The 55779-nt window shown below is 73.8% G+C and carries 56 protein-coding genes (1 of these 56 only partly in view); 18 read left to right on the forward strand and 38 right to left on the reverse strand.

Translation table 11 applies throughout. From position 1 onward, the window contains the following. Positions 1 to 189: hypothetical protein (locus ACFP3U_RS21860; RefSeq protein ID WP_380227282.1), on the forward strand; the 189-nt coding region annotated here is incomplete at its 5' end. A 132-nt stretch (positions 190 to 321) separates the two neighbouring features. Here the strand turns inward: ACFP3U_RS21860 and tyrS are convergent. Beyond that, positions 322 to 1584, reverse strand: a complete 1263-nt coding sequence (gene tyrS, locus ACFP3U_RS21865; protein WP_380227378.1) for a tyrosine--tRNA ligase — start codon at positions 1582 to 1584, stop codon at positions 322 to 324. Between the two features lie 313 nt (positions 1585 to 1897). Here tyrS and ACFP3U_RS21870 point away from each other — a divergent pair, with 313 nt between their 5' ends. Continuing rightward, complete coding sequence (locus tag ACFP3U_RS21870; RefSeq protein ID WP_380227283.1) at positions 1898 to 2434, forward strand: HNH endonuclease; 537 nt, start codon at positions 1898 to 1900, stop codon at positions 2432 to 2434. A gap of 68 nt (positions 2435 to 2502) precedes the next feature. Here ACFP3U_RS21870 and ACFP3U_RS21875 read toward each other — a convergent pair whose 3' ends face one another. From ACFP3U_RS21875 to ACFP3U_RS21905, 7 genes are all read right to left on the reverse strand, one after another. Beyond that, entirely contained in the window at positions 2503 to 4410 is a 1908-nt protein-coding gene (locus tag ACFP3U_RS21875; RefSeq protein WP_380227286.1) for an outer membrane protein assembly factor BamB family protein, read from the reverse strand. Positions 4411 to 4537: 127 nt separating this feature from the next. After that, on the reverse strand, positions 4538 to 4840 hold the full coding sequence (locus tag ACFP3U_RS21880; protein WP_380227287.1) for a 4a-hydroxytetrahydrobiopterin dehydratase: 303 nt from the start codon (positions 4838 to 4840) through the stop codon (positions 4538 to 4540). A 26-nt stretch (positions 4841 to 4866) separates the two neighbouring features. Further along, positions 4867 to 5043, reverse strand: a complete 177-nt coding sequence (locus tag ACFP3U_RS21885) for a DUF1272 domain-containing protein (RefSeq protein ID WP_380227288.1) — start codon at positions 5041 to 5043, stop codon at positions 4867 to 4869. Between the two features lie 17 nt (positions 5044 to 5060). Then, positions 5061 to 5819 (reverse strand): sulfite exporter TauE/SafE family protein, encoded by a 759-nt coding sequence (locus tag ACFP3U_RS21890; RefSeq protein ID WP_380227289.1) that lies wholly within the window; start codon positions 5817 to 5819, stop codon positions 5061 to 5063. A gap of 178 nt (positions 5820 to 5997) precedes the next feature. Continuing rightward, positions 5998 to 7047, reverse strand: coding sequence for an SPFH domain-containing protein (locus tag ACFP3U_RS21895; protein ID WP_380227290.1), 1050 nt, complete (start codon positions 7045 to 7047; stop codon positions 5998 to 6000). A gap of 10 nt (positions 7048 to 7057) precedes the next feature. Next, complete coding sequence (locus tag ACFP3U_RS21900) at positions 7058 to 7480, reverse strand: NfeD family protein (RefSeq protein ID WP_030305695.1); 423 nt, start codon at positions 7478 to 7480, stop codon at positions 7058 to 7060. Between the two features lie 169 nt (positions 7481 to 7649). Next, a complete protein-coding gene (locus ACFP3U_RS21905; RefSeq protein WP_380227291.1) occupies positions 7650 to 8441 on the reverse strand; it encodes an ABC transporter ATP-binding protein in 792 nt (263 codons plus the stop codon). 147 nt (positions 8442 to 8588) lie between these two features. Here ACFP3U_RS21905 and ACFP3U_RS21910 point away from each other — a divergent pair, with 147 nt between their 5' ends. Then, positions 8589 to 9389 carry a hypothetical protein gene (locus ACFP3U_RS21910; protein WP_380227292.1) on the forward strand — a complete coding sequence of 267 codons (801 nt, stop codon included), beginning with the start codon at positions 8589 to 8591 and terminating at the stop codon, positions 9387 to 9389. 4 nt (positions 9390 to 9393) lie between these two features. Here the strand turns inward: ACFP3U_RS21910 and ACFP3U_RS21915 are convergent, their stop codons facing one another. From ACFP3U_RS21915 to ACFP3U_RS21925, 3 genes are all read right to left on the reverse strand, one after another. Continuing rightward, positions 9394 to 10044: a response regulator gene (locus ACFP3U_RS21915; protein WP_030305703.1), complete on the reverse strand. Its 651-nt coding sequence runs from the start codon at positions 10042 to 10044 to the stop codon at positions 9394 to 9396. Next, the gene (locus ACFP3U_RS21920) at positions 10037 to 11134 is read right to left on the reverse strand and encodes a GAF domain-containing sensor histidine kinase (RefSeq protein ID WP_380227379.1); all 1098 of its coding nucleotides are present in this window, start codon (positions 11132 to 11134) and stop codon (positions 10037 to 10039) included. Before ACFP3U_RS21920 ends, ACFP3U_RS21915 begins: the two co-directional genes overlap by 8 nt. A 301-nt stretch (positions 11135 to 11435) precedes the next feature. Beyond that, positions 11436 to 14009: an ABC transporter ATP-binding protein/permease gene (locus ACFP3U_RS21925; protein WP_380227293.1), complete on the reverse strand. Its 2574-nt coding sequence runs from the start codon at positions 14007 to 14009 to the stop codon at positions 11436 to 11438. A 270-nt stretch (positions 14010 to 14279) separates the two neighbouring features. Between ACFP3U_RS21925 and serB the strand changes: the two genes are divergently transcribed. Beyond that, complete coding sequence (gene serB / locus ACFP3U_RS21930; RefSeq protein ID WP_380227294.1) at positions 14280 to 15545, forward strand: phosphoserine phosphatase SerB; 1266 nt, start codon at positions 14280 to 14282, stop codon at positions 15543 to 15545. A gap of 102 nt (positions 15546 to 15647) precedes the next feature. Here the strand turns inward: serB and ACFP3U_RS21935 are convergent, their stop codons facing one another. From ACFP3U_RS21935 to ACFP3U_RS21945, 3 genes are all read right to left on the reverse strand, one after another. Continuing rightward, complete coding sequence (locus ACFP3U_RS21935) at positions 15648 to 16175, reverse strand: SixA phosphatase family protein (RefSeq protein ID WP_380227295.1); 528 nt, start codon at positions 16173 to 16175, stop codon at positions 15648 to 15650. Positions 16176 to 16297: 122 nt separating this feature from the next. Further along, positions 16298 to 16420: an SGM_5486 family transporter-associated protein gene (locus tag ACFP3U_RS21940; RefSeq protein WP_380227296.1), complete on the reverse strand. Its 123-nt coding sequence runs from the start codon at positions 16418 to 16420 to the stop codon at positions 16298 to 16300. A 112-nt stretch (positions 16421 to 16532) separates the two neighbouring features. Next, a complete protein-coding gene (locus ACFP3U_RS21945) occupies positions 16533 to 17828 on the reverse strand; it encodes a CynX/NimT family MFS transporter (protein ID WP_380227297.1) in 1296 nt (431 codons plus the stop codon). Positions 17829 to 17912: 84 nt separating this feature from the next. Between ACFP3U_RS21945 and ACFP3U_RS21950 the strand changes: the two genes are divergently transcribed. The 4 genes from ACFP3U_RS21950 (at position 17913) to ACFP3U_RS21965 (ending at position 22284) form a co-directional block, all read left to right on the forward strand. After that, positions 17913 to 18587: a FadR/GntR family transcriptional regulator gene (locus tag ACFP3U_RS21950; protein ID WP_380227299.1), complete on the forward strand. Its 675-nt coding sequence runs from the start codon at positions 17913 to 17915 to the stop codon at positions 18585 to 18587. A gap of 121 nt (positions 18588 to 18708) precedes the next feature. Further along, positions 18709 to 19050, forward strand: a complete 342-nt coding sequence (locus tag ACFP3U_RS21955) for a WXG100 family type VII secretion target (RefSeq protein WP_380227300.1) — start codon at positions 18709 to 18711, stop codon at positions 19048 to 19050. 4 nt (positions 19051 to 19054) lie between these two features. After that, positions 19055 to 21223, forward strand: coding sequence for a DUF6571 family protein (locus ACFP3U_RS21960; protein ID WP_380227301.1), 2169 nt, complete (start codon positions 19055 to 19057; stop codon positions 21221 to 21223). Further along, positions 21220 to 22284: a hypothetical protein gene (locus tag ACFP3U_RS21965; protein ID WP_380227302.1), complete on the forward strand. Its 1065-nt coding sequence runs from the start codon at positions 21220 to 21222 to the stop codon at positions 22282 to 22284. Before ACFP3U_RS21960 ends, ACFP3U_RS21965 begins: the two co-directional genes overlap by 4 nt. Positions 22285 to 22362: 78 nt before the next feature. Here ACFP3U_RS21965 and fabI read toward each other — a convergent pair whose 3' ends face one another. Beyond that, positions 22363 to 23130 carry an enoyl-ACP reductase FabI gene (gene fabI, locus ACFP3U_RS21970; RefSeq protein WP_380227303.1) on the reverse strand — a complete coding sequence of 256 codons (768 nt, stop codon included), beginning with the start codon at positions 23128 to 23130 and terminating at the stop codon, positions 22363 to 22365. A gap of 3 nt (positions 23131 to 23133) precedes the next feature. Beyond that, complete coding sequence (fabG, locus tag ACFP3U_RS21975; protein ID WP_380227304.1) at positions 23134 to 23853, reverse strand: 3-oxoacyl-[acyl-carrier-protein] reductase; 720 nt, start codon at positions 23851 to 23853, stop codon at positions 23134 to 23136. Positions 23854 to 24226: 373 nt separating this feature from the next. On the opposite strand from fabG, the gene ACFP3U_RS21980 reads away from it, so the two are divergent. From ACFP3U_RS21980 to ACFP3U_RS22005, 6 genes are all read left to right on the forward strand, one after another. Further along, positions 24227 to 25372, forward strand: coding sequence for an MBL fold metallo-hydrolase (locus ACFP3U_RS21980; protein WP_380227306.1), 1146 nt, complete (start codon positions 24227 to 24229; stop codon positions 25370 to 25372). A 168-nt stretch (positions 25373 to 25540) separates the two neighbouring features. Beyond that, a complete protein-coding gene (locus ACFP3U_RS21985) occupies positions 25541 to 27136 on the forward strand; it encodes a TldD/PmbA family protein (protein WP_380227307.1) in 1596 nt (531 codons plus the stop codon). Then, positions 27136 to 28539, forward strand: a complete 1404-nt coding sequence (locus tag ACFP3U_RS21990; protein WP_380227309.1) for a metallopeptidase TldD-related protein — start codon at positions 27136 to 27138, stop codon at positions 28537 to 28539. The genes ACFP3U_RS21985 and ACFP3U_RS21990 overlap by 1 nt, the downstream gene beginning before the upstream one ends. Before the next feature lie 30 nt (positions 28540 to 28569). Next, positions 28570 to 29118: an RNA 2'-phosphotransferase gene (locus ACFP3U_RS21995; protein WP_380227310.1), complete on the forward strand. Its 549-nt coding sequence runs from the start codon at positions 28570 to 28572 to the stop codon at positions 29116 to 29118. A gap of 103 nt (positions 29119 to 29221) precedes the next feature. Next, positions 29222 to 29611, forward strand: coding sequence for a DUF3099 domain-containing protein (locus ACFP3U_RS22000; protein ID WP_380227311.1), 390 nt, complete (start codon positions 29222 to 29224; stop codon positions 29609 to 29611). Between the two features lie 308 nt (positions 29612 to 29919). Next, positions 29920 to 30153, forward strand: coding sequence for a hypothetical protein (locus tag ACFP3U_RS22005; RefSeq protein WP_380227312.1), 234 nt, complete (start codon positions 29920 to 29922; stop codon positions 30151 to 30153). Between the two features lie 5 nt (positions 30154 to 30158). On the opposite strand, the gene moaA is transcribed toward ACFP3U_RS22005, so the two are convergent. The 4 genes from moaA to ACFP3U_RS22025 form a co-directional block, all read right to left on the reverse strand. Beyond that, positions 30159 to 31148: a GTP 3',8-cyclase MoaA gene (moaA, locus tag ACFP3U_RS22010; protein WP_380227313.1), complete on the reverse strand. Its 990-nt coding sequence runs from the start codon at positions 31146 to 31148 to the stop codon at positions 30159 to 30161. Between the two features lie 93 nt (positions 31149 to 31241). Continuing rightward, complete coding sequence (locus tag ACFP3U_RS22015) at positions 31242 to 32852, reverse strand: solute symporter family protein (RefSeq protein ID WP_380227314.1); 1611 nt, start codon at positions 32850 to 32852, stop codon at positions 31242 to 31244. After that, entirely contained in the window at positions 32849 to 33205 is a 357-nt protein-coding gene (locus ACFP3U_RS22020; protein ID WP_380227315.1) for a DUF485 domain-containing protein, read from the reverse strand. The genes ACFP3U_RS22015 and ACFP3U_RS22020 overlap by 4 nt, the downstream gene beginning before the upstream one ends. Before the next feature lie 252 nt (positions 33206 to 33457). After that, positions 33458 to 34501 carry a zinc-dependent alcohol dehydrogenase family protein gene (locus tag ACFP3U_RS22025; RefSeq protein ID WP_380227316.1) on the reverse strand — a complete coding sequence of 348 codons (1044 nt, stop codon included), beginning with the start codon at positions 34499 to 34501 and terminating at the stop codon, positions 33458 to 33460. 183 nt (positions 34502 to 34684) lie between these two features. Between ACFP3U_RS22025 and ACFP3U_RS22030 the strand changes: the two genes are divergently transcribed. Together ACFP3U_RS22030 and ACFP3U_RS22035 are read left to right on the forward strand one after the other, a co-directional pair. After that, the gene (locus ACFP3U_RS22030) at positions 34685 to 35683 is read left to right on the forward strand and encodes a DEDDh family exonuclease (RefSeq protein ID WP_380227317.1); all 999 of its coding nucleotides are present in this window, start codon (positions 34685 to 34687) and stop codon (positions 35681 to 35683) included. A 31-nt stretch (positions 35684 to 35714) separates the two neighbouring features. After that, positions 35715 to 36512, forward strand: a complete 798-nt coding sequence (locus ACFP3U_RS22035) for an SURF1 family cytochrome oxidase biogenesis protein (RefSeq protein ID WP_380227318.1) — start codon at positions 35715 to 35717, stop codon at positions 36510 to 36512. A gap of 40 nt (positions 36513 to 36552) precedes the next feature. Here the strand turns inward: ACFP3U_RS22035 and trxA are convergent, their stop codons facing one another. Together trxA and ACFP3U_RS22045 are read right to left on the reverse strand one after the other, a co-directional pair. Then, the gene (trxA, locus tag ACFP3U_RS22040; protein WP_380227320.1) at positions 36553 to 36885 is read right to left on the reverse strand and encodes a thioredoxin; all 333 of its coding nucleotides are present in this window, start codon (positions 36883 to 36885) and stop codon (positions 36553 to 36555) included. Between the two features lie 3 nt (positions 36886 to 36888). Further along, positions 36889 to 37335: a MerR family transcriptional regulator gene (locus ACFP3U_RS22045; RefSeq protein ID WP_380227321.1), complete on the reverse strand. Its 447-nt coding sequence runs from the start codon at positions 37333 to 37335 to the stop codon at positions 36889 to 36891. Positions 37336 to 37590: 255 nt separating this feature from the next. On the opposite strand from ACFP3U_RS22045, the gene ACFP3U_RS22050 reads away from it, so the two are divergent. Next, the gene (locus tag ACFP3U_RS22050) at positions 37591 to 38361 is read left to right on the forward strand and encodes an SDR family oxidoreductase (protein ID WP_380227322.1); all 771 of its coding nucleotides are present in this window, start codon (positions 37591 to 37593) and stop codon (positions 38359 to 38361) included. A gap of 29 nt (positions 38362 to 38390) precedes the next feature. Here the strand turns inward: ACFP3U_RS22050 and ACFP3U_RS22055 are convergent, their stop codons facing one another. The 9 genes from ACFP3U_RS22055 to ACFP3U_RS22095 form a co-directional block, all read right to left on the reverse strand. Further along, positions 38391 to 39032: an Asp23/Gls24 family envelope stress response protein gene (locus ACFP3U_RS22055; RefSeq protein WP_380227323.1), complete on the reverse strand. Its 642-nt coding sequence runs from the start codon at positions 39030 to 39032 to the stop codon at positions 38391 to 38393. Continuing rightward, complete coding sequence (locus ACFP3U_RS22060; protein WP_380227324.1) at positions 39029 to 39778, reverse strand: DUF6286 domain-containing protein; 750 nt, start codon at positions 39776 to 39778, stop codon at positions 39029 to 39031. The genes ACFP3U_RS22055 and ACFP3U_RS22060 overlap by 4 nt, the downstream gene beginning before the upstream one ends. 211 nt (positions 39779 to 39989) lie before the next feature. Then, complete coding sequence (locus ACFP3U_RS22065; protein ID WP_380227325.1) at positions 39990 to 40349, reverse strand: hypothetical protein; 360 nt, start codon at positions 40347 to 40349, stop codon at positions 39990 to 39992. After that, positions 40349 to 40540, reverse strand: coding sequence for a hypothetical protein (locus ACFP3U_RS22070; RefSeq protein WP_030398276.1), 192 nt, complete (start codon positions 40538 to 40540; stop codon positions 40349 to 40351). Before ACFP3U_RS22070 ends, ACFP3U_RS22065 begins: the two co-directional genes overlap by 1 nt. A 27-nt stretch (positions 40541 to 40567) precedes the next feature. Next, the gene (locus ACFP3U_RS22075) at positions 40568 to 41074 is read right to left on the reverse strand and encodes an Asp23/Gls24 family envelope stress response protein (protein WP_380227326.1); all 507 of its coding nucleotides are present in this window, start codon (positions 41072 to 41074) and stop codon (positions 40568 to 40570) included. 165 nt (positions 41075 to 41239) lie between these two features. Then, the gene (locus tag ACFP3U_RS22080) at positions 41240 to 42046 is read right to left on the reverse strand and encodes an enoyl-CoA hydratase/isomerase family protein (protein ID WP_380227327.1); all 807 of its coding nucleotides are present in this window, start codon (positions 42044 to 42046) and stop codon (positions 41240 to 41242) included. Positions 42047 to 42278: 232 nt separating this feature from the next. Continuing rightward, positions 42279 to 42512 carry a helix-turn-helix domain-containing protein gene (locus ACFP3U_RS22085; RefSeq protein ID WP_030059940.1) on the reverse strand — a complete coding sequence of 78 codons (234 nt, stop codon included), beginning with the start codon at positions 42510 to 42512 and terminating at the stop codon, positions 42279 to 42281. A 388-nt stretch (positions 42513 to 42900) separates the two neighbouring features. Continuing rightward, on the reverse strand, positions 42901 to 44499 hold the full coding sequence (locus ACFP3U_RS22090) for an ABC-F family ATP-binding cassette domain-containing protein (RefSeq protein ID WP_380227328.1): 1599 nt from the start codon (positions 44497 to 44499) through the stop codon (positions 42901 to 42903). Positions 44500 to 44744: 245 nt separating this feature from the next. Beyond that, positions 44745 to 45674 carry a PQQ-binding-like beta-propeller repeat protein gene (locus ACFP3U_RS22095; RefSeq protein ID WP_380227329.1) on the reverse strand — a complete coding sequence of 310 codons (930 nt, stop codon included), beginning with the start codon at positions 45672 to 45674 and terminating at the stop codon, positions 44745 to 44747. A gap of 390 nt (positions 45675 to 46064) precedes the next feature. Here ACFP3U_RS22095 and ACFP3U_RS22100 point away from each other — a divergent pair, with 390 nt between their 5' ends. Then, complete coding sequence (locus tag ACFP3U_RS22100) at positions 46065 to 47357, forward strand: glycoside hydrolase family 26 protein (protein WP_380227330.1); 1293 nt, start codon at positions 46065 to 46067, stop codon at positions 47355 to 47357. A 12-nt stretch (positions 47358 to 47369) separates the two neighbouring features. Here the strand turns inward: ACFP3U_RS22100 and ACFP3U_RS22105 are convergent, their stop codons facing one another. The 7 genes from ACFP3U_RS22105 to ACFP3U_RS22135 all read right to left on the reverse strand — a co-directional run. Beyond that, positions 47370 to 48536 carry a GNAT family N-acetyltransferase gene (locus ACFP3U_RS22105; protein WP_380227332.1) on the reverse strand — a complete coding sequence of 389 codons (1167 nt, stop codon included), beginning with the start codon at positions 48534 to 48536 and terminating at the stop codon, positions 47370 to 47372. After that, the gene (locus tag ACFP3U_RS22110; protein WP_380227333.1) at positions 48533 to 49378 is read right to left on the reverse strand and encodes a YveK family protein; all 846 of its coding nucleotides are present in this window, start codon (positions 49376 to 49378) and stop codon (positions 48533 to 48535) included. Before ACFP3U_RS22110 ends, ACFP3U_RS22105 begins: the two co-directional genes overlap by 4 nt. Before the next feature lie 64 nt (positions 49379 to 49442). Further along, the gene (locus ACFP3U_RS22115; RefSeq protein ID WP_380227335.1) at positions 49443 to 50576 is read right to left on the reverse strand and encodes a glycosyltransferase; all 1134 of its coding nucleotides are present in this window, start codon (positions 50574 to 50576) and stop codon (positions 49443 to 49445) included. Beyond that, positions 50573 to 51496, reverse strand: coding sequence for a polysaccharide deacetylase family protein (locus ACFP3U_RS22120; protein WP_380227336.1), 924 nt, complete (start codon positions 51494 to 51496; stop codon positions 50573 to 50575). Before ACFP3U_RS22120 ends, ACFP3U_RS22115 begins: the two co-directional genes overlap by 4 nt. Continuing rightward, positions 51486 to 53216: a lipid II flippase MurJ gene (locus ACFP3U_RS22125; protein WP_380227337.1), complete on the reverse strand. Its 1731-nt coding sequence runs from the start codon at positions 53214 to 53216 to the stop codon at positions 51486 to 51488. The genes ACFP3U_RS22120 and ACFP3U_RS22125 overlap by 11 nt, the downstream gene beginning before the upstream one ends. Continuing rightward, positions 53213 to 54532, reverse strand: coding sequence for an O-antigen ligase family protein (locus ACFP3U_RS22130; RefSeq protein WP_380227338.1), 1320 nt, complete (start codon positions 54530 to 54532; stop codon positions 53213 to 53215). The genes ACFP3U_RS22125 and ACFP3U_RS22130 overlap by 4 nt, the downstream gene beginning before the upstream one ends. A gap of 8 nt (positions 54533 to 54540) precedes the next feature. Beyond that, positions 54541 to 55779 carry the 3' portion of an exopolysaccharide biosynthesis polyprenyl glycosylphosphotransferase gene (locus ACFP3U_RS22135; RefSeq protein ID WP_380227339.1) on the reverse strand. The gene runs 285 nt beyond the window's last position, so only the last 1239 of its 1524 coding nucleotides appear in the window; its start codon lies off the right edge, out of view; its stop codon occupies positions 54541 to 54543.

The following is a 55779-nucleotide window of genomic DNA, read 5'->3' on the forward strand; positions in this document are numbered from 1 at the left end:
GCTTTCACACCGGCCCTCCGGGCGCTTCGTTCTTTCGTGTTTCCAGCTTATCAGACGTTTTCCGCTCCGTTTTCCGGAGTTTCTTTCGTCGGATTTCCCGAACTGGTCGGTGTCACTTTCTTGCGACGCTTCCACATTAGCGCATTCCGAGAGTCAATCGAAATTCATGCTCGGAGAGAGACGCGCTGAGTGGGGTGGTCGCTTCAGCGACTCGTTCAACACTAGGCCACCTGGACGACATCGTCAAACATGCGGGGCGGGATCCGGCTGGATCCCGCCCCCCATGGGTCGAAGCCGCAGGTCAGCAGCGTCGGGTTTCGGTCACTTGGCCAGTTCGGCGGCGGCCAGGTTCCGCTTCCCGCGGCGCAGGACCAGCCAACGGCCGTGCAGCAGATCGGCCTCGACCGGCACCGCCTCCTCGTCCGTCACCTTGACGTTGTTGAGGTAGGCACCGCCCTCCTTGATCGTCCGGCGGGCGGCCGAACGGCTCGGGGCGAGACCGACGGCGACCAGCAGGTCGACGATCGGCTGGAGCTCGGTGACCCGGGCCTTGGGGACCTCGGCCAGCGCCGCCGCCAGGGTCGGCGCCTCCAAGTCGGCGAGGTCACCCTGGCCGAACAGCGCCTTGGAGGCGGCGACCGCGCGCTCGTACTGCTCGGCGCCGTGCACCAGGGTGGTCAGCTCCTCGGCGAGCGCGCGCTGGGCGAGGCGGGCGGCCGGGCGCTCGGTGGTCTCGCGCTCCAGCTCCTCGACCTCCTCCTTCGAGCGGAAGCTGAAGATCCGCAGGAAGTTGGGGACGTCCCGGTCGTCCGCGTTCAGCCAGAACTGGTAGAAGGCGTACGGGGTGGTCAGCTCGGGGTCGAGCCAGACCGTGCCGGTCTCCGTCTTGCCGAACTTGGTGCCGTCGGCCTTGACGATCAGCGGCGTCGCCAGCGCGTGCACCGACTTGCCGTCGGCCTTGCGGATCAGGTCCGTGCCGGCGGTGAGGTTGCCCCACTGGTCGCTGCCGCCGGTCTGCAGGGTGCAGCCGTACCGGCGATTCAGCTCCAGGTAGTCCATGCCCTGGAGGATCTGGTAGCTGAACTCGGTGTAGCTGATGCCCGCGTCGGAGTTGAGCCGCCGGGCGACGGCCTCCTTGGCGATCATGTTGTTGACCCGGAAGTACTTGCCCACGTCACGCAGCAGGCTGATCGCGGACATCCCGGAGGTCCAGTCCAGGTTGTTGACCATGCGCGCCGCGTACGGGCCCTCGAAGTCGAGGAAGCGCGAGATCTGCCCCCGCAGGCGCTCGACCCAGCCGGCCACCGTCTCGGGGTCGTTGAGCACCCGCTCGGCGGTGGGCTTCGGGTCGCCGATCAGGCCGGTGGCCCCGCCGACCAGGCCGAGCGGGAGGTTCCCCGCCTGCTGGATGCGGCGCATGGTGAGGATCTGGACCAGGTTGCCGAGGTGCAGGCTGGGGGCCGTCGGATCGAAGCCGCAATAGAACGTGACCGGGCCGTCCGCGAACGCCTTGCGCAGTGCGTCCTCGTCGGTGGACAGGGCGATCAGCCCTCGCCACCGCAGCTCGTCGACGATGTCCGTCACGGTCACGCTTCTCCTTCGATCGGGCGCCCCGCCCGGTGCGGGCCCGGTTCGGCCGGGCCCGGGTGCGGGACGACTCCAGCTTTGTAGAGCGTACGCGGTCGCGGCCAACGAGTTTTCTCCGCACCGGCACGAACGCGCCGGGCCCGCCGGCCCCCGACGCGGCCCGGACATGCTCATGCCCCTCGACGACACCGGAAATTCCGTTGTTCGACGGCCCCGGGCCCCTTCACAGTGGTCCCACCGCCGCGCGGCGGCAGTGACGTGTGTCTGGACGGTCGTGCCGCCGTGGCACGCCCGCGGAAGGGTGGCCGAGGTGCGCAGCACGCTGGTTCTGAACGCAAGCTACGAACCGCTGACGACGGTGTCGCTCCAGCGCGCCGTGGTCCTGGTGCTCCAGGACAAGGCCGTGGTCGAGCAGGCGCACCCGCTGCGCACCGTGCGCGGGACGGGGGTGACCGTACCGGTGCCGCGGGTGATCAGACTCCAGCGGTACGTCCGGGTGCCGTTCCGACAACAGGCTCCGTGGTCACGCCGCGGGGTGCTCGTCCGGGACCAGCACCTGTGCGCCTACTGCGGGCGGCGGGCCACCACGGTGGACCACCTGCAGCCCAAGTCGCGCGGCGGCGGCGACACCTGGATGAACACGGTGGCCGCCTGTGCCGAGGACAACCAGTACAAGGCCGACCGGACGCCGGAGCAGGCCGGGATGACGCTGCTCCGCAAGCCGTTCGTGCCGACGCCGCAGGCCACCCTGATGATGGCGCTGGGCCTGCGCGGCGCGGACGTCCGGGAGCTGGCCGACTGGCTGCCGGCCCAGGTGGTCGCCGCGGCCGCGCCCTCCGCCGCCTGAGGCGGAAACCGCCGGGGAGGGGGAGCCGGGCCGGGAACCGACCGGGGAGGTCGGTGCCCGGCCCGGGCTCACTCCTTGGCCCGGTAGCCGGTCGCCGTGCCGAAGTTGGTCGAGTGCTCGGGGACGGCGACAACCCGGCCGCCGCCGAGCAGGACGCGGCCGGAGACCAGCAGGGAGCCGGTGCCGGGCGGGAAGTTGCCCCCGACCGTCTCGTGCCCGTTGGCCAGGGCGAAGCGGCTGAGGTGGGCCGGTTGGTCGAGACGCTCGTCGACGGCGAGCACCAGCGCGCCGCCGTCCACCCCGACGGCCTGGGCCGTGCCCTTCGCGCGCGCGGTGGTCCGCCAGCGCTGCTTGCCGCTGTCCAGGTCGTAGCCGACCACCGCGACGGAGCCGCCGGAGCCGTTCGCCGGGGAGACCGTGGTGATCATCGTGCGGTCCTGGAAGAAGACCCCGGGGGTGGCCGAGAACGTCCCGCGCGCGACGTCGAGCCGGCCCCCGGCCTCGGTGACCGGGATCTCGGTGGCGGGGTCGCCGGTCCGACCCCAGGCGAGGACCCGGTCGTCCTCGGGCTTCTCGCCGGTGGTGAGGAGGACCGCCGGCTCGGCGGAGAGGACCGTCGCCGTCCTCGGCCGGGTGCTCAGGCCGCGCGACCAGGAGACCTTGCCGTCGACGGTGTTCAGCGCGACGACCTGGTCCACGGGGCTGGAGTCGGCGCAGGAGCTGGCGACCAGGACGGTGCTGCCGGCCACGCCCCCGGAGAGGGTGCAGAACTTCCCCTGCCCGGTGTACTGCCAGACGTCGTTGCCGCCGGCGGCTTCCCAGGCGACGGCGTGGCTGTCGCCGACCGCGATCACCTTGTCGTCGGTGACGCCGACGCTGGCCCCGTAGGCGCCCTTGGCGTCGGAGAGCGACTTGGTCCAGGCCGTCCGGCCGGTCCCGGTGTCGACGGCGGCCACCAGTGAGCACGGGCTCTTCGGGTCGGCCCGGGGCCGGAACAGCACGGCGCCGAGGCCGGTCAGGTTGACGGTCGGGGAGACGGCGCAGGGCACCGCGCCGGCGGCGGGCGGCTCCATCGACCAGGTGGGCCGGCCGTCCGCCAGGTCGTAGGCGCGGACGCCGGTGGCGTCGGCGCGGACCACCGCGCCGGCGAGCAGCCAGCTGCCGACCAGGGTGTCGTCCCCGCCGGGCTGGACGGCTGCGGCCTGGGCGGCCCAGGTCCGGGTGTGCGCGACGGTGAAGCCGGGTTCGCCGCCGGCGGCGCTGTCGGCGGAGCCGCCGCCCTCCAGGCCGACCATGAGGCCGGCCGCGACCAGGACGCCGAGGGCGGCGACGCCGGCCCAGGTGCGCACCAGCAGGGCGCGCCGGCCGGGGGTGTGCTCGGCGGCGACCACCGCGCCCGCGACGGCCCGGGCCTTCGCCGCGAGGCCGGGCCGGGCGGCGCAGGCCGCCCGCCGCGACGTGGTGGCCGCGGGCGTCGCGGGCTCCGCTTCGGGAGCGGGCTCCGGTTCCGGCTCGGGGCCCGGCTCCGGCTCCGGCTCCGGCTCCAGGTGCACATAGCCGTCGGCGGAGTACTCGGCCCCGGCGGGCGCGTACAGCTCCTGCCCCGTCGGCTGTTGCGGGACGACGACGTAGGGCGCGTACAGCTGGTGCTGCTCCTCGACGGAGCCGTAGGCGTACGGCTGCTGCGGTCCCTGGTCGTACGAGGGCTGGGGGGCGTAGGAGGTGTAGGAGTCGTACGGGGCGTACGGCGTCTGCGGGTGTCCGCCCTCGCCGTGGACGGCGGCGCCGTACCCCTGCTGTCCGTACTCGCCCGGCCAGGCCTGCTGCGCCGCGTATCCGCCGTGATCGGCGTACCCCGTGTGGTCGGCGTACCCGGTGTGGTCGGTGTGCTCGGAGGGTGCCGCGGGCCACTCCTGGGGCGTCTGCTGCGGGTACCACTGGTGCGGGTGGCCGTCGCCGAGGGAGTCCTGAGCCATCCGTTCCGTCCCTCCCGACCGCCTGCAATGCGGCAGTCAGCATCTCACGCCCCCGGAGCGGCGGAGCGGGGCGGTTCCGGAGCGGCCCGGCAGGCCCGGCGGGCCCCGGTCGCACCGGGCCGTCGGCCTACCGGGCGGACCCGGCGGCCAGGGTGGTGTCGATCCGGGCGGCCAGCTCAAGGTCGAGGGCGGTGAGGCCGCCGGCGCTGTGGGTGGAGAGCACGAAACGCAGGGTGCGCCAGCGGATGTCGATGTCGGGGTGGTGGTCCATCGCCTCGCCGGCCTCGGCGACGGCGACCACCATCCGGATCCCGGCCAGGAAGTCGGGGGCCTCGGCGGTCCGGGCGATGCTGTCGCCCTCGCGCGTCCAGTGCGGCAGGCCGGCCAGCCCGGCGGTGATCTCGTCCTCGGTCAGCCGTTCGCGGCTCATCAGCCTCTCCCGTCGCCAGTCGGTCGTCAGCCCGTCCGTCGGGGACGGGCGACCAGCTCGCCGCCGCGGTTCGGGCAGTCGCCGGCCATCTCCTCGGTGCACGGCCCGCAGAACGTGCACTCGTAGGAACATATAGAGGCCGGGCCGTCCGGGGTCAGCGACACCTCGCAGCGCTCGCAGATCGGGCGCATTTCCAGGGCCATGCGGGGTGCCTTCCGGCTCAGGTGGCGAGCAGCTTGACGACGGCCGCCAGGCCGACGACGACGATGACGGCGCGCAGCGCCTGCGGCGGGAGGCGGCGGCCGACCTTGGCGCCGATCAGCCCGCCGGCCAGCGAGCCGACCGCGATCAGGCCGGCGGCGGTCCAGTCGACCGTCGAGGTGAAGAGGAAGAACAGCGCGGCGACGCTGTTGACGATCATCGCGAGGGCGTTCTTCACCCCGTTGATCCGCTGCAGGTCCTCCTGGAGCATCATGCCCATCAGGGCCAGCAGCAGGACGCCCTGCGCCGCGCCGAAGTAGCCGCCGTAGACGCCGGTGGCGAAGATGCCGACGAGCAGCAGCGGGCCGCCGTGCGGGTCTCCGTCGGGGCGGCGGCGGGCGGCGACGGCCTTGGCGACCCGGGGTTGCACGACCACCAGGACGAGGGCGACCAGGATCAGCACCGGGACGATCGCGTCGAAGGCGGCGCTGGGCAGTTCGATCAGCAGGTAGGCGCCGAGGACGCCGCCGAGCAGGGAGGCGGTGCCGAAGCGGGCCAGCCGGGCGCCCTGGCCGGCCAGCTCGCGGCGGTAGCCGAGCACGCCGCTGGCCGATCCGGGCACCAGGCCGAAGGAGTTGGAGACGTTGGCGGTCACCGGCGGCAGTCCGACGGCGAGCAGTACGGGGAAGGTGATGAGGGTGCCGGAGCCGACGATCACATTGATCATCCCCGCGCCGACGCCCGCCACCAGGACGGCGATCATCTCCCAGGCCGTCATGAGCCACCTCCCGTTGGGGTCCTGTCGCGGTGATCATGCCGGACGGACGGGTGCCGGTTCCAGCCGCGCCCAGGATTCGGGACGTTGGCCACACCTCGGGCGAACTCGCGCGAGGGCCCGCCCCCGTGCGGTACGGGGGCGGGCCCTCGGCGGAGCAGTGGTCTTCCGGTCGGCCGGTCTACTGCTCGGGGTCGTTCTTGCGGTACTCCCGGAGCGGGTCGATCCGGGGCCGCGCGGCCCCCTTGGTGTCGGTGTCCAGCGGACGCGGCCCGGCGGCCGGGTCGATCGGGACCTGGGTGGCGGGCGGGGCGGCCGGGGCGGCACTCGGGGCGGCCATCGCGCTGCCGTTGGCACCGCCGGTCAGACCGGTGAAGGCACCGCCGAGGCCCTTGAGGGCGTCGCCGACCTCGCTCGGGATGATCCAGAGCTTGTTGGAGTCGCCCTTGGCCAGCTCGGGCAGGGTCTGCAGGTACTGGTAGGCGAGCAGCTTCTGGTCGGCGTCGCCCTCGTGGATCGCCTCGAAGACGGTCCGGATGGCGGCCGCCTCACCGTCGGCGCGCAGCACGGCGGCCTGCGCCTCACCCTCGGCCTTGAGGACCTCGGCCTGCTTCTCGCCCTCGGCGCGCAGGATCTGGGACTGCCGGTTGCCCTCGGCGGTGAGGATCGCGGCGCGCTTGTCCCGCTCGGCGCGCATCTGCTTCTCCATCGAGTCCTGGATGGAGGTCGGCGGCTCGATGGCCTTCAGCTCGACGCGGTTGACCCGGATGCCCCACTTGCCGGTGGCCTCGTCGAGCACGCCGCGCAGGCCGGCGTTGATGACCTCGCGCGAGGTGAGGGTGGATTCGAGGTCCATCGAGCCGATGATGTTGCGCAGCGTGGTGACGGTGAGCTGCTCGATCGCCTGGATGTAGCTGGCGACCTCGTAGGTGGCCGCCCGCGCGTCGGTGACCTGGTAGTAGATCACCGTGTCGATGTTGACCACCAGGTTGTCCTGGGTGATCACCGGCTGCGGCGGGAACGGCACGACCTGCTCGCGCAGGTCGATCCGGTTGCGGACCCGGTCGATGAACGGGACGACGATGTTCAGGCCGGCGTTGAGCGTCCGGGTGTAGCGGCCGAAGCGCTCCACGATCGCGGCGCTGGCCTGCGGGATGACCTGAATCGTCTTGATCAGCGCGATGAAGGCCACCACGACCAGGACGACCAGGACGATAAGGACGGGTTCCACGGACTCTCCCCTAGACGACCAGGGCGGTCGCGCCCTGGATTTCGACGACGTCGACCTGCTCCCCCGGCTGGTACACCTGCTCGGGGTGGAGCGCGCGGGCCGACCAGATCTCACCGTTGAGCTTGATCCGCCCGCCCTCCCCGTCGACCTTCTCCGCGACGACCGCGGTGGCGCCCTTGAGCGCCTCGATGCCCATCTTGATCTGCGGGCCCTTCCGCAGCGCCCGGTAGGCGATGGGGCGGACGACGACCAACTGCGCGACCGAGACCGCGACGAAGGTCAGCACCTGCCACACCACGTCGGCGCCCAGGCCCGCGACGCCGGCCGCGAAGAGCGCGCCGACGGCGAACATGGCGAGTTCCGGCATCGTGGTGATCACCAACGGTATGCCGAGGCCGACGGCGACCAGGAGCCACCAGATCCAGCTGTCCACGTGTCCATCCTAGGGAGGGAAGGGCCTACGAGGCGGTCAGTTCCCGCAGGTGGAGGGGCGGAAACCGGTCGCACGTGCGACCGGTTCCGGTTCGGCCTGGTTCCGTGGAGTTCAGTGGGACCGGCGGGGCCATCGGAATCCGGCGGAATCCGGCTCGGCCCGGGCCGGTTCAGCCGAGCGGCAGGCCCTGGGCGGACCAGCGGTCGCCGTGGCGCTCCAGGGTGAGCGGGAGGCCGAAGCACCGGGAGAGGTTGCGCGCCGTCAGCTCGGTGTCGATCGGCCCGGCGGTGAGCACCTTGCCCCGACGGATCATCAGGACGTGGGTGAAGCCGGGGGCGATCTCCTCGACGTGGTGGGTGACCATCGCCATGGCCGGCGCGAACTCGTCCTGGGCCAGGGCGCCGAGCCGGCGGACGAGGTCCTCCCGGCCGCCGAGGTCGAGGCCGGCGGCGGGCTCGTCGAGCAGCAGCAGCTCGGGGTCGGTCATCAGGGCGCGGGCGATCAGGGTGCGCTTGCGCTCGCCCTCCGAGAGGGTGCCGAACCGGCGGTCGGTCATGCCGGCCATGCCGAGGCGGTCGAGCAGCGCGAGCGCGCGGGACTCGTCGGACTGCTCGTACTTCTCCTGCCAGGTGACGGTCATGCCGTACGCGGCGGTGAGCACCGTCTGCAGCACGGTCTGCTCGGCGGGCAGCTTGTCGAACATGGCGGCGCCGGCCAGACCGATCCGCGAGCGCAGCTCGAAGACGTCGACCTCGCCGAGCTTCTCGCCGAGGACGCTGACCTTGCCGGCGGTCGGGAAGAGGTACGAGGAGGCGATCTGCAGCAGGGTGGTCTTGCCGGCGCCGTTCGGGCCGAGGATGACCCAGCGCTCGCCCTCGGAGATGGACCACGAGACCTGGTCGATCAGCGCGCGCCCCTCCCGGACCACGGAAACGTCCACCAGCTCCAGCACGTCGCTCATGCCTATGCCTTCCCCAAAAACAGATATACGGCCGTCGGTGCGGGCGGGCGGCCCCCTCCGGCGGCCGGTGGGCACGGAGCGGGTCGCCGCACGCGCATGGGCCAACCTACGCCACGCGGGTGTCCGCCGATTCCGTAGGCTGGCCGGATGCTCGCCACACCTGCCGACAATCCGTACGAAGAGCCCCGTTCGGGGCGGCTGGCCGCCTGGGGCAACGCTCTGCTGGCCGGCCTGGTGCCGCCCGACAACGCCGCAGCGGCGGTGCTGGGGGCCGACGAGAGCCACCGGGTGACCGGCCTTCCCGGGGACGGCCCGGACGAGCGGCACGGGCTCACCTGGGCGCTGGGACGGCTGCGGGTGCTCGGGGTGCGGGGGCTGCGGCTGGCCATGCCCTCGGCCGGGCACCCGCTGGGCCTGACCGGGCCGGCGCCGTTCAACGAGCGCGCGATGGCGGCCGGCGAGGCCGTACTGGCGGTCGGGGTGCCGCTGGGGCTGGTGCCCGAGGTGGAGGTGTTCGGCCCGGTCGGGGACCGGTCGGCGACCGTGCTGTGGCGCTGCTCCGCGGTGAACGACGCGCCGCCGGCCGACGTGCCGTCCCTGCACGAGGCCGAGTTCGAGCTCGCGGACGGGCTGCGCCGGGCCACCGAGCTGCTGACCCGGCTGGACGTGGCCGGGGCCGGACCGGAGGCACTGCGGGCCCTGGAGGCGTACCGGCGGCGCGGGCACGACGAACTGCTCGCGCCGGGGTACCCCCCGCGCGCGGTACGGGTGCTGGAGTCCGCCCGGCAGGTGGCGACGCTGCTGACGATCGCCTCCGGCGGCCACGGCGCGGCCGTGAGCGCCTCGGAGATCGCGGCCCGGCGGGCGGCGCTGGAGCCGCTCTGGCGCACGGCCCGCCGAGCGCAGGTGGCCGCGTACAACGCGCTGGTGGACGAGCGGGAGCCGTAGCGGCCTAGCGGGTCTCGCCGTGCCGGACGGCCCAGAGCGCGGCCTGGGTGCGGTCGGCGAGGTCCAGCTTCATCAGGATGTTGGAGACGTGCGTCTTCACCGTCTTCTCCGACAGGTGCAGGCTGCGGGCGATCTCCCGGTTGGAGCGCCCGTCGGAGATGTGCCCGAGCACCTCGCGCTCGCGCTCGGTGAGGGTGCCGCCGCGGCCCTGCGGCGGGCGCGGACCGTCGTCGGCGAGCAGCGCCTCGGCGAGCTCCGGCTGGAGCAGCACATGGCCGGCGTGGACCGAGCGGATCGCGCCGGCCAGCGCCTCCGGGTCGACGTCCTTGTAGACGTACCCGGCGGCGCCGGCCCGCAGGGCGGGCACCATGGTGCGGTGCTCGGTGAAGCTGGTGACGATCAGGATCCGGGCCCGGCTGCCGTCCTCCTTGAGCGTGCGCAGCGCCTCGATGCCGTCGACGCCGGGCATCTTGAGGTCCATCAGGACGACGTCGGGGTCGAGCGCGCGGGCCTGGGCGACGCCCTCGGCGCCGTCGGCGGCCTCGCCGACCACCTCGATGTCGTCCTGCACCTCCAGGAAGGTGCGCAGGCCGCGGCGGACCACCTGGTGGTCGTCGACCAGCAGGACGCGGATCGCGGACAGGGTGTCAGGCACCGGGGACCTCCATCTCGACGACCGTGCCCGCTCCGGGGGACGAGTCCAGGGTGAGCCGGCCGCCGACGGCGGCGGCGCGGTCGCGCATCGAGGCCAGGCCGAGGTGGCGGCCGGCCCGTCGGACGGACTCGGGGTCGAAGCCCCGGCCGTTGTCGCTGACCCGCAGCACGGCGCCGCGGGCGGGCGTGCCCGCCAGGGTGACGGTGACCCGGCCGGCGCCGGAGTGGCGCAGCGCGTTGTGCAGGGCCTCCTGGGCGACCCTCAGCAGGGCGGCCTCCTGGGCCGGCGGCAGGGCGCGGACGCGGTCGGCGGCGAAGGCGATGTCGGCGCTGTGGGCGCGGTCGAGGACCTGCACCTGGGAGGCGAGGGTGGCGCTCAGGCCGTCCTCCTCCAGCGCGGCGGGGCGGAGTTCGACGACGACGGCGCGCAGTTCGTCGGCGGCCTCGGCGGCGAGCCGGGCGACCTCGGCGAGTTCGGCGCGGGCGCGGGCCGGGTCGCGGTCGACGAGTTTGGCGGCGGCCTTGGCGGTGAGGCGCAGCGAGAAGAGCTTCTGCGCGACGGCGTCGTGCAGGTCGTGGGCGATCCGGGCGCGCTCGCCGGCCAGGGTGAGTTCGCGGCTGCGTTCGTAGAGGCGCGCGTTGGACAGGGCCAGGGCCGCGTGTGCGGCGAGTATCCGCAGGAGTTCCTCGTCGTGGTCGGTGAAGCCGCCGCCGCCGCGCTTGTTGGCGAGGTAGATGACGCCGAGCACCTCGGGCTCGTCCTCGGCGTGGTCGGTGTCGACGATGGGCATGCCGAGGAAGGCGCTGAGTTCGGGGTGGGCGTCGGGCCAGCCGCCGAAGGCGGGGGCGCGGCGGACGTCGTCGAGCCGGATCGGGCCGGTCTCGTGGAGCATCGCGGCGAGCACGCCGTGCTGGCGGGGCAGCGGGCCGATGGCCTTCCACTGCTCGTCGGTGACGCCGTCGACGACGAACTGGGCGAAGCCGCCGTGGTCGTCGGGGACGCCGAGGGCGGCGTACTCGGCGCCGAGCAGGCGGCGGGCGGAGGCGGTGATCCGGCGCAGGACCTCGCGGACCTCCAGGTGGCGGCTCATCCCGAGCAGGGCCTGGCTGACGGCCTCGATGCCGGCGAGGCAGGGTTCGCAGGCGGGCAGGGTGCCGTCCGGCGGCGGGCCGACCGGGATCCGGTCGGCGGGCAGCAGTCCGGCGTGCCGGTGGTCGCTTGGCACGGTGGGCATGCCGCCAACCTACCGCCGTCCACGGAGCCCGCGCGTCGGTCGTCGGCCCGGCCGGACGCAGGTCCCCGGACCTAGGTCCTCACCGCTTTGGAACGCCGCGGGGGCGGCCCTCCCCGGTCGGGGTGGGCCGCCCCCGCGGTGGCGGCGGTGCCGGGCGTCAGCCCTTCTGCATGACCTCGGGCTCGTGGCGGCGCTGGAGGCGCGTGACGATGACGCCGATGACGATGGACATCAGGACCAGGATCCCGGCGTCGATCCAGAACTGGGTCGCGGTGTGCTCCCACAGCGGGTCGTACTCGGGGTTCTGGAAGTCCTTGTTCCAGGGGCCGAGCAGCTTCGACAGGTCGAGCGTGGTGGCGACCATGCCGGTGCCCCAGCGGGCCGGCATCAGCCAGGCGAACTGCTCCAGGCCGGGCTTGGAGAAGATCTGGAAGAGGCAGCCGGTGAAGACGACCTGGATGATCGCGAACATGACCAGCAGCGGCATGGTCTTCTCGGCGGTCTTCACCAGCGCGGAGATCGCCAGACCGAACATCATCGAGGCGAAGCTCAGCAGGATCAGGCCGAGGCTCATCTCCAGGATCGGCAGGTCCTTGACGACCAGACCGTGCGCGGGCAGCTTGCGCGGCAGGAAGCCGACCGCGGAGATGATCGCGCCCTGGATCACGCTGAAGAAGCCCAGCACGATGATCTTGGACATCATGTACGCCGACCGGGAGAGGCCGGTGGCCCGTTCCCGTTCGTAGATCGCCCGTTCCTTGATCAGTTCTCGGACCGAGTTCGCCGCTCCGGAGAAACAGGCGCCGATCGCCAGGATCAGCATGATCGTCGCGGCGCCGCTGTTCAGGCCGAGCTGCGACTTGGGGTTCGGTGCCAGGCCAGGCTCGTTGGGGATCAGCACACTGACCGCGCCCAGCACCGCCGGCAGCAGCACGGACAGCGCCAGGAAGCCCCGGTCGGAGGCGAGCACCGAGGCGTAGCGGCGCATCAGCGTCCACAGCTGCGAGCCCCAGCTCTGCGGCTTCGGCGGACGGACCGCCTCCTGGACGATCTGCGCGGACTGCACGGTGCCCGACTCCACGTCGGCCGAGTACTGCTGGTGGTGCACCGAGCTGCGGTAGCGGCCGGCCCAGTCGTGGTCCGGGTAGTTCTCGAAGGCCTGGAAGATGTCGGCCCAGGTCTCGTACCCGAAGAAGTGCAGCGCCTCGTCCGGCGGGCCGAAGTAGGCCACCGAACCGCCCGGCGCCATCACCAGCAGCCGGTCGCAGAGCGCGAGTTCGGCCACCGAGTGGGTGACGACCAGGATGGTGCGGCCGTCGTCGGCGAGCCCGCGCAGCATCTGCATGACCTCGCGGTCCATACCCGGGTCGAGGCCCGAGGTGGGCTCGTCCAGGAAGATCAGCGAGGGCTTGGTGAGCAGCTCCAGGGCGACCGAGACGCGCTTCTGCTGGCCGCCGGAGAGGGCGGTGATCCGGTTGTCGGCACGCTTGTCGAGGCGCAGCTCGTAGAGCACCTCGTCGATCCGCGCCTCGCGCTCGCGCGCCTCGGTGTCACCGGGGAAGCGCAGCCGGGCCGCGTACTTGAGGCCGGTGCGGACGGTCAGTTCCTTGTGCAGGATCTCCGACTGCGGCACCAGGCCGATGCGCGAACGCAGTTCGGCGAACTGCTTGTAGAGGTTGCGGCCGTCGTAGAGGACGTCGCCCCGGTCCGCCGGACGGTAGCCGGTGAGGGCGCGCAGCAGGGTCGACTTGCCGGAGCCGGACGGGCCGATGACCGCGACCAGGGACTTCTCCGGGACGCCGAAGCTGACGTCGTTGAGCAGGATCTTCTTGGCGCCCTTGTGCTCGACCTCGACGGTCAGGTGGCGGGCGGAGAAGGAGACCGCGCCGGTGTCGACGAACTCCTGCAGCTGGTCGCCGACCAGCACGAAGCTGGAGTGACCGACGGTCAGCCGGTCCTGCGGCCCGATCAGCTGGCGCTCGACCCGCAGACCGTTGAGGAAGATGCCGTTGTGGCTGCCGAGGTCGACGATCTCGTACCGGCCGTCGGGCAGCTGGCGCAGCTCGGCGTGGTGGCGGGAGACCTGGAGGTCGGAGACGACGATGTCGTTGTCGAGCGCGCGACCGATCCGCATGGTGTTCATACCGGCGGTCAGGCTGCGGATGACGGTCGGCTGCGGGCCGGCGTCGTGCGCGGCGGGCGCCGCCTGCTGCGGGAAGCCCTGCGGGCCGTGCGGCCCCGGGAAGCCCTGCTGCTGCGGGAACGGCTGCGGCTGGACGTGCTGCTGCGGCTGGACGTGCTGCTGCGGTTGCGGCTGCTGCCACTGCTGCTGCGGCGGGTAGGGCTGCTGCGCCGCCGGGGGCTGCCACTGCTGCTGCGGGGCGGCGCTCCGACTGGTGGCGACCTCGTGCCAGGCCGGGGCCTGGGCGGCCTGGGCGGCCGGCGCGGAGAAGGCGAGCCGTGGGCCGTTCTCGGCGTTGCCGAGGTTGACCACGGCCCCCGGGAACAGCTGCGCCTGCAGGGTGCGGGCGCCACCGGTGTAGGTGCCGTTCGTGCTGCCGTGGTCGTCCAGCTGCCAACCCGCCCCGTTGAAGGAGATGGTGGCGTGCTGCCAGGAAACCCGCGCGTCGTCGAACAGGAAGTCCGACTGCGGATTGCGACCGATGGTGTAGGACCGCCCGGGTTCCAGAACCCGCTGCTGTCCGTTGATCTCGATGACGAGTTGCGGCACTCTCGCCTGCCCCGCTCTCTCGGTCCCCCGATGGTGCGCCCCGGCCAGGTGGGGCGAAATGATCGTGAATCTGACGGGGGAATCATTCCAGCCCGGCGGCCGTGGGTGAAAGTCGCCCCCGCGGACTGTGACCAGGCGGCAACGATTCGCGGACCGGCCTTGTACGACCGGCCCGGCCGACCCGCGTCCACAACCCGCGTCCACAACCCGCGTCCACGACCCGGACGGGTGCCGTCGCGCCGTCGGCCTGCGGGTAGCGTGGGAGGCACCATGAACGCATCGCCCTTGGCCGCCGAGCCGTTCCCCGCCCCGCAGCCCCGGACCGAGGACGGGCGCACGCTGCTCGTCAAGGTGTTCGGCAAGGACCGCCCCGGCATCACCGCCGGGCTCTTCGCCACCCTGGCCGGGTTCGGCGTGGAGGTCGTCGACATCGAGCAGGTGGTGACCCGCGGGCGGATAACGCTGTGCGCCCTGGTCTCCGCCCCCGTCGCGCGGGGCGCCGAGGGCGACCTGCGGGTCGTCGTGCACCGCTGGGCCGAGGAGCAGAAGCTCCAGGCCGAGATCATCTCCGGCATCGGCGACAACCGGCCGCGCCGGGAGGGCCGCTCGCACGTCACCGTGCTGGGCCACCCGCTGACCGCCTCCGCCGTCGCCGCGCTCACCGCGCGGATCACCGCCGCCGACGGCAACATCGACCGGGTCTTCCGCCTGGCCAAGTACCCGGTGACCGCCGTCGAGCTGGCCGTCTCGGGTGTGGCCACCGACCTGCTGCGGGCCGAGCTGGCCCAGGAGGCGGCCACCCAGCGGGTGGACGTCGCGGTGGTGGCGGCCGGGCTGGAGCGGCGGGCCAAGCGGCTGATCGTCATGGACGTCGACTCGACGCTGATCCAGGACGAGGTGATCGAGCTGTTCGCCGCCCACGCGGGCTGCGAGGCGAAGGTCGCCGAGGTGACGGCGGCGGCGATGCGCGGCGAGCTGGACTTCGCGGAGTCGCTGCGCGCCCGGGTGGCGCTGCTGGCCGGGCTGGACGCCTCGGTGACCGAGAAGGTGCGCGCGGAGGTCCGGTTCACGCCGGGGGCGCGCACCCTGATCCGTACGCTGCAGCGGCTGGGCTTCCAGGTCGCGGTGGTCTCCGGCGGGTTCACCCAGGTCACCGACCATCTGGTGGAGCAGCTGGGGCTGGACTTCGCCGCCGCGAACACCCTGGAGGTGGTGGACGGCAAGTTCACCGGCCGGGTGGTCGGCGAGATCGTCGACCGGGCGGGCAAGGCGCGCTGGCTGGAGCGGTTCGCCGAGCAGGCCAAGGTGCCGCTGGAGCAGACGGTGGCGATCGGTGACGGCGCCAACGACCTGGACATGCTGAACGCGGCCGGGCTGGGCGTGGCGTTCAACGCCAAGCCGGTGGTGCGGGAGGCGGCGGACACCGCGGTGAACGTGCCGTTCCTGGACACCGTGCTGTACCTGCTCGGGATCACCCGCGAGGAGGTCGAGGCGGCCGACGTGGCGGAGGTCCTGGACGGGCCGGCGGCCGGCTGACGGCTGACGGCACCGGGGGCGTACCCCGGCGGACGGACGACGAGGGGGCGTGCGGACCATGTCCCCACGCCCCCTCGCTGCTGTCCGGGGTACTCCCCCGGCTCAGTCCTGCGGCGTGAAGTACGAGACCAGCTCCGCCACGCCCGGCTCGACGTTCTTCCACGAGCCGGAGAAGCTGAGCACCGCGACGGCCGCGGTCGGGAACCCGCCGAGCCGCAGCCGCTCCAGCGCGTCCCGGTCGCCCTCGTCACCGGCCAGCACCTGGGTCAGGCCGAGCACCCCCGGGTTGTGGCCGACCAGGACCAGGTCGGCGTGGTCCTCCGGGGTCTCCTGGAGGACGGTGATGATCTCGCCCGGGCTGGCCTCGTAGACCCGCTCCTCGTAGACGGTCTTCCGCGCGCGCTTCGGCAGCTCGTGCGCGGCGAGCTTCCACGTCTCCCGGGCGCGCAGGGCGGTGGAGCAGAGCACGTAGTCGGGGTTGATGCCGGAGTCGGAGAGCCAGCGGCCGGCTTCCGGGGCCTGGTGGCGGCCCCGGTCGGCCAGCGGCCGCTCGTGGTCGTCGACGCCGTCCGGCCAGTCGGCCTTGGCATGGCGGAGAACGATGATCCTGCGGGGCGTGTCGGCGCTCATACCCAGCAAGCTTGGCAGAAAAGCCGGCCGCGGGCGCGGTGCTGCCCGATGGCGCCACCCGGCGGGGCGGGGAGTGCCATCATGCGGGGTTGACCGGGGCGTCGCTCCTGGGACGCCCTGGGTCAGCCGATGTTCTGGGCGACGATCGCGACGACGACCAGCAGGGCGACGATGCCGCCGATGATCGCGGCGAGCTGGCCGAGCTTCTTGTGGCCGTCGGTGGGGTTCGGTTCGAGAACGGGCATGTCCGGATTCTCCCACCCCGAACACGCCCGCCCGCCACCGGGCCCCGGCAACCGCCGGGGCCGTGGCCCCTCCGGCCCCTCAGACCCTCAGACCCTCGGGCCCCTCAGCCCCTCAGGCCCCGGACGCCGCCGGGAGCGCCTCGTCCTCGATGTGCCGGGCCCGGGCCGCCCGCAGGCCGAACAGCATCTGCGGCACCAGCAGCACCGCCAGGAAGCCGAGCGGCAGGTACCACTCCCCGGTGGCCTGGTACAGCCGGCCGATCAGGATCGGGCCGGGGATCGAGATCAGGTAGCCGACGCCCTGGGCGAAGGCCGACAGCTGGGCCACCCCGCCGGCCGTCCGGGCGCGCAGGCCGATCATGGTCAGCACCAGCGGGAACGCGCAGTTGGACAGGCCCACCAGGACCGCCCACAGCCACGGCGCGGCGGCCGAGGCCAGCGCCAGCCCGCTGTAGCCGGCGATGCCGAAGCTCGCCAGGACCACCACGAAGAGCCGCTGGTCGCCACGGCGGGCGGCCAGGTTGGGCAGGACGAAGGACACCGGCACGCCGATCACCATGGTCACCGCCAGCAGCACGCCCGAGGTGCCCTCGGAGACCCCGGCGTCCTGGAAGATCGTCGGCAGCCAGCCCATCACCACGTACGCGCCGGTGGCCTGGAAGCCGAAGAAGACGGCCAGCGCCCAGGCGGTGCGGCTGCGGGTGATCGGCAGCCGCACGGCTGCGGCCGTGCCGCCCGCCGGCCCGCCGGACTCCCGCCGCCGGGTGAGCAGCACCGGCAGCCAGAGCAGCAGGGCGAGGGCGCCGAGCGCGGCCCACACCCCGAGGCCGAGCCGCCAGTCGCCGCCGAGGGCCTTCGTCAGCGGGACGGTGACGGCGGCCGCCAGCGCGGTGCCGGCCGACAGCGCCATCGAGTAGAGGCCGATCATCGGCCCGACCCGGTCCGGGAAGTACCGCTTGATCACCACCGGGATCAGCACGTTGGAGACGGCGACGCCGGCCAGCGCGAGCGCGGTCAGCAGCAGGAACACGGCCGTACCGGCGGCGAAGGAGCGGGCCAGCACGCCCGCGGTGATGGCGCCCATGCCCGCGGTGACCACCGCGACCGGGCCGAGCCGGCGGGCCAGGCCGGGCGCGGCGAAGCCGAACAGGGCGAAGCAGAGCGAGGGGACGGCGGTGAGCAGGCCGGCCACCGTCGGGCTCATCCCGAGGTCGGTGCGGACCTGGTCCAGCAGCGGCCCGAGGCTGGTGACCACCGGGCGGAGGTTGAACGCGGCGGCGGCGATCGCGACGGCGAACAGCCAGCCGAGGTAGCGGCGGTGGGGCGGGGCGGGCCGCTCGGTCTGCGGCCGGGTCCCGGCCCGGGGTGGAGCGGTGACGGGAGCTGCGGTGTCTGCTGCGGACGACATGCGGGCATCATAGAATGATGGGATGAATTAGCGCATCCTTGACTTGGCATGATGGCCCGACCCACCCGACCCAAGGAGTCCCCCGTGGCGCTGTCCTCGCCGAGGCGCACCCCGCTGTCCGACCAGGTGATCGCGCAGCTGCGCGCGCAGATCACCTCCGGGGAGTGGCCCGTCGGCTCGCGCATCCCCACCGAGGCCGCCCTCGTCGAGCAGCTGGGCGTGGCCCGCAACACCGTGCGCGAGGCCGTCCGTGCCCTCGCCCACAACGGGCTGCTCGACATCCGCCAGGGCTCCGGCACCTACGTCCTGGCCACCAGCGAACTCGCCGGCGTGATGCACCGCCGCTTCGCCGACGCCGACCGCGCCCAGGTCGCCGAGCTGCGGACCACCCTGGAGACCTCCGCCGCCGGCTTCGCCGCCACCCGCCGCACCGACCGCGACCTCGCCCTCCTGGACGCCGCCCTGGCCCGCCGCGAGGACGCCTGGCGCTCCGGCGACGCCGAGGACTTTGTCCAGGCCGACGCCGCCTTCCACCAGGCCGTGGTCGCCGCCGCCCACAACGACGTGCTCGCCGCCCTCTACGCCGACCTCGGCGAGGTCACCCGCGCCCACCTGCGCCACGACGTCGGCCCCGAGCTCATCGCCGAGCGCTACCTCGGCCACGACAAGATCGTCGACGCCATCCGCGCCCGCGACCCCCAGCGCGCCTCCGACGAGGCCGGCCGCGCCATCAGCGCCTGCGCCGACCGGGACTCCTGACCGGTCGGCCCGGTCCGAGGTCGCTCGCCTTGCGGGCGGCGGGATTTGGCGTGCTAACGTCCCGTGAAAATTCGCGGACGGCCGGTCTCCGGCCGCAAGTGGACCACAACGGGGAGAACTGATGGCGGATCCGGACCTGAAGCTGAGCCAGGGACCGGGGGGCGGGGGGCCCACCAAGGTGTCGACGGGCGCGCTGGACAAGGCGGCCACCGCACTCGACGGCATCGCCAACGACAGCACGGCGGCCGGGAAGGCCGCCGACGAGTCCACCGAGGCGGCGGCCGGCAAGCTGAGCGGCTGGGACACCGCCGGCGCGCTGCGCGGGGCGCTCAAGGAGTGGCACGAGCAGGTGTCGCAGCTCAACGGCCGGCTCAACCAGGAGGCCGGGATGATGCGGCAGACCCACACCAACTACCTGAGCGTCGAACACGGCATCGCCACGTCGTTCACCGGGAAGGCGTGAGCACATGAGCCTGCTCGGTTTCGAGGACGTCATGAAGGCGGACCCGTCCGCGATGGCCAAGGCCGCCGCCGACTGGACCGAGATGGCCCGCAAGTACCAGGGCGTCCAGCACCGGCTGGAGACCGAGGTGCTCTCGGTCACCGGCGGCCAGGGGCTGTGGTTCGGGTCCACCGCCTACGCGGCCAACCAGCACATCACGATCACCCGGCAGCAGAGCATCGACGCGCAGACCGAGGCCAAGGCCGTCGCCTCGATCATCAAGGACGCCCAGGGCGACTTCGAGTCCGCGCAGAAGAAGCTGAAGCAGGCCGTCGCGGACGCCCAGGCCGACGGCATGAAGGTGACCGGCACCGGCGCCGTCATGTTCGACGTCGGCGCCCTCGACCCGGCCACCCGGAACGCCTACCACCACGAGCCGGACTACCAGCGGGAGCGCAACGAGGCCGCCGGCCAGTGGGCGCAGAAGATCAAGGTCTACCTGGAGGAGGCGACCGCCGCCGACCAGCGGGCCGCCCTCCAGCTGCGCCGCGCCGCCAAGGTCGGCGACCCGCTGAACCAGTTCAACGGCCAGGCGGTCGGCGGCGGCGACGAGGCCGACGGCCGGCGCGCCGCGGAGCTGGCGGCCCGGCTCAAGGACGGCAAGACCCTCAGCCCGGAGGAGCTCGCCGAGCTCAACAACCTGATGAAGGCCAACTCCGGCAGCCCGGTCTACGGCCAGACCCTGCTCAACACCCTCGGCCCCGAGGGCACCCTGCTGCTCGCAGACGAACTGGAGCTGCGGCTCAACGACCGGGACGGCAAGCTCAAGGGCGAGTACGGCGATCTGCAGACCAACCTCGCCAACACCATCGCCGGCGCCACCCGGGACCCGAACACCAAGTTCTACCAGGACTTCCGCAAGGGCCTCCAGGAAGCCGGCGTCAAGAACATCAACGCCCGCCACTTCGGCGGCAAGACCGAACCGATCTACGGCTACCAGACCCTGGCCACCCTGCTCCAGCACGGCAACGCCGGGTACGGCAAGGAGTTCCTGAACGACCTCGGCACCGACATCGTCAACGCCGAGCGCAAGGACAAGAACCGCTGGTCCTCCCACCAGTTCAACGGCCCGCGCCCGGACCTGGTGTACGACCCCGTCGACGGCGTGCTCAAGCTGATGGGCCAGAACCCCGACGCCGCCACCCTGTTCCTGGACCCCAAGTCGCCGGGCGCCGAGGACCGCCTCAAGTACCTGCTGCGCGACCGCGAGTGGCCCACCACGTACACCAACACCCTGTTCGGCCCGCCGATGGTCGACAAGGGCACCCACCAGGACGGCCTCGCCGCCGCCCTGGAGGCCGCCGCCACCGGCGACGCCCCCGGCGAGGGCACCCACAACGGCGGCCCGCACACGCCCGCCCAGGCCCGCGTCATGCAGGGCGCGATCGACGCGCTGGACGGCGACGGCAAGGGCAGCGAGATCCACGACGACCTGAAGATGCCGCTGGCCAACGCGCTCTCGGACTACGTGGACGACACGCACAAGGTCCTCAGCGACCACGTCGCCAGCGGGAGCGGCGGAGTCCGCGAGGAGAACGGTGCCGGCCACCTCGACGGCGGAGCCGACAGTCTGATCCGTGTCCTGCGCGGCGTCTCGGACGAGCCCGAGGCCTACGCCCTGCTCTACAGCGCCGAACGGGCCAAGACGGCCGAGCTCATCGCCGAGTTGCCGACCGACCCGCACGCGGACCGGAGCGTCGTGGACCTCCCGGCCCAGCGCATCGGCACCGCACTCGGCGCCTACGACGCGATCCGGGCCGATGTCATCCTCGACAACAAGGACGACCGGATGGAGTGGGCCGACAAGACCAGCTCCTTCGCCTCCACGATGAACGGCACCGTGACCGGGTTCATCCCGGAGGTCGGCGACATCGCCGGCGGGATCGTCGACCTGGGCATCGAGGAGTGGGCGGACGGCGTCAAGAAGGAGGCACAGGACGCGGGCAACAAGGACGCCTCCGACAAGCACTTCGCCGCCTTGCGGGACAGCAAGGAGATGGCCCTCGGCTGGGGGCGGCTCACCGGCGACACGAACAACACCCGGGCCGACCTCGTCTACTCCAACATGGCCCTCGGCCACACCAGCGGCCACGCGAACGCCTGGAGCGCGCTGGGACGGAACGGTCAGCAGTGAGGTCGTCCCGGAAGGTCTGGGCCGTCGTCGCGGGCGTACTCGTCCTCGCCCTCGGTGTGGGCGGCTTCGTGTCCTGGCAATACCCCAACCTGTTCCTTCCGGACCGCCTCTGCGACAACGCTGTCGCGGCGAAGGACGCCGAACGGGTCCTCGGTGACGGCAAGATCGTGGTCGCGAGCCATCGGGCGTCGAGCGACCGTAACGACCCGGACGCGTACTGCGCGATCAGTCTCAAGCGCGGCGGCAAGTACGTCGCCGAGATCCACCTGCGCACCAAGATGGCCGCGCCCTTCGAGCCGTCCCTGCGTGCCGATCCCGCGATGTCCCAGCCCGACCGCGGAGCAGTGGGCGCGTTCGGCAATTCGCGCGGCTGGTTGCTGATGGCACCGGGATGCCGACTCGCGTCCAAGGACGCGGAGAGCTACCCGGACCGTGACGCCGATGCGGTCGCTGTGGACGTCACCCGTGACAAGCAGCCCGACCCGTACCGATCCGCGCACGCCGACGCGACCGCTTCCCCCGAAGCGCGGCAGGATCTGGCCCGGCTGGCCGCCGGTTTCGCAGCAGCGGTCGCACACCGCTCCGGCTGCGGATCGGCAGCGGCTCTCGATGTCCATCTGGCCACCGGCGGGCAGGTCGAACAGCCGGTCGTCGACGGGCAGCTCTGCGGGGTTCCGGGGGCCGCTGCCGTCGGCAGGATCCAACCCGATCTCCGCCAGGACGTCAGCAGCCCCTCAGCTCCTGTCCAGTCCTGTTGGATCTACGGCGACAACCGGTCGACACCGGCCTACCGGTTCACCGGCACGCTCGACACCCGCTATCCGAAGTTCGCCGTTCTCAGTGCCGGCAGCGGCCCGCTGGGTCCGCTGCCGGCCGGCTGGCGGGGAACCGGCAGGAACAATCTCGTGGTCGCTCCGTGCGGTACGGGCAGTCTCACCCTGGACGCCTTCCGGTCGTCGACCGAGGAACGAGGGGTTCCAGCCATCGAAACCCCCGCATTCCGTGCCTGGGCCAATGCCATGGCTTCCAAGTACGGCTGCGAGCCGGTCGCCCCGAAGTAGCCGCCCACAGAAACGCCGCTGCCCGGCGCCCTCCTCGTCGGAGGGGCCGGGCAGTGGCGTTCGCGCGTGGCGGGGGTGTCAGGCGCCGATGGCGTGCAGGCCGCCGTCGACGTGGACGATCTCGCCGGTGGTCTTCGGGAACCAGTCCGACAGCAGGGCGACGACGCCGCGGCCGGCCGGCTCCGGGTCGCTCAGATCCCACTTCAGCGGGGAGCGGTTGTCCCAGGTGGCGGCGAGGTCCGGGAAGCCCGGGATGGACTTGGCGGCCATCGAGCCGATCGGGCCGGCCGCGACCAGGTTGCAGCGGACGTTCCGCTCGCCCAGGTAGCGCGCCAGGTAGCGGTTGGTGGACTCCAGGGCGGCCTTGGCCGGGCCCATCCAGTCGTACTGCGGCCAGGCGTACTGGGCGTCGAAGGTGAGGCCGACGACCGCGCCGCCGTCCTGCATCAGCGGCAGCAGCGCCATGGTGAGCGACTTCAGCGAGAACGCCGAGACGTGCATGGCGGTGGCCACGGACTCCCACGGCGTGTTCAGGAAGTTGCCGCCCAGGGCGTCCTGCGGGGCGAAGCCGATCGAGTGGACGATGCCGTCCAGGCTCGGCAGGTGCTCGCGCACCTGGTCGGCGACGCCGGCCAGCTGCTCCTCGCTGGAGACGTCCAGCTCCAGCACCTTGACCGGGTTCGGCAGCTTCTTGGCGATGCGCTCGGTGAGGCTGGGCCGGGGGAACGCGGTGAGGATGACCTCGGCGCCCTGCTCCTGGGCCAGCTTGGCGGTGTGGAAGGCGATGGAGGACTCCATCAGCACACCAGTGATCAGGATGCGCTTGCCCTCAAGGATTCCGCTCATGACTCAGTGACCCATGCCCAATCCGCCGTCCACGGGAATGACGGCTCCGGTGATGTACGCGGCCTCGCCGGAAGCGAGGAACCGCACGGTGGAAGCGACCTCGGCGGGCGCCGCGTAACGGCCCAGCGGCACGTCGGCGACGATCTCCGCGCGGCGCTCGTCGGTGAGCACCGCGGTCATGTCGGTGTCCACGAAGCCGGGAGCGACCACGTTGACGGTGATGTTGCGCGGGCCCAGCTCGCGGGCCAGCGAACGGGCGAAGCCGACCAGGCCGGCCTTGGACGCGGCGTAGTTGGACTGACCCGGCGAGCCGGAGAGGCCGACGACCGAGGAGATCAGCACGATCCGGCCCTTGCGGGCGCGCATCATCAGCTTGGACGCGCGCTTGACCACGCGGAAGGTGCCGGTGAGGTTGGTGTCCAGGACGGACGTGAAGGCCTCCTCGGACATCCGCAGCAGCAGGGTGTCGTGGGTGATCCCGGCGTTGGCGACCAGGACCTCGACCGCGCCGTGCGCGGACTCGACCTCGGTCAGCGCGGCGTCGACCTGGGCGCTGTCGGTGATGTCGCAGCGGACCGCGAGCACGTCGAACTTGGCCAGCTGCTCGGGCACCTCCCCCGACCGGCTGGTGATGGCGACCTTGTCGCCCGCCTCGGCGAAGGCCAGGGCGATCGCGAGGCCGATGCCCCGGTTTCCTCCGGTGACGAGAACCGAGCGGCTCAACGATCCACCTCTCTCCGTTGTGTGCGCACGCCGTGATGCCCGCGTACCACTCCGTGATGTCCGCGTACGTCGTAACGAGGTACGCGGTGTGACGCTATCGGTCGCCCCGGCGCGGCGACGAATCGAGCTCCGACAGCGCCGCACCGGAGGAACTGTTGGTACCCGACAATCCGGTCCGCGGCGGATTTCCCGTCGTTCCCCCTTCCGGTGGGGCCCTATTGTCGTGTCCACTGAGCCGCACGTCCGGGAACCCGGCAGCGGGGCACGCCCGTTGTGCCCCCTGGTGCGGCACGAGGCCGGGGCCGCCGCACCGGGGCCGACCCGGGCCCACGGCCGGACACGGCCCCGGAGACGAGTGGATGCGGAGCGCGGAATGAGCGAGGCACAGGCCGGGACCACCCACCGGCGCGGACGACTGGTGGCCCTGGCCGCGCTGGCGGCCGGCGCGGGAGCGGTCGCCTGGGCGCTGCGCGACCTGCCGGCGGCGTTCGGCCGGCGGCCGGACGGCGAGCGGGAGGAGCGGCTGCGCAACTCCCCGCAGTACCGCGACGGCGTCTTCCACAACGCGCCCTCCGAGCTGGCCCGGCCGGCCGCCCAGGCGGGCATCGACGTGGAGACTGTGCGCCGGGCGCTGTTCCAGCGCGACGGCCGGACGCCGAGCCGCCCGGTGCCCACCGTCCGCCCGGCCCACGGCTCCGGCCCGGCCGCCGAGGGCGTGGCGGTCACCTGGTACGGGCACGCCTCGGCGCTGGTCGAGATCGAGGGCGCGCGCGTCCTGCTCGACCCGATCTGGAGCGAGCGCTGCTCCCCCGCCGCCCAGGTCGGCCCGCGCCGGCTGCACCCGGTGCCGGTGGAGCTGGAGGAACTGCCGCAGGTGGACGCGGTGCTGATCTCGCACGACCACTACGACCACCTGGACATGGCGACGGTGCGGCGGCTGGTGCGCAGCCAGTCCGCGCCGTTCGCGGTGCCGCTCGGCATCGGCGCGCACCTGCGCCGCTGGGGCGTGCCCGAGCACCGGATCATCGAGCTGGACTGGGACGAGACCTGCAGGCTGGGCGACCTCTCGCTGACGCTGACCTCCGCCCACCACTTCTCCGGCCGCGGCCTGACCCGCAACACCACGCTGTGGGGCTCCTGGGTGGTCGCCGGGCCGAACCGCCGGATCTACTACACCGGCGACTCCGGCTACTTCGAGGGCTACGCCCGGATCGGCGCCGAGCACGGCCCGTTCGACGCCGCGCTGGTCCAGGTCGGCGCGTACGACCCGGCCTGGGCGGACATCCACATGACGCCGGAGGACGCCGTCCTCGCCCACCGCGAGCTGAACGCCGGGCTGCTGGTCCCGGTGCACTGGTGCACCTTCAACCTGGGCCTGCACCCGTGGGCCGAGCCGATCGAGCGGCTGCTGGTGGAGGCCAAGGAGCACGGCGTGCGGCTGGCGGTGCCGCGCCCCGGCGAGCGGGTGGACGTCGACAACCCGCCGGAGCTGGACGGCTGGTGGGAGGGCGCGGTCTGAGCGACCGCGCCGAGCAGCGGGGGCGACCGGCGGACGGCCGGCGGACGCCCGGCGGGCCACGCCGGGAAATGCGCTGGCCGAAACCCCTTTGACGGGCCATGATGCCGTGCGGGTACCCCTGTTCACCCGGGGGTACCGCACCGCCGTCCCCCCGACCAGGGAGCCCGATTGCCTCCGCTGCCCCCGACCAGCACGCCCCCGACCCGCGGCAGCGCCCCGCGCGAGGTCGACCCGCTCTTCCTCGCCTACCCGCTGCGTGTCCTGGCCGACGCCGCCCTCACCCGGGCCCGCGAACTCGGCGCCACGCACGCCGACTTCCGCCTGGAGCGGGTCCGCAGCGCCTCCTGGCGGCTGCGCGACGCCCGCCCGGCCGGCACCTCCGACAGCGTCCAGCTCGGCTTCGCCGTCCGGGTGCTGCTGGACGGCGCCTGGGGCTTCGCCGCCGGGGTGGACCTCACGACGGACGCGGCGGCGCGGGTGGCCGAGCAGGCCGTCGCGGTGGCCCGGCTGTCCGGCGGGATCAGCCGCGCGGCGGGATCGGCGGAGCGGGTGGAGCTGGCCGCGGAGCCGGTCCACCGGGACGTCACCTGGGTGTCCGCGTACGAGGTGAACCCCTTCGAGGTGCCGGACGCCGAGAAGACCGCACTGCTCGCCGGGTGGAGCTCCCGGCTGCTGGCCGCCGAGGGCGTCTCGCACGTCCAGGCGACCCTGCTGACCGTCCAGGAGAACAAGTTCTACGCGGACACCGCCGGCACCGTCACCACCCAGCAGCGGATCCGGCTGCACCCGGTGCTGGAGGCCACCTCGGTGGACGGCCGTACCGGCGCCTTCGAGTCGATGCGCACCCTGGCGCCGCCGGTGGGGCGGGGCTGGGAGTACCTGACGGGAGCGCCGGGGTCGCCGGGCCTGCCTGGCGCCGGCTGGGACTGGGACGCCGAACTCGCCGAGCTGCCCGTCCTGCTGGCCGAGAAGCGGAAGGCGCCGAGCGTCGAGCCGGGCCGCTACGACCTGGTCATCGACCCGTCCAACCTCTGGCTGACCATCCACGAGTCGATCGGCCACGCCACCGAGCTGGACCGCGCCCTCGGCTACGAGGCCGCCTACGCCGGCACCTCCTTCGCCACCTTCGACCAGCTCGGCTCGCTCCGGTACGGCTCCGAGCTGATGCACGTCACCGGCGACCGCACCGCCGAGCACGGCCTGTCCACCGTCGGCTACGACGACGAGGGGGTGGCCGCGCAGTCCTGGGACCTCGTCAAGGACGGCGTGCTGGTCGGCTACCAGCTCGACCGGGCGATGGCCGAGCTCAAGGGCTTCGGCCGCTCCAACGGCTGCGCCTACGCCGACTCCCCCGCGCACGTCCCGGTGCAGCGGATGGCCAACGTCTCGCTCCAGCCAGCCGCCGACGGCCCGTCCACCGAGGGCCTGTTCGCGGGCGTCGAGAACGGCCTGTACATCGTCGGCGACCGCTCCTGGTCGATCGACATGCAGCGCTACAACTTCCAGTTCACCGGCCAGCGCGCGTACGCCATCAAGAACGGCGAACTCGCCGGCCAGGTCAAGGACTTCGCCTACCAGGCGACCACCACCGACTTCTGGGGCTCGATGACGGCCGTCGGCGGCCCGCAGACCTACGTGCTGGGCGGCGCCTTCAACTGCGGCAAGGCGCAGCCCGGCCAGGTCGCCGCGGTCAGCCACGGCTGCCCCTCGGCGCTGTTCCGCAACGTCAACGTGCTCAACACCCAGCAGGAGGCGGGTCACTGATGGCCGCGACGCAGCCCCACGAACTCGTCGAGCTGGCGCTCGGCCTCTCCCGCGCCGACGGCTGCGTGGTGATCGCCGACGAGGAGTCGACCGCCAACCTGCGCTGGGCCGGCAACGCCCTCACCACCAATGGCGTCACCCGGGGCCGCCGGCTCACCGTGATCGCCACGGTGGCCGGCGCCGAGGGCACCGCCTCCGGCGTGGTCTCCCGCGAGGCCGTCGTGGCGGACGAGGTGGCGGAGTTGGTCCTGGCCGCCGAGGAGGCCGCCCGCGCAGCCGGTCCGGCCGAGGACGCCCAGCCGCTGGTCACCGCCGCCGAGCAGACGAACTCGCCGCACTTCACCGAGCCGCCGGCGGAGACCTCGATCGAGGTGTTCGAGCGGCTCGCGCCCGCCCTCGGCCGGGCCTTCGCCGAGGCCGCCGGGCAGGGCGAGCTGCTGTACGGCTTCGCCCGGCACGAGCTGGTCTCCAGCTACCTGGGCACCTCCACCGGCCTGCGGCTGCGGCACGACCAGCCGACCGGCACGGTCGAGCTGAACGCCAAGACCGCCGACCTGTCCGCCTCGGCCTGGGTCGGCGCCGCCACCCGGGACTTCGCCGACGTCGACGTCACGGCGCTGCACGCCGAGGCGACCCGGCGGCTCGGCTGGGGCGCGCGGAAGATCGACCTGCCGGCCGGCCGGTACGAGACGCTGCTGCCGCCGTCCGCCGTCGCCGACCTCATGGTGTACCTGGCCTGGTCGTCGGGCGGCCGGGACGCCTTCGAGGGCCGGACGGTCTTCTCCCGGCCCGGCGGCGGCACCCGGATCGGCGACAAGCTGGCCGGGCTGCCGCTGACGCTGCGCTCCGACCCGGCCGAGCCGGGCCTGGAGTCCGCGCCGTTCGTGCTGGCCCACGCCAGCGAGGACGAGGCCTCGGTGTTCGACAACGGCCTGCCGCTGACCGCCACCGACTGGATCCGGGACGGCGAGCTGGCCTCGCTGGTCACCAGCCGCCACTCGGCCACGCTGGGCGGCCTGCCGCTGCGCCCGGCGGTCGACAACCTCGTCCTGGAGACGGCCGGCCAGGAGGCCGCGCCGACCCTGGAGGAGATGATCGCCCGCACCGAGCGCGGCCTGCTGCTCACCTGCCTCTGGTACATCCGCGAGGTGGACCCGGCGACCCTGCTGCTGACCGGACTGACCCGGGACGGCGTCTACCTGGTGGAGAACGGCCAGGTGGTCGGGGCGGTCAACAACTTCCGCTTCAACGAGTCGCCGGTGGACCTGCTCGGCCGGATCACCGAGGTGGGCCGCACGGAGCGCTGCCTGCCGCGCGAGTGGGGCGACTGGTTCACCCGGACGGCGATGCCGCCGGTCCGGGTCGCGGGCTTCAACATGAGTTCGGTCAGCCAGGCCTCGTAGGTTCTGGCATCCAGGGAGGGATCGAGGGGCGTGGACGAGAAGCGCACGGTCAAGACGAGCAAGATGCTGTCGCGGATCCTGCGGCACGAGCCGGAGCGGGTCGGGATCGCCCTGGACCCGGCCGGCTGGGTGCGGGTGGACGTGCTGCTCGCCGCGCTGGCGGCCCGGGGCAACCGGCTGACCAGGGCGGAGCTGGACCACGTGGTGGCGACCAACAACAAGCGCCGCTTCGCCTACTCGCCGGACGGCCTCTCGATCCGGGCCAGCCAGGGGCACACGGTGGCGGTCGATCTCGGTCTGGCCGCCACCGAGCCCCCGCCGGTGCTGTTCCACGGCACGGCGACCAGGAGCCTGGGCGCGATCCTCCGGGAGGGGCTGCGCCCGATGGCCCGCCGGGACGTCCACCTGTCCGCGGACGCCGCGACGGCCACCGGGGTGGGCGCCCGGCACGGCCGCCCGGTGGTGCTCCTGGTGGACGCGGCCGCGATGGCCGCGGCGGGTCACGAGTTCCGGGTGAGCGCCAACGGGGTCTGGCTGACGGACGCGGTGCCGCCGGAGTACCTCTCCCAGGCCCAATAGGGCGTGTCCGCCGGGGCCGGTCTCGTCGCCCGCCCCCTCCGGGCGTACGGTGAGATGGCCGCGCGGCGAGGCGCGCGGGCGCGTGGACGAGGGCGGTAGGGACATGGGCAAGAGCACCGAGGCCGAGCAGGTCTACCGGATCACGGGGGCCCGCAGCAGCCTCACCGACGACGTCCGCGGGCGGCAGCGCCGGTACGTCGCCTCGATGCTGCTGCGGACGGTCTGCGTCCTGCTCGCGGTGGTGCTGTGGGACGTGCAGCGGTGGCTCGCGGTCGCGGCGCTGGCGGGCGGGGTGCTGCTGCCGTACTTCGCGGTGCTGCTCGCCAACGCGGGCCGGGAGCGCGCCCCGGGCCTGCCGTCCACCTTCGACCTGCCGCCGGAGACGCCGCTGATGCTGGGCCCCGGCGGCACCGGTGGCGGCGGTGCGAATGTGACGCACGGTGCCGATGGGGCCGGCCGTGTGCCCACCGATTCTTCACAGAGCCGGAACTGACTGCCCGTTTTAGTCTACTTTCAACCGCTTGTCGAGGCGGAAAGCTCAAAAGAAGCTCAGATTAATCATGCAAGACCTCCCCATACCCTGCCCAGGCCGTGACATACTGCGTACGCGCTCCGCATCCCCCGTCGGAGCGACGGACCGACGCCGGGCGGCTCCCCCCGTGGCTGCCCGGCGTCGCCTTTTTTTGGGGCTCGGCTCGCCTCCGGGGCGCTCGCGGGAGTGCCTGGCGGGGGTCACTGCGGGGTAGGTGGGGCGTGACAGACTGGCGGTGACGACACCCGCCGACCGCCCGAGGACTCCCGATGCTGCTCCCCGACGCCCCTCAGCCGCAGAGCCCGATCTGCTCCGCCAAGGGCTGCCGCGCGGACGCCGTCTGGGTCCTGGTCTGGAACAACCCCAAGCTGCACACCCCGGAGCGCCGCAAGACCTGGCTCGCCTGCGACGAGCACCGCGAGCACCTCTCGCAGTTCCTCGGTGTCCGGGGCTTCCTCAAGGAGGTCCTCCCCTTCGCCGAATGGACCCCCACCGAGGGCTAGGCTCTTCAGCCGCCGATCGCCGACATCGGGCGGGCGGGCTGGTGGAAGTCGGGGGCGTCGATGCCGGCGCCGGCCTTCTTGCCCCACATCGCCGCGCGCCAGAGGGCGGCCAGTTCGGCGTCGTCGGCGCCGGAGCGCAGCGCGGTGCGCAGATCGGTCTCGCCGGTGGCGAAGAGGCAGTTGCGGACCTGGCCGTCGGCGGTGAGCCGGGTGCGGTCGCAGGCGCGGCAGAACGGGCGGGTCACCGAGGCGATCACGCCGACCCGGGCCGGGCCGCCGTCGACCAGCCAGCGTTCGGCGGGGGCCGCGCCGCGGGTGGCGGAGGGCTCGGGGGTCAGCTCGAAGCGGGCCGACAGCCGCTCCAGGATCTCCTCGGCGGTGATCATCGCGGAGCGGTCCCAGCCGTGCTGGGCGTCCAGCGGCATCTGCTCGATGAACCGCAGCTCGTAGCCGCGCTCCAGGCACCAGGCGAGCAGCGCGGGCGCCTCCTCCTCGTTGACCCCGCGCATCAGCACCGCGTTGAGCTTGACCGGGGTGAGCCCGGCGGCCTCGGCGGCGGCCAGGCCGTTCAGGACGTCGTGGTGGCGGTGGCGCCGGGTGAGGGTGTGGAAGGTGTCCGGGTCGAGGGTGTCGAGCGAGACGTTGACCCGGTCCAGGCCGGCCGCGCGCAGCGCCTCCGCGGTCCGGGCGAGCCCGATGCCGTTGGTGGTGAGCGAGAGCTCGGGGCGCGGGTCGAGGGCGGCGCAGGCCTGGACGATGCCGACCAGCCCGGGGCGCAGCAGCGGTTCGCCGCCGGTGAAGCGGACCTCCTGGACGCCGAGGTCGCGCACCGCGACGGTGACCAGCCGGACGATCTCCTCGTCGGCGAGCAGTTCGGGCTTGGCCAGCCACTGGAGGCCCTGCTCGGGCATGCAGTAGGTGCAGCGCAGGTTGCACCGGTCGGTGAGGGAGACCCGGAGGTCGACGGCGCGGCGGCCGAAGGTGTCGAGCAGCACGGCGGTCCCTTCCCGAGTGAGGTGCCGCCTGGGGAGCGGCCGGCCCGGCCACCGTCACGGCGGGGCCGGGCCAGCTTAGTCTTCACCCGCCCGTCAGTGGGCGCCCAGTCCGGTCAGTGAGCGGACCTCCAGTTCAGCGTACTTCGCCGGGTCGGCCTGTTCACGGGAGAGCACGGTGCCGATCCAGCCCGCGAGGAAGCCGACCGGGATGGAGACCAGGCCGGGGTTCTCCAGCGGGAACCAGTGGAAGTCGGAGTGCGCGAAGAGCGAGTTCTTCCCGCCCGAGACGACCGGCGAGAAGAACACCAAAACCACCGAGCTGATCAGTCCGGCGTAGACGGAGCTGACCGCGCCGACGGTGTTGAACCGCTTCCAGAAGAGCGAGTACAGCAGGGTGGGCAGGTTCGCCGAGGCGGCGACCGCGAAGGCCAGGGCGACCAGGGCGGCGGTGTTGAGCTTGTCGGCGAAGAGGCTGAGCACGATCGCCACCGCGCCGATACCGGCGGCGGCCCACTTGGCCACGTGCACCTCCTCGCGCTCGGAGACCTTGCCGCGCCGGATGACGTTGGCGTAGAGGTCGTGGGCGAAGGAGGCCGAGGAGGCGAGGGTGAGCCCGGCGACCACGGCGAGGATGGTGGCGAAGGCCACCGCGGAGATCACCGCGAGGAGGACGGCGCCGCCGGTGGTGCCCGCGCCGCCGCCCAGGTTCTCGGCGAGCAGCGGGGCGGCGGTGTTGCCCGCCGCGTTGGAGGCCTTGATGGTCTTCGGGCCGACCAGGGCGGCGGCGCCGAAGCCGAGCGCGAGGGTCATCAGGTAGAAGCCGCCGATGATGCCGATCGCCCAGAGCACGGACTTCCGGGCGGCCTTGGCGGTGGGCACGGTGTAGAAGCGGACCAGGATGTGCGGCAGCCCGGCGGTGCCCAGGACGAGCGCGAGGCCGAGGCTGATGAAGTCGAGCTTGCTGGTGCCGGTGGCGCCGTACTTCAGCCCCGGCTCCAGGAAGGCGTTGGCCTTGCCGCTGGCGTCGGCGGCGGCGCCGAGCAGGCTGGAGATGTTGAAGTTGTACTTGGCCAGCACCAGGACGGTCATCAGGGCGGTGCCGGCGATCAGCAGGACGGCCTTGACGATCTGCACCCAGGTGGTGCCCTTCATCCCCCCTATGGCGACGTAGAGGACCATCAGCGCGCCGACCGCGACGATGGTCCACCGCTTGGCGCCGTCCCCGCTGACCCCGAGGAGCAGGGCGACCAGGCTGCCGGCGCCGACCATCTGGGCGAGCAGGTAGAAGATCGACACCACGATGGTGGAGATGCCGGCGGCGGTGCGCACCGGGCGCTGGCGCATCCGGAAGGCCAGCACGTCGGCCATGGTGTAGCGGCCGGAGTTGCGCAGCGGTTCGGCGACCAGCAGCAGCGCGACCAGCCAGGCCACCAGGAAGCCGATGGAGTAGAGGAAGCCGTCGTAGCCGAACAGCGCGATGGCGCCGGCGATGCCGAGGAAGGACGCCGCGGACATGTAGTCGCCGGAGATGGCGAGGCCGTTCTGGAAGCCGGAGAAGCCGCGGCCGCCGGCGTAGAAGTCGGCGGCGTCCTTGGTCTGCCGGCCGGCCCAGACGGTGATGCCGAGGGTGGCGAGCACGAAGACCCCGAACAGGGTCATCGTGAGGCCGCGGTGGTCGGTGGCGGATGTGGCGAGCAGGTTCATTCGGCGGCCTCCCGGGGGGCGTGGACGACGGCGCCGCGCGCCTCGCGGATGGCGGCCGCGGGCGGGTCCAGCCTCCGGTCGGCGTAGCGCGCGTACCAGGCCGCGATGGTGAAGGTGGTGACGAACTGCAGCAGTCCGAGGACGAGGGCGACGTTGATGTGTCCGACGACCTTGGTGCCCATCAGGCCGGGGGCGTAGCTGGAGAGCAGGACGTAGAGCAGGTACCAGAGCACGAAACCGATGGTGACCGGGAACGCGAAGCTCCGGAACGAGTACCGCAGGGTGCGGAACTCCGCGCTCTCCTCGATGAGTTGGGTTTCGGCGGCGGTGGTGTCGATCGGCGGCGATTCCACTCTGACTCCTCACTCGTTCGGCGTAGTGGTCGCACCAGTGGAACGGTCGGACGTGAGCGGAGTCACAGTCCGGATGCGCGCCGCGCAATGCTAGGAGGGTGGCGCGTCAGCCGAAAGGGGTTGACCGTGACCAGCCAGACCTTCACCCCTCTGCACTAACCGATTGGCCGAAAACCACCTATCCGGGCATGCCGAAGGGGCGGCGCCGACGAGTCGGTGCCGCCCCTGGCAGTGCGTCAGAACCCCGGTGGATCAGAAGGCGATCCGCACCTTCAGCGCCGAGCGGTCGTCCATCGCGCGGTAGCCGTCCGGGACGCCGTCCAGGTCCACCGTGCGGTCGAAGACCAGGCCCGGCTCGATGGCGCCGGAGAGGACGTCCGGCAGCAGCTCGGGGATGTAGGCGCGGGCGGGCGCGACGCCGCCGTTGAGCGAAACATTTCGGCCGAACATCTGACCGATGTCCACGCCCGCGCTGCCGCCGTGCGGCACACCCACGTAGCCGACCGCGCCGCCGTCCCGGGCGATCGACAGGGCGGTACGCATCGACTCCTCGGTGCCGACCGCCTCCAGCACGGCGTGCGCGCCGTGCCCGCCGGTCAGCTCGCGGACCGCCTCGACCGCCGCCTCGCCGCGCTCGGCGACCACGTCGGTCGCGCCGAACCGGCGGGCCAGGTCGGTCCGGGCGGTGTGCCGGCCCAGCGCGATGATCCGACCGGCGCCCAGCCGGTGCGCGGCCAGCACCCCGCACAGGCCCACCGCGCCGTCACCGACCACCGCCACCGTCACACCCGGCCGGACCCGCGCCGAGACCGCCGCGTGGTGACCGGTCGCCATCACGTCGGACAGCGCCAGCAGCCCCGGCAGCAGCTTCTCGTCGCCCTGGGCCTCCTTGGGCAGCTTCACCAGGGTGCCGTCCGCGAACGGGACGCGCACCGCCTCGCCCTGCCCGCCGTCCGAGCCGACCTGGCCCCAGAAGCCGCCGTGCGGGCAGGAGGTCTGGAGCCCTTCGCGACAAAAGTCACACGTGCCGTCCGACCAGACGAACGGCGCCACCACCAGGTCGCCCGGACGGAAGTCACGCACCTCGGAGCCGGCCTCCTCGACCACCCCGAGGAACTCGTGCCCGATCCGCTGCCCGGCCACCCTCGCGGCGACCCCGCGGTACGCCCACAGGTCGCTGCCGCAGATGCAGGCGTTCACCACCCGCACCACCGCGTCGGTCGGTTGCTGGACGACCGCGTCCGGCACCTGCTCGATCCGGATGTCGTTGGGGCCGTGGATGACCGTGGCGCGCATGAGGGTTCGTCCTTCGCAGAGGCGTCCGCAGGGGTGTCGCGGACGACCGGAAAACAATCGACCAGGTGTACGACGACTGCACGGCCCACTCTATTCCGGCCGGTCCCGGGCAACATTCCGGACAGCCGCGGGCCCGGGCGGATCGCCCGCCGCGGTCCCCGGCGGGCCTTATTCTGTTGGACCATGTACGCGATCCAGCCCGAGACCCCCGGCGCAGCACCGCGGACCGCTCCCCTTCCGGCTCAGCGGTCCGCCGCGCCCGCCGGCGGTTTCGCGGTGGTGGACGTCGAGACCACCGGCCTCGGCCGGACGGACCGCGTCATCTCGGCGGGCGTCTACCAACTGGACGACGAGGGCGAGGTCACCGACCACTGGTACACCCTGGTCAACCCCGAGCGGGACCCGGGCCCGGTCTGGATCCACGGCCTCACCGGCGACGTGCTGGCCGGCGCGCCCACCTTCCCGGAGATCGCCGAGGAGCTCGCCGAGCGGCTGCGCGGCCGGGTGATGGTCGCCCACAACGCGCTCTTCGACTGGAACATGATCTCCCGCGAGTTCTCCCGGGCCGGCCTGCGCGCCCCGGTCGAGCAGCGGCTGTGCACCATGGTGCTCGCCCGCGACCTGCGGCTGCCGCTGCCCAACGGCAAGCTCTCCTCGCTCGCCGAGTACTTCGGCGTCCGCCAGCGGCAGGCGCACAACGCGCTGGACGACGCCCGGGTGCTCGCCGAGGCCTTCCGCCCCAGCCTGCACCTGGCCCGTTCGGGGGGCGTCCCGCTGCCGCTGCAGTCCTGCGTGGCCGTCACCGACCTCGGCGAGGACGCGCCCGCCTCCCCCTCCCGGGCGTCCTGGACCGGCGCGTCCTACCGCCAGGCCAAGAAGCGCCCGCCCTGCCCGTACCCGAACCCCGGTCGCTGGGAGGACGGCAAGCCGCTGGTCCAGGGCATGCGGGTGGCGTTCACCGGCGACACCGCCACCGACCGCGAGCTGCTGGAGGACCGCGCCGTCGAGGCCGGCCTGCACATCGCCAGCTCGGTGAGCCGGCTCACCAGCCTGCTGGTGACCAACGAGCCGGACAGCTGGAGCGGCAAGGCCCGCCGGGCCCGCGAGGTCGGCACCCCGGTGGTCGGCGAGGACGCCTTCCTCCAGTTGCTGCGCGAGGTCGCCCCGCACCCCGGTGGGTGAGCCCGTTGTGAGCAGGGCGTACCGTGCCCATGTGTACCGTTTTCTGCTCTCCCGGCGCTGGCTGATCACCCTGCTGATCGCCCTGCTGCTGATCCCCACGACGATCCGGCTGGGGTTCTGGCAGCTGCACCGCCACGAGGCACGGGTGGACCGCAACGAGCTGATCGCCCACGCCCTCACCGACCGTCCCGTGCCGTTCGACACCCTGTCGACCGAGCCCGGCTTCGCGGTCCCCAAGGGCCTCACCTGGCGTTCCGTGACGGCCACCGGGCAGTACGACACGGCGCACGAGTTCGTGGTCCGCAAGCGGACCGATTCCGGCGGGGACAAGATCGGCTACTTCGTGGTCACCCCGCTGGTGCTCGCCGACGGCCGCGGCAGCGTCCTGGTCAACCGGGGCTGGGTGGCCTCCGGCGCCTCCGCCGTCGACTACCCGCAGGTCCCGGCCGCACCGGCCGGCCAGGTCACCCTGACCGGCCGGCTGCGCCCCGACGAGGCCGCCACCGGCAGCATCAGGGACCGGGCCGGACTGCCGGACCGGCAGTTCAACCTGATCAGCTCCACCCAGCAGGCCCGGGACACCGGCGCCACCCTGCTGGGCGGCTACCTGGAGCTCACCGCCACCGAGCCGGCCCCGGCCGACCAGCCCGAGCTGCTGCCCGAGCCCGACCACTCCGACATCGGACCGCACATGGCGTACGCGATCCAGTGGTGGCTGTTCACCGCGCTGATCCCGGTCGGGTTCGTGGTGATGGCGCGGCGCGAGGCCAAGGACCGCCGCAAGGAGGCCGCCGAGGCCGAGGGCCTCACGGTCGCCGTCCCCGCCTAGGTCCTGCTCCAGGGACCCTCCGGAGCCTGGCGGCCACCGGTCAGAGCACGTCCTCCAGGTCGCGCAGCAGCCGGGTCTTGCCCCGGGCGCCGACCACCGCCTTCACCGGCTCGCCGCCGCGGAACACCATCAGCGTCGGCATCGACAGCACCCCGTAGGCCGCCTGGGTCTCCGGGTTGTGGTCGACGTCCAGGCTGACCACGGTCAGCCGGTGCGCCTCCTCCCGGGCGATGTCCGCCAGGACGGGCGCCATCTGGTGGCAGGGCGGGCACCAGTCCGCCGTGAAGTCCACCAGCACCGGCCCCTCGGCGGCCAGCACCTCCTGGGCGAAGGTCTCGTCCGTCACCGCCGCCACTCCCGCGATGTGCATCATCTGCTACCTCGTCTCCCCTTCGTTCCGGTCGGGGACCGCCGACGCGGCCCACTCGCACTGCGGCGGCTCCTCGAAGGCCCCGGCGGCCAGCGCGTCGCGCTCCCGCTCGGCCCGGGCGAACTGCTCGGACACCTGGGAGCGGACCTCCTGGAGCCGGGCGATGCACTCGTCCAGTTCGGACAGCTTCTTCCGGTAGACCTCCAGCGAGGCCGGGCAGGAGTCGCCGTGCGGATGACCCGCCTGCAGGCACTCGACGAACGGCCTGGTCTCCTCCAGGCCGAAGCCGAAGTCCTGCAGGGTGCGGATCTGCCGGAGCAGCCGCAGGTCCTCCTCGCCATAGGCGCGGTACCCGTTGCCGGCCCGGCGGGCCGGGAGCAGCCCGAGCTGCTCGTAGTACCGCAGCGCCCGTGTGGTCGTCCCCGCCCGCTTCGCCAGTTCACCGATCCGCATGTCCGGACCCTGCCCTTCCGGCAGCCGTTCGAACGCCGCCGGGAACGACGGTAGACCTTGACGCCGACGTCAACGCCAGCGCCGGTGGCCTGGGGCAGTCCGGTCAGTGCTGGGTGTTGTAGAAGCCGATCAGCACGGCCCCCCACCAGCCGGCCTGCGAGACCAGGGCGGACGCCGCGCCCCGGACGAGCAGCCGGGCCGGGCGCCGTCGCGCCCCGCTACCCGCCGCCCGGGGCCACCCGGCAGGATGGCCCCATGGATCTTGGACTGCAGAACAAGGTGTACGTGGTCACCGGCGCGACCCGGGGCCTGGGCCTGGCGACCGCCCGGGAACTCGCCGCCGACGGCGCCCGGGTGCTGGTCACCGGCCGCGGCACGCCGGCCGTCGACGCCGCCGTCGCCGAACTCGCCGCCCTCGGCGGGCCGGACGCGGTGCACGGACTGGTCGCCGACAACGCCGACCCGGGGACCGCCGACCGGCTGGTCGCCGCCGCCGTCGAGCGCTTCGGCCGGCTCGACGGCATCCTGATCAGCGTCGGCGGACCGCAGGCCGGCCCGGTCGCCACCACCCCCGAGGAGGCGTGGCGGGACGCCTTCGAGTCGGTCTTCCTCGGCGCTCTGCGAATCGCCCGCGCCGCCGCGGCGGCACTCGGCGAGGGCGGCGTGATCGGCTTCGTGCTCTCCGGGTCCGTCCGCCAGCCCATCCCCGGCCTCGGCATCTCCAACGGCCTGCGCCCGGGCCTGGCGATGGCGGCCAAGTCGCTGGCCGACGAGCTCGGGCCGCGCGGCATCCGGGTGGTGGGCCTGCTCCCGGCCCGGATCGACACCGACCGGGTCCGCGAGCTCGACGCGCTCGGCGGCGACGCGGAGGCCTCCCGCGCCCACCACAGCGCCGCGATCCCGCTCGGCCGCTACGGCGCCCCGGAGGAGTTCGGCAAGGTCGCCGCCTTCCTGCTCTCCCCCGCCGCGTCCTACCTCACCGGTGTGATGATCCCCGTGGACGGCGGCGCCCTGCGCGGGCTTTAGGCGCCGGGAGGGCCTGGCCGGGCCCCGGATCAGACCACGCGTGGCTGCTTGCGCCGGCGGTGCTGCCGTCCGGTGACCTCCGGCCGGGCCGCGACCACCCGGATCCGCAGGTCCACCGGCAGCTCCGGCAGCCCCAGACTGGTCCGCGCCCCGGTGCGCGGGCCGGTCTCGAAGTGCTCGGCGAGCGCGGCCGGATCACCGCCCGGAGTCATCCGGACGGCCGCCCGCAACCGGTGGTGCCGGCGCCCGCGGACCAGCCGGACGCCCACCCGCTCGACCTCCGGCAGGACGACCGCCCCGGTCTCCACGGCCTCCTCCAGAGCCCGGGTGCGCAGCCGCAGCCGCAGCCCCGGCACCCCCGGCGTCGGCAGGACGACGGTCGTCGGACCGCTGCGGCGCAGCTGCGCCACGAGCCACCAGGCGGTGCCCACGACGACCACGGCCAGTCCGCCGATCACCGCCGGCCACCACCAGGACTCGCCGACCCACCGGGTGCGCGAGTCCGCGCTCACCACCGGCTGGTCGGGCGAGGTGAGCGGCCACCAGGACGGCGGGTCGAGGCCGAGGCGCCCGTACAGATCGAGCCCGCCCGCCAGCACCAGCACGCCGGCCGCCAGCAGCACCGCCCCGACCACCCCCAGCAGCAGCCGGTTGACCGTCCCCCGGCTCACCCGCCGTCACCGCCCTGCACCTCGGCCGCGGCGTCCGGCCCGGCACCGGCCCGCGCGCGCCGGCGGCGGCCCGCCGTCGTTACGTCCAGCCGCAGCGGCCGGGCCAGCGACACGGCCGCCAGCTCCGTACGCAACCGCCGCTCCACCGAGGCCGGATCGGCCGGGCCGTCGAGCGCGATCCGCACCCGGCGCCGGTTGATCCGCACCTGGAGGTGCTCGACGCCCGGCAGCCCCGCGGCCCGGTCGGCCAGCAGGGCGGCCACCCCGGACCGGTCGATGGCCGCCGAGGTGTCCCCGTGCGGGCGCAGCGACAGCCAGCGGCCCAGCCCGGGGGCGAAGGCCAGCCACAGCAGCCAGCCGCCGAGCAGCGTGGCCGCGCCGGCGCCGAGCAGCACCGCGAGGTCGTCCAGGTGCCGGTTGGCCAGTTCGTCGGCGAGCTCCGCGCGCCACCGCCGGGCCGGGTGCCCGGTCCGCACGGCCACCACGTCGTACAGCAGGGCCACGGCCAGCACCAGCAGCACGGTGGCCACCACGGCGGCGGCCGTGGTCCGCGGCGCGCGCAACCTCGGCACCTTCACCGCCGGCTCCTCGACGGGAGGCTCCTCGACCGCTGGGCGCTCGGCCAACGGCTCCTCAACGGCCGGGCGCTCAGCCGGGTGCTCCTCCGCCGACGGGTGCTCGACCGAGGGCTCCTCAACCGGAGGCGGCTCAGCCGACGGCCGCTCGGCCGGGGGCTCCTCGCTCACGCCCGTCCCTCCGCCCCCGGCCGACCGATCCGGCGCACGACGGCCTGCGGCCGCCGTACGACCGGGCCGGTCATCCAGCAGCCGCCGTGGCAGGCTGGCGCCTGGCCCGGCCCCGGCCGGCCGTGGCTCCAGCCCGGCCCGGTGGACCCCCCGCAGCGCCCGCCACCGGGGGTCCACCCGCCCCGCCGGCCCACGCCGCTCCGCCAGGTGCTCATCCCGCCACCTCCGGCACCAGGTGCTCGATCACCACGACGACCTCGGCCACCCGGGTGCCGGTCAGCGCGCGGACGTCGGCGGTGATCCGGTCCCGGACGGCCCGGGCGAGGGCGGTGAGGTCGGCGGGGAAGGGCAGGTCGAGGGCGACCCGGACGGTGACCGGGGCGCTCGGCGCGGCCGGCCCGGACACCGAGACCTTCGGTGGCCCGCCGCGTCCGGTCCGGCCCTGCCAGGCCTCGGTGAGCGCCTCTCGGGCGGCCCGGGCGGCGATCCGGGCGTAGACGCGGTCGGCGATCCGCAGCCGGCCGCGCGCGCCGGGCTCCCGCCGGGCGGGCGCCGGGACGAGGGCGGCCATCAACGGCGCCGGTCGCGGCTGCGGAGCAGGTCGCCGAGTTCGCCGAGCTCGATGTCGCCCTCCAGCAGCCGGCCGACCACGAATCCGACCACCCCGAGCGCGGCCACCAGCAGGAAGGCCGCGAACCCGCCGAAGTAGCCGGCGAAGCCCAGGGCCATTCCCACCACCAGGCCGACGATGGCCAGGTTCATGCGTTCCACCTCGTCTTCCGCTGCGGACTACTTCAGCTTGGGCCGCTGCCCTGAGGAGGGGGCCTCCTCTTCCTCCTCCACGACGTCGGGCTCGTCGGGCAGGTGGACGTCGTTGACGGCGATGTTGACCTCGACGACCTCCAGCCCGGTCATCCGTTCGACCGCGTCGATGATGTTCTCCCGCACCTGGCGGGCGAGTTCCGGGATGACGACGCCGTACTCGACGACCAGCGCGATGTCGATGGCGGTCTGCTTCTCCCCCACCTCGGCCTTGATGCCGCGCCCGATGCTGCTCCGCCCGCCGGGGACCCGGTCGCGCATCGCGCCGAAGGTGCGGGCGAGGCCGGAGCCGAGGGCGTGGATGCCGCTGACCTCGCGCGCGGCCATCCCGGCGATCTTCTCGACCACGCCGACGGCCAGCGCGGTGCGCCCGCGCTCGCCGACCGCCGTCGCGCCGTCCGCGCCCGTCGGGGACGCGGCGGCACCGGAGGAGGGGTTCTTGTGCAGGGTGGCGGGCGTCGGAGTGTCAGGCATGGCTCATCTCCCGTTGTGCGGCTCCAGCTATATCGCAAATCGCTCCAACTCTGGCATTTCGCCACGACTTCCGCTCCCGGAGCAGCCCGACGGGAGCTACACCGAAGGGCCCGGCCCCATGGGGGATGTCCCCACGGGGCCGGGCCCTGTTCATAGTTCCGGCGGTCAGTCGCCGATGCCGGCCAGGTCGCGCAGCCGGCGGGCCTGCGCCGCCCGTTCGGCCGTGCGCTGCTCGTCGTAGGAGCGGCCGGCGGCGCCCTGGAGCAGGGCCTTGGTCTCGATGACCGCGTCGCGCGGCGCGGCGAGCAGGGCGGCGGCCAGGTCGCGGGCCGCGGCGTCCAGCTCGGCGGCCGGGACGGCCAGGTTGGCCAGGCCGATCGCGGTGGCCTCCGCCGCGCCGACCCAGCGGCCGGTGGCGCAGATCTCCAGCGCCCGGGCGTAGCCGACCAGGTCGGTCAGCGGCTTGGTGCCGGCCAGGTCGGGGACGAGGCCGAGCGAGGTCTCCTTCATGGCGAACTGGACGTCCTCGGCGACCACCCGCAGGTCGCAGCCGAGGGCGAGCTGGAAGCCCGCGCCGACGGCGTGGCCCTGGACGGCGGCGACGGTCACCAGGTCCGGCCGGCGCCACCAGGTGAAGGCGTCCTGGTAGCCGGCGATGGTCTCGTCGAGCTCCTTGTCCTCGGCGGCGGCCAGCTGGAGGAAGCTGGGCTCGCCGGGGATGCCCTCGGGGGTGAACATCGCCCGGTCGAGGCCCGCGGAGAAGGAGACGCCCTCGGCGCGGAGCAGCACCACCCGGACGGTCCCGGGCAGCTCGCGGCCGACGGCGGTGAGGGCGCGCCACATCGCGGGCGACTGGGCGTTGCGTCGCCCGGGCTGACAGAGGGTGACGACGGCGAGGTCACCGTCGATCTCCAGGCGGACGCCGTCCCGCTCCAGGTTCGGGGTCTGCGGATCGGTGGCGGGGGCGGTCATGCGGGAACCTCCGGTGGCGAGGGTGCTTGGCTACCGGAGAGTAACAAAACTGACGGCGCGGCGGCAGGAGCCGGTCGACGGACAGCGCGCGACAGTCGGCGACCGGGTCACGACCGGGTCGCGACATGACGGTCGGCGGCCGGATCGCTCTGGCCGGGAGTGGGCGATCGACGGTCGCCTCCCCGGTCGGCGCCCTGCCGCCGAGTCATTCGTCCGATGGAGTGATGGGGAGTCAGGAACCAGCCCCGGCCGTAGCCTTGTTCTTGCCCCGCGTCGCACCGCCGCGGCCCCGGAGGATGACTCCGGATTCGCTCAGCATTCGGTGCACGAAGCCGTACGAGCGACCGGTCTCCTCCGCGAGGGCACGAATGCTCGCCCCGGAGTCGTACTTCTTCTTGAGATCGGCCGCGAGCTTCTCACGCGCGGCACCGGTCACCCGGCTGCCCTTTTTCAGAGTCTCGGCCACCCGTGCCTCCTCGTAGCGTTGCTCGGTCAGATTCCCATGATCACCCATCCACCGCGTCCTGGCCACCCATTCGACAAGGTCTATGTCGGGAATGGGCGGTCCTGCGGTGGTGATCCGAGCGCACAAGGGCGCTCACGCTGAGTGCACGCCCCCGACGGGCTACCGCCGTTCGGCGCGAATGGGCTGATCAGCAGCATGGGCCCGACCACGATCGAGTGGTGGGCCGACGGAAGCTCCTCAAACGGAATGCGCGACCCCTTCATTCCCGGACACGCCGGAAGGACTAGTTTTTCTGGTCCAGAAAGGGGAGAGGAGGTCTACCGCCCGCCGGACGGCAAGCCGAAGGCCCGGTCGTCCGTACGGACGACCGGGCCTTGACGTGGCGGAATCAGGCCAGCGTGACCAGGTCGGCGTAGGCCGGGCTCCAGAGGTCCTCGACCCCGTCCGGGAGCAGGATGATCCGCTCCGGCTGGAGCGCGTCGACCGCGCCCTCGTCGTGGGTGACCAGCACGACCGCGCCGCTGAACTCGCGCAGCGCGCCGAGGATCTCCTCGCGGCTGGCCGGGTCCAGGTTGTTGGTGGGCTCGTCGAGCAGCAGCACGTTGGCGCTGGAGACCACCAGCGAGGCCAGCGCGAGACGGGTCTTCTCACCGCCGGAGAGCACCCCGGCGGGCTTGTCGACGTCGTCGCCGGAGAACAGGAACGAGCCGAGGATCTTGCGGATCTGCACCAGGTCGGTGTCGGGGGCCGAGGAGCGCATGTTCTCCAGCACCGTGCGCTCCGGGTCCAGGGTCTCGTGCTCCTGGGCGTAGTAGCCGATCTTCAGACCGTGGCCCGGGATCACCTCGCCGGTGTCCGGCTTCTCCACCCCGGCCAGCATCCGCAGCAGGGTGGTCTTGCCGGCGCCGTTGAAGCCCAGCACGACGACCCGGGAGCCCCGGTCGATGGCCAGGTCGACGTCGGTGAAGATCTCCAGCGAGCCGTAGGACTTGGACAGCCCGCTGGCGGTCAGCGGGGTCTTGCCGCACGGGGCCGGGTCCGGGAAGCGCAGCTTGGCGACCTTGTCGTTCATCCGGACCTGCTCCAGGCCGGAGAGCAGCTTGTCGGCGCGGCGGGCCATGTTCTGCGCGGCCACCGTCTTGGTGGCCTTGGCGCGCATCTTGTCGGCCTGCGCGTTCAGCGTCGCGGCCTTCTTCTCGGCGTTGGCCCGCTCGCGCTTGCGGCGCTTCTCGTCGTCCTCGCGCTGCTGCTGGTACTGCTTCCAGCCCATGTTGTAGACGTCGATCGCGGAGCGGTTGGCGTCCAGGTAGAAGACCTTGTTGACGACCGTCTCGACCAGGTCGACATCGTGCGAGATGACGATGAAGCCGCCCTTGTAGGTCTTCAGGAAGTCCCGCAGCCAGACGATCGAGTCGGCGTCGAGGTGGTTGGTGGGCTCGTCGAGCAGCAGCACGTCGGAGTCGGAGAAGAGGATCCGGGCCAGCTCGACGCGGCGGCGCTGGCCACCGGAGAGGGTGTGCAACTGCTGCCCGAGGATGCGGTCCGGCAGGCCCAGCGCGGCGGCGATGGTGGCGGCCTCGGCCTCGGCGGCGTAGCCGCCCTTGGTGAGGAACTCGGTCTCCAGGCGCGCGTACTTCTTCATCGCGTTCTCCTGGGTGGCGCCCTTGCCGTTCGCCATCCGGTCCTCGTTCTCGCGCATCTTGCGCAGCACGGTGTCGAGGCCGCGGGCGGAGAGGATGCGGTCCTTGGCGAGGACGTCGAGGTCGCCGGTGCGCGGGTCCTGCGGCAGGTAACCGACCTCGCCCGAGCGGGTCACCGTGCCGGCCGCGGGGATGCCCTCGCCGGCCAGCACCTTGGTCAGCGTGGTCTTGCCGGCGCCGTTGCGCCCGACCAGACCGATCCGGTCACCGGGGGCGACCTTGAAGCTCGCGGACTCGATCAGGATCCGGGCGCCGGCGCGCAGTTCGAGGCCGTTGGCGGAAATCATGGCTGGGCACTACTCCTGGGACGTGGGCGGGCGACCGGACGGACTCGGGCCGGGGGCGGCGGGAAGGGGCGTCGTCGACGGGCTCGGCGGACCGCACGGGGCGGCGCCGCTCGCCCGCTAGTGCCCGGAGAGAACAGCCATGGCGGCAAGTCTACCGGGCCGCGCGGGCGGCCCCGGAGGGAATTACCCGCCCGGGGTACCGAACCGGGCCGACCGGGCCGCCGCGGAGGGCACGCCTGCCGCGCCTACGGCGCCTGCTGACCGTCCGAATCCGCCGCGCAACCGCCCGCCGGGCGGACGGCGGCGAACGGCTCGGCCGCGCTGCCGCAGGCCGCCTCGGGCGCGGCCGCCCAGGTGTCGAAGACCCGGGGCGCGACGATCGGCCCGTCCGAGATCAGCACCCGGCGGCCGTCCAGCGCCTTCATCGAGACGCCCGGACCGGCGTTCAACTGCCAGCCGGTGCTGTCCATCCGGTAGCCCGTGATCCCGCCGGACACCGGCTGCCCGCTGCTGTTGGCACAGCTGCGCGGGACCAGCACCGCGTAGTCGGTGGCCACCGTGCGCTCCGGGTCGTAGACGCAGTTCCCGGCCGGCTTGGAGTTGTAGCGCAGGTCGCCGTCGGCGTCCCGGAAGCCCATGGTCAGATCGGGCGTGACCACCGCCACCCAGGGCGTGGCCTGCTGGACGGTGCGCAGCGCCGCCGCGGCCCGCGCGACCGCCTGCTGCTTGCGCTGCTCCTCGGTCCGCTTGTCGGGGCCGGGCTCGCCCGAGCCGCGCAGCCACTCCGCCAGGCCGGGCACCGCGCGGTGCCAGCGCACCTGCTGGTCGCCGGGCCGGACCGAGGTGACCAGGCCGTCGTCCCAGACCACCACGGCGTTCTCGCCGGCCATCGCCAGGTAGAGCGCGGTGGCGCCCTCCCGCTGGTAGGACCAGGCGTGCTCGCCGGTGGCCCGGTGGTACGCCTCCAGGCCCGGGCCGACCCGCAGGTCCAGATCGGCCGCGTCCAGGGTCGCGGCGGCGTCCATGCTCGCGTCCGCGGTACCCTTCGCGGCCACCCGGTCGCCGAACGGGACCGGCTTGTTGGCGTGCGCGGCGGCGCCCGCCACAAGGACCAGCAGGACCGCCAGGGCAGGGAGGATCGACCGGGGGCTGAGGGCGCGCGACTTCCAGGACACGGGCGGAGCGTACCTTTCGGCACCCGCGCGAGTCAGCCGGACTTCTCCGTACGGCCGAACGGCGGAACCGCGCCCACCGGTTCCGCGCGCCCCTCCCGCGCGCACCCGGCGACCTGCGCCGTCGGGCCCGGTCCGGCTCCGGCGGGCGCCGGGACGAGGTCTCGCGGTAGGGCCCCCGGGAGCCGGAGGACCGTTACCGAGGTGATATACGGCACACGGCCGGACGGCGTTCGAATATCGCCCACTTTAGAGTGACATTCGGCTTTTTCCCGGCCGGGCGGCCCTACTGTCGGCATTCGGGAGACCACTGTGCGTGGTCATGCCCGACCCCCGCCCAGCCCGCTCCGCCCGGCCCGTGGCACCGTCCGGGGAACCGCCCGAGGAGAGACCATGCGATTCGGCCGCCTGGCGCTGGCCGCCGCCACCCTGCTGCTGCTCACCACGGCCAGCGTCCCGGCCGGGACCCCGCTGAGCCAGACCGAGCGGCACTCGCTCTCCTCCGACGCGATCACGCCGCGCGGGGCCGCCCCCCGCCCGGTGGTGCAGCGGACCCCGCACGAGCCGCCGTTCGGGGCCTTCGTCGGCTCCTGGGACAACTACATCCCGCAGATCGGCCGGTACGCGCAGTGGCTGGGCAACGCCAACCTCCAGGTCGGGCACACCTATCTGGCGGGCAACGGCTGGGCGGACGTCGAGGGCGAGCCGATGGTGCTCGGCATGTGGTCGCAGTGGCGGCTGGCCGACCCGTCCCGGATGCTGATCCTCGGCGTGCCGATGCTGGTGCCCAACGAGGCCAACGTGCCGGACGGCGAGGTGGCCCGGCTGCTCGCCCAGGGCGCGCGCGGCGACTTCGACCGGCACTTCCTGCGGCTGGCCCGGCGGCTGGTCGCCCTCGGCGGCGCGGACACCGTGCTCACCCTCGGCTGGGAGATGAACGGCGTCACCTACACCCACCGCTGCAAGCCCGACCCGGCCGCCTGGAAGACCTACTGGCGGCGGATCGTCACGGTGATGCGCTCGGTGCCCGGTCAGCGCTTCCGCTTCGACTTCACACCCAACCGGGGGCTGGACGCGATCCCGTGGACCAAGTGCTACCCGGGTGACGACGTGGTCGACATCATCGGCATGGACAGCTACGACCAGCCGGCCGGCGGCACCTTCGACGACTACGTGCGCGAGCCGTACGGGCTCCAGGACCAGGTGGAGTTCGCGGCCAAGCGCGGCAAGCCGGTCTCGTACCCGGAGTGGGGGCTGTTCCGCAACGGCGACAACGCCGAGTTCGTGCAGCGGATGGTCGAGTGGATCCGCACCCACGACACCGCCTACCAGACCGTCACCGACTACTGCCCGCACGGGTTCTGGCAGTGCGACCGGAACCCCCGGGCCAGTGCCCGGTTCAGGCAGCTGATGACCGGCTCCAAGGGGGCCCCGGCCACGCCGACGCCGCCGACCGTGCCGGTGGCCCCGAGCGTCCCGGCGCAGCCGACGCCCCCCGCGACGCCGACGCCGCCGGCCTCCCCGACCGCCACCCCGACGGCGCCGCCGAGCCCGGGGCAGCCGTCGCCGTCCGCGGCGCCGACCGCCCCGGCGACGGCGACGGCGCCGAGCTGGCCGTCGCCCTCCGCCGTGCCGTCGCCGAGCCCGACCGCCCGGCCCGGGTGGCACTGGTGGCCGTGGTGGTAGTGGGGCGGGCGGTCAGCCGCGGCGGCGGGCGGCCAGCGACTCCTTGAGCCGCGGCATCCGGGTGGCCACCAGGTGCACCGCCGCCCGCCGGGCGCGGACCGCGCCGCCCCGGGCCGCGGCCGCCGGGGCCGGGCCGCGCGGGCCGAACAGCAGCCGCTGGTTAGGCAGCTGGTCCGGACGCCAGCGCTGCTTGTACGCCTCCTGGCCGCGCAGCAGGCTTATCACCGGGATCCCGGCGCCGAGCGTCTCGTCCAGCGCGGCGCCGAACAGCAGGCCCGCGATGTCCATCCGCTCGCGCAGCTTCGGGTGCGCGCCGTACAGGTAGAGGCCGCTGAAGGACGGGCAGAGCAGCACCAGGTTGACCGCCAGCAGCTCGCCGTCCAGCCAGAACTGGTGGACGGCCGCGCGCCCGGTGGCGATCAGCCCGGCGGTGGACTCGGCGAGGTGCCGGGAGAACCGCTCGGTGCGGTGCTCCGGGGTCACCCCCCGGTCCTCCCACTGGAGGAAGTGCAGCCGCAGCAGCCCCTCCAGCGCCTCCGGTACCTCCTCCGGGGTCGTCGACCGCACCTCGACGCCCGACTCGGCGATCTTGCGCAGCTTGACCCGGCTGCGCTGGGCGGTCTTCCCCGGCACCCGCTTGAGCAGTTGCTCCATCGGGACGGCCGGCAGGTACTGGCAGAGCGAGTCGGCGAACCGGCGGCGCCGGCCGCGCCAGTGCTCGAAGACCCGCTGGACGGCCGCCTCCGGGCGGACCTCGCGCAGCTCCAGGCTGTGCCACGGGCGGGTGAGCGGGAGGACCGCGGCGAACTCGGCGGCGGCCCGGTCGGCGCAGTCGTCGTCGAGCAGGACGTCGGTGAAGTCGATCAGCCCGGCACCGAGGCCGGTCAGTCCGCCGAGCGGGCCGCCGCGGCGCCGGAACGCGCCCGCGCCGACCAGCCGGCCCTCCCGGCGCACCAGCACCACCACCAGGGCGCCGGGGCGTCCGTACTGGCGCCACCAGGAGCGCTGCCAGACCGCGGACTGGAAGAAGGTGGCCGTGCCGCAGCGGCCGACCAGGTCGTCCCACTCCTCGGCGAGGGTGTCCAGGGCGTCGTCCTCCCGGCGCAGCTCGGTGGTCCAGCGGGCCGCGCGGGCCTGGGCGGGGACACCGGTGGTGGGGGTGACGGCCTCGGTGCTCATCGGCCGCTCCCGGCCGCCGCCGCGGCCTTCCCGCCCGCCTTCGGCGCGGTCTTCGTCTCGGTCTTCGCCTCCGTCTTCGCCTCGGTCTTCGCCGCGGCGGGCTCGGGCTTCGTCGGCGCCTCGGTGGACTCGGCCGGGGCCTCCCGGGCCTCGGCCGGGCCGGCGGGCTCGGGGGCCGGACCGGCGGCGCGCGGGCGCGGGGTGGTCGCGGCGGCGGGCACGGCGGGCGCGGTGGGCACGGCGGGCGCGGTGGGCACGGCGGGCGCCTCCTCAGCGGCGTCCCCGGCGCCCCGGCGGCGGGTCATCATCACCAGCGCGCCGAGCAGCACCCCGGCCGCGCCGCCCACCGCGACGTCCAGCTTGCCGGAGGGCGTGGTCGGCCGGTCCGGTTCGGCGGCACCCGCCAGCGGGACCAGCCGGACGCCGGTCTCCCTGGTGCTGCCGTTGGCGAAGGCCACCAGCGAGCGGGCCACCGCGTCGGCCGCGCGGACGGCCTCCGCGGGCTCGGCGCCGGTGCCGGTGATCTCGATCATCGGGGCGTCCGGCGAGGTGGTGCCGTGCACCAGGGCCTCCAGCTCGCCCCGGCTGTGCCCGGTCTCGGCGGCGGCGGCCGCGAGCACCTGCGGCTGGCCGGCCAGCCGCCCGTACGCCTGGGCGAAGTTGACCGCGGTGGCGGCCTCGCCCTGGGTCTCGGCCACCACGATCACATAGGAGTTGGCGGCGTACGAGGGGTGGGCGGCGACGGCGTACCCGGCGCCGGCGGCGGCTCCCAGCGGCACCGCGAGGGCCATCGGCCACCACCGGCCGACCAGCCGACGGGCGCTTCGGCGCGATTCGGTCATGGGGACTCCTTGGATATGAGGGCCGCCCGGCCGGCGGCCCGGCGTCTGCGGGGGTGCCGCCGGCTCAAGCCCGGGCCAGCCGGTCGTAGAGCGCGCCCAGGTCGGCGGCCACCCGGGCGATGTCGTAGTGGCCGACCGCGGGAGGGCGGGGCAGCGGGTCGGTGTCGTGGCCGTCGAGGCGGCGCAGGTCTCGGAGGTCGCGCAGCGCGCGCAGCGCGGCGGTGTAGGCGGCCGGCTCGGAGGGGATCCGGCGGGCCTGCGGGGCGGCGTCGGGCGGCAGTTCGTCCAGGGCCGGGCAGGCGCTGTGGCGCACCGGCAGGCCGGCCGCCAGCCCCTCCAGCACACCGAGGCCGAAGGTCTCCTCGGTGGAGGGGGCGGCGAGCACGTCCAGGGCGGTGAGCAGCTCGGGGACGTCGTCGCGTTCCCCGGTGAGCACCAGGCGGTCGCGGACGCCGAGTTCGGCGGCCCGCCGCTCCAGGGCGGCCCGTTCGGGGCCCTCCCCGACGAGGACCAGGCGGGTCGCGCCGTCCAGCTCGGCGAGCGCCTCCAGCAGGACGGCGAAGCGCTTGCCTGGCACCAGCCGGCCGACCCCGCCGATCACCCAGGCGCCCTGCGGCAGGCCGAGTTCGGCGCGCAGCCGGGCCCGGACCGCGGCCCGGTCGGCGGGTGGGCGGTGGTAGCGGGCGGCGTCGATGCCGTTCGGGATCAGCTCGACCCGGCCCGGCGGCACGCCCCAGGTGTGCAGGGTCTGGGCGACCTGCCGGGAGACCGCGACGGTGGTGGTGCCGAGGCGTTCGGCGGCCAGGTAGAGGCCCTTGACGCCGCGGGTGACCGGGCGGCCCTCGATCACCCCGGCGTGCAGCGAGTGCTCGGTGGCGACCACCGCCCGGACCCCGGCCAGCCGGGCGGCCAGCCGCCCGTACAGGCCGGCCCGGTAGAGGTGGGTGTGCACCAGGTCGTACCGGCCGGTCCGGACCAGGCGGGCCAGCCGGGGCAGCGCGCCGACGTCCCGGTTGCCGCGCATGCCGAGGTGGTGGACGGTGATGCCGTCGGCGCGCAGCGCGGCGGCCACCGTACCGGGGTTGGTGAGGGCGAGCACCTCGCACTGCTGGTGGGCCGGCAGGTGGCGGAGCAGCAGCTGGAGCTGCCGCTCGGCCCCGCCGGAGGCGAGTCCGGTGACGATGTGCAGGATCCTCACGGGACCCTCCGCAGGCGCCCGGCCCGGGCGGCGAGGCGGTGGCGGCGGAGTTCGGTGACGGTGTCGCGCAGGCGGTGCCGGCCGCGTTTGGCGCGCAGTCGCCAGGCGCCGTCGCGGTCGCCGACGTAGCAGCGCGGCAGCGCGTACCGGCCGGTGAGCGGGGAGTGCGCGATGGCGCAGGCGTAGTCGTAGCCGGCGTCCCGGACGGCCAGGGTGGCGGCCAGGTCGACGGCGCCGTACGGGTAGCAGAAGCCGGTGACCGGGCCGCCGACCACCTCCTCCAGGACCCGTCGGCTCTCCCTGGTCTGGTCGGCCAGCACCTCGGTGGGCAGGCCGGGCAGGGCCCGGTGGCCGAGGCCGTGCGAGCCGATCTCCCAGCCGGCGGCGGCGAGTTCGGTGACCTCCTGCACGGTGAGCAGGGTCTTCCGGGGGCCCTCGGTGTCCCAGTCGTTGGCGCGGCCGAGCAGGTCGGCGACCACGTAGGCGGTGGCGGTGAAGCCGTACGCCTGCAGAATCGGTACGGCGTGCCGGGCGAAGTCGGCGTAGCCGTCGTCGAAGGTGAGCCCGACCAGCCGGTCGGCCCGGCCGGCCGCCCGGGCCCGCATCAGCTCGCGCACCGAGACGCCGCGCCGCCCGCGGCGGTGCAGCCAGGCGATCTGCTCGGCGAACCGCTCGGGGCTGACGGTGAGCTGGTACGGGTCCTCCTGCTCGACGGCCACCGAGTGGTACATCAGGATCCACGGCGAGGTGGTCTCGGCGAGCGGGAGGTCGGCGAGCGGGCGCCGGCTCCTGGGCAGCCGGGCCGGTGTCCGGCGGCCGTCGCTCTGCGGCGCGTCGGTGCGCCGGCCGCCGGCCGCGGGCGCGGCGGGGCGGCGTACGCCCGACGGGACCGACCGGACGGTTCCCCGTTCAGCGTCCATGAGGAGGCTTCCCTTCATCGGCGACAGGTGACGGGCCGGGGACCGTTCCCAGGGCCCGGACGACGGCGCGGAGCGGACCGCGCACCTCTCGGGCACCGAGACCGGTGCCCAGGGCGGCGAAGGCCAGCGCGACGGTGAGGCCGCCGAGCAGGGTGGAGAACAGGGGGTCGGCGGTGAGGCCGGCCGCGGGTGTGCCGAGCGCGGCGGCGCCCGCCGCCGCGGCCAGCAGCCGGGCCTGGCCGCCGAGGACCCGCCGCGGCCGCAGCGGGATGCCGCGCAGGACCAGGCCGCGCAGCAGCAGCGCCGCGGTGGCGGTGATGCCGGCCGCGTTGCCGGCGGCCAGGCCGAGGGCGCCGAACCGGGGGGTGGCGAGCAGGCCGACGGCGACGGTGACGACCAGTCCGAGCGCCATGGCGCCGGCCGGGTACCAGTCGAGCAGCCGGCGCCCGCCGTCCTCGGGGCTCGGGTCGCCGACCCGGCGGACCACCGGACGCAGCGAGAAGTAGGGGCGGATCATCACGCCGATCAGCGCCTGGGCGAGCAGGCCGACGCTGTAGACCCGGATGACGGCGGCGGTGGCGGCGGTGTCCCGGGGGCCGAAGGCGCCGCGTTCGAAGAGCAGCGCGACCACCGAGGGGGCGCAGGCCATCAGGAAGGCGGTGCCGAGCAGCACGACGGCCGCCGCCTGGCCGAGGTCCTTCTCGACCCGGTCGCGGGCGGCCCTGAGGTCCCCGGCGGCGAGCGCCCGGGCGACCAGCGGGAAGGTGACGGTGCAGATCAGGATCCCGGCCGTCATGGCGAGCTGGGAGACCTTGGCCGCGTAGTTGAGGTGGGAGATGGTACCGGGCGGCAGCTCCGAGCCGAGGAACCGCTCGATGAAGACCTGGGCCTGGCGGGTCAGGGTGAACGCGCCGACCGGCAGCAGGGCCAGCGGGATCAGCACCAGCGCGTTGCGGGAGCGGCGGCCGCGGGCGGAGCGGGCGGGGCGGGCCCCGAGGGCGCGCAGGAAGGGGACGATCAGCAGGCCGGCCATCAGCAGACTGCCGAAGGCGACGCCGAGCGCGGCGGAGCGCACGCCCCAGAGCGCGTGGCAGGTGAGCAGGACGACCAGGATGCCGAGGTTGTAGGCGACGTAGATGCCGGCCGGGGCGGTGAACCGGTGGTGGGCGCGCAGCGCGGCGGCGAGGTAGCCGGCCACGCCGAACGGCAGCACGGTGAGCGCGGTGATCCGGGTGCAGGTGACGGCGAGGCCGGGGTCGGCGAGGCCGGGGGCGAGCAGGTCGACGAGCCGGGGCGCGCCGAGGGCGGCGCCCAGGGAGAGGGTGGTCAGGGCGAGCAGCAGCCAGGGCAGGGTGGCCCGGACCACCTGGCGGACCGGGTCGGGACCGTCCGGGCGCTCCTCGCGGAGCACCAGGGCGAGGGCGAAGGCGGGCACCATGAGGAAGGACATGGCGTCCTCGATGAGCAGCGGTGCGGCGGTCTCGGGGACGGTCCAGGCGACCAGGAAGGCGTCGGTGCCCTGGTTGGCGCCGAAGTAGCGGGCGAGCAGCAGGTCGCGGAGCAGGCCGAGGGCGGAGCCGGCGGCGCTGAGCACGGCGGTGACGCCGAAGGCCTTGGCGAGGAAGCCGCCGCGCCGGGCGGCGGCCGGCCCGGGCTCCGGCGGCGCGGGCCTGGGCTCGGGCACGGCGGTGGGCAGGACCGTCGGCTGATCCGTCGTCATGCGGTGGCCTCGCGGGGTCGGGCCGCGCGGGCGGCGAGGCCGAGGACGATCGAGGTCAGCACCGTGGTGGTGCCGCCGATGTCGGCGTAGAGGAAGTCGATCAGCACCCAGGTGAGCAGGGCGAGGGCGGCCAGGGCGGGGCCGCGGGCGTGCCGGAGGCAGCCGAGCAGCAGGCCGAGGAAGAGCAGGCCGTAGGCGACGATGCCGATCAGGCCCTGCTCGCTGAGCACCAGGAAGTACATGTTGTGCGGGGAGAGCAGCGGTTCGCGCTGGAAGCCGATGGTGGCGTCGGCGGCGTCGCTGCCGGAGGAGAGCCGCAGCGGGGCGTGGCTGTCGCGCAGCTGCTGGAAGGCCTTGGGGCCGGCGCCGGAGACCGGGTGGTCCTGCCAGATCCGCCCGGCGGTGGCCCACAGGTCGTAGCGGTCGGAGACCGACTGGTCGGGGGCGGCGGAGACGGAGCCGATCGAGCTCAGCCGGTCGGTGACGCCGGAGCCGCCGAGGCCGAGCCCGCCGACCAGGACGACGGCGGCGGCCGCGCCGAGGAGGCCGCCGCGGACGGCGAGCCGGGCGTCGGCGCGCAGCAGCAGGACGGTGGCGGCCGCGGCGGTGGCGATCCAGCTGCCGCGGCTGAAGGAGACGGCGAGCGGGAAGGCGAGGAAGGCCGCGGCGGCGAACAGGGCCCGGCGCAGCCGCGGGCTGCCCGGCGCGCCCCGCTCGCCGAGCGCCAGGGCGAGCGCGGCCAGCAGGCCGTAGGCGACGACGGTGGACATCGCCATGATGTCCAGCGCGCCGAAGGTGCCGACGGCCCGGATCGGGCGGCCGGTGTAGGAGGCGCCCGTCCCGGTGAGGAACTGGTGGACGCCGACCACGCCCTGGACGAGCGCGGCGGCCACGAAGGAGCCGAGCACGAGCCGCTGGTCGGTGCGGTCCCGCAGGGCGCACAGCACGGCGGCCGGGACGAGTACGAAGACCTGGGTGAGCCGGACGAAGCCGGTGAGGCTGGTCGCCGGGTCGATCGAGCCGACGGTGGCGACGGCGGCGGCGGCCACGATCGCGCCGAACCGCACGGCGTCGGCCCGGCCGATCGCGGGCGTGCGGCCGCGCAGCAGGTTGACGGCGGTGAGCCCGACCAGGGCGAGCGAGGCGAGGTCGGCGGCGGTGACGTGGACCGCGGCGGCGACGTCCTTCTCCCCGGTGGGGACGCAGACCAGCAGCACGGTGGCGGCGGCCAGCAGGCTGGGGCGCTCCTGGAGGACGCCGCCCGCACGCCGTAACAGCCGGGCGGGGTGCGGGGGTGCGGCGAGGGTCAGGGCCACGGCGTCGATCAGCTCCCGTCCGGGTGGAGCATGAGGACCGCGGTGCGGCACAGGATCTTGACGTCCTGCCAGAGGCTCCAGCTCTCGATGTAGCGGTTGTCGAAGCGGGCCCGGTCCTCGATCGAGGTGTCCCCGCGCAGGCCGTTGACCTGGGCGAGGCCGGTGAGGCCGACCGGGACGCGGTGGCGGTCCGCGTACTCGGGGTAGGCCTGGCTGAACCGCATGACGAAGTAGGGGCGCTCGGGGCGCGGGCCGACCAGGCTCATGTCGCCGCGCAGCACGTTCCACAGCTGGGGGAGCTCGTCGAGGGAGCTGCGGCGCATCAGCCGGCCGACGGCGCCCATCCGGTGGTCCTGGGAGATGTTCCAGCGGGTGGCGGACTCGTGCTCGTTGCTCGGCCGCAGGGTGCGGAACTTGAGGACGGTGAAGACCCGGCCGTCGAGGCCGGTGCGCTGCTGGCGGAAGAGCACGCCGGGGCCGGTGTCGAAGCGGACGGCGAGCGCGCAGAGGGCGAGCACGGGGGCGAGCAGCAGCAGGCCGATCGCGGCGGCGGTCACGTCGAGGGTCCGCTTGGCGACCCAGCCGGGGCGGCGCACCGCGGCGCGGCCGACCCGCAGGCAGGGGAAGCCCCAGAGGTGGTCGGCGCCGGCGAGCCGCCCGGCGCCGAGCGAGCCGTACTCCCGCAGGGCGGGCACCAGCCAGACCTGGCAGCCGAGCCGGGCGGCGTCGCGCAGGGCGGCCGCGGTCTCGGCCTCGTCGGCGGCTCCGGCGGTGGCGACCACGTGGTGGACGCGGTGGCGGCGGACCTCGCGTTCGAGGACCTCGCGGCCGCCGAGCACGGGCAGGTCGGTGTCGCCGGCGAGCAGCGGCGGGTCGGCGTCGAGGAAGCCGATGGGGCGCATCCCGTACTCGCGGCGCTCGTTGAGGGCGGCGGCGACCCGGCGGCCGAGCCGGCCGGCGCCGAGCACCAGGACGGGGCTGGGCCGGCTGCGCCGGAGCCGGCGGACCAGGTGGTAGAGCAGGGCGCGGCCGCAGACGGCGAGCAGCAGCTGGGTGCCGAGCAGGACGGTGAGCCGGGCCGGGGTGGCGGGGCCGGAGTCGGGCCAGTGGCCCTCCAGGCAGCCGGCCAGGGTGACGGCGAAGGCGGCGGCGACGAGCGCCCGCGCGGTGAGGGCGGGCAGCTCGTCGAGGACGGAGAGGGTGAGCCGGGTGCGGTAGAGGCCGCCGGCCAGGTTGAGCAGGATCAG

Origin of the sequence: Kitasatospora misakiensis (assembly GCF_042656005.1) — a bacterium.
In the GTDB taxonomy this organism is placed as follows: Bacteria; Actinomycetota; Actinomycetes; order Streptomycetales; family Streptomycetaceae; genus Kitasatospora; species Kitasatospora misakiensis.

Coding starts and splice junctions, on each gene's coding strand:
- ACFP3U_RS22110 (WP_380227333.1), bottom strand. CDS start 49,378: ATGACCGAATCGCGCCGAAGCGCCCGTCGGCTGGTCGGCCGGTGGTGG.
- ACFP3U_RS21885 (WP_380227288.1), bottom strand. CDS start 5,043: ATGGCCCTGGAAATGCGCCCGATCTGCGAGCGCTGCGAGGTGTCGCTG.
- ACFP3U_RS22070 (WP_030398276.1), bottom strand. CDS start 40,540: ATGAACCTGGCCATCGTCGGCCTGGTGGTGGGAATGGCCCTGGGCTTC.
- ACFP3U_RS21875 (WP_380227286.1), bottom strand. CDS start 4,410: ATGGCTCAGGACTCCCTCGGCGACGGCCACCCGCACCAGTGGTACCCG.
- ACFP3U_RS22050 (WP_380227322.1), top strand. CDS start 37,591: ATGGATCTTGGACTGCAGAACAAGGTGTACGTGGTCACCGGCGCGACC.
- ACFP3U_RS21935 (WP_380227295.1), bottom strand. CDS start 16,175: ATGAGCGCCGACACGCCCCGCAGGATCATCGTTCTCCGCCATGCCAAG.
- ACFP3U_RS22080 (WP_380227327.1), bottom strand. CDS start 42,046: ATGACCGCCCCCGCCACCGATCCGCAGACCCCGAACCTGGAGCGGGAC.
- ACFP3U_RS21955 (WP_380227300.1), top strand. CDS start 18,709: ATGGCGGATCCGGACCTGAAGCTGAGCCAGGGACCGGGGGGCGGGGGG.
- ACFP3U_RS21990 (WP_380227309.1), top strand. CDS start 27,136: ATGGCCGCGACGCAGCCCCACGAACTCGTCGAGCTGGCGCTCGGCCTC.
- ACFP3U_RS22030 (WP_380227317.1), top strand. CDS start 34,685: ATGTACGCGATCCAGCCCGAGACCCCCGGCGCAGCACCGCGGACCGCT.
- ACFP3U_RS22000 (WP_380227311.1), top strand. CDS start 29,222: ATGGGCAAGAGCACCGAGGCCGAGCAGGTCTACCGGATCACGGGGGCC.
- ACFP3U_RS22005 (WP_380227312.1), top strand. CDS start 29,920: ATGCTGCTCCCCGACGCCCCTCAGCCGCAGAGCCCGATCTGCTCCGCC.
- ACFP3U_RS21905 (WP_380227291.1), bottom strand. CDS start 8,441: ATGAGCGACGTGCTGGAGCTGGTGGACGTTTCCGTGGTCCGGGAGGGG.
- ACFP3U_RS21940 (WP_380227296.1), bottom strand. CDS start 16,420: ATGCCCGTTCTCGAACCGAACCCCACCGACGGCCACAAGAAGCTCGGC.
- fabI (WP_380227303.1), bottom strand. CDS start 23,130: ATGAGCGGAATCCTTGAGGGCAAGCGCATCCTGATCACTGGTGTGCTG.
- ACFP3U_RS22120 (WP_380227336.1), bottom strand. CDS start 51,496: ATGGACGCTGAACGGGGAACCGTCCGGTCGGTCCCGTCGGGCGTACGC.
- ACFP3U_RS22015 (WP_380227314.1), bottom strand. CDS start 32,852: ATGAACCTGCTCGCCACATCCGCCACCGACCACCGCGGCCTCACGATG.
- ACFP3U_RS22025 (WP_380227316.1), bottom strand. CDS start 34,501: ATGCGCGCCACGGTCATCCACGGCCCCAACGACATCCGGATCGAGCAG.
- serB (WP_380227294.1), top strand. CDS start 14,280: ATGAACGCATCGCCCTTGGCCGCCGAGCCGTTCCCCGCCCCGCAGCCC.
- ACFP3U_RS21880 (WP_380227287.1), bottom strand. CDS start 4,840: ATGAGCCGCGAACGGCTGACCGAGGACGAGATCACCGCCGGGCTGGCC.
- trxA (WP_380227320.1), bottom strand. CDS start 36,885: ATGATGCACATCGCGGGAGTGGCGGCGGTGACGGACGAGACCTTCGCC.
- ACFP3U_RS21960 (WP_380227301.1), top strand. CDS start 19,055: ATGAGCCTGCTCGGTTTCGAGGACGTCATGAAGGCGGACCCGTCCGCG.
- ACFP3U_RS22090 (WP_380227328.1), bottom strand. CDS start 44,499: ATGATTTCCGCCAACGGCCTCGAACTGCGCGCCGGCGCCCGGATCCTG.
- ACFP3U_RS22105 (WP_380227332.1), bottom strand. CDS start 48,536: ATGAGCACCGAGGCCGTCACCCCCACCACCGGTGTCCCCGCCCAGGCC.
- ACFP3U_RS22045 (WP_380227321.1), bottom strand. CDS start 37,335: ATGCGGATCGGTGAACTGGCGAAGCGGGCGGGGACGACCACACGGGCG.
- ACFP3U_RS22065 (WP_380227325.1), bottom strand. CDS start 40,349: ATGGCCGCCCTCGTCCCGGCGCCCGCCCGGCGGGAGCCCGGCGCGCGC.
- ACFP3U_RS21910 (WP_380227292.1), top strand. CDS start 8,589: ATGCTCGCCACACCTGCCGACAATCCGTACGAAGAGCCCCGTTCGGGG.
- ACFP3U_RS22075 (WP_380227326.1), bottom strand. CDS start 41,074: ATGCCTGACACTCCGACGCCCGCCACCCTGCACAAGAACCCCTCCTCC.
- ACFP3U_RS21890 (WP_380227289.1), bottom strand. CDS start 5,819: ATGACGGCCTGGGAGATGATCGCCGTCCTGGTGGCGGGCGTCGGCGCG.
- ACFP3U_RS21980 (WP_380227306.1), top strand. CDS start 24,227: ATGAGCGAGGCACAGGCCGGGACCACCCACCGGCGCGGACGACTGGTG.
- ACFP3U_RS21945 (WP_380227297.1), bottom strand. CDS start 17,828: ATGTCGTCCGCAGCAGACACCGCAGCTCCCGTCACCGCTCCACCCCGG.
- ACFP3U_RS21920 (WP_380227379.1), bottom strand. CDS start 11,134: ATGAGCCGCCACCTGGAGGTCCGCGAGGTCCTGCGCCGGATCACCGCC.
- ACFP3U_RS22100 (WP_380227330.1), top strand. CDS start 46,065: ATGCGATTCGGCCGCCTGGCGCTGGCCGCCGCCACCCTGCTGCTGCTC.
- ACFP3U_RS22125 (WP_380227337.1), bottom strand. CDS start 53,216: ATGACGACGGATCAGCCGACGGTCCTGCCCACCGCCGTGCCCGAGCCC.